The following is a 47,447-nucleotide window of genomic DNA, read 5'->3' on the forward strand; positions in this document are numbered from 1 at the left end:
AATGCAGCGATAAAAACCATCGTCGACAATTACAAAGCCCTGTCCACGCCCATTGCGAATCGCGTGATCGGCAGTATCAGCGCGGCGATTACTCGCACCGCGACCGCAGCCGGCGAGTCGGCTTTGGGCGATGTGATTGCCGATGCGCAATTGTTAGCAACCCAAAACGTCGGCTTCGGCGAAGCAGTGGTGTCATTCATGAACCCCGGCGGCATCCGCGCCGACTTGACCTTCCCATCCAGCCCGGCTAACGAAGGCGACGGCCAGGTCACTTACGCGGAAGCCTTTACCGTGCAACCCTTCGGCAACACGCTGGTGACGCTGACCTTGACCGGCGCGCAAATCCACACCTTGTTGGAGCAACAATTCACCGGTTGCACAGTCGGCTATCCAGCCGGCGCACCGGCTGCCGGCCAAGCGTTCAACCGCATCATGCAAGTTTCCAACGGTTTTAGTTACGAATGGAAAGAAAAAGGCACGCCTTGCGATAACGTCGATCCCGCCAGCATCAAGATCAATGGTGTGGTCGTCGATCCCGCCGCCAGCTATCGAGTCACCGTGAATAACTTCATGGCCGACGGTGGCGATCAATACTATGTGCTGACACAAGGCACTAACCGCCTGGGTGGCGCGCTGGATCTGGATGCGTTGGAAAACTACTTTACCGTCAATGGTACTGTAGCCCCCGGCCCGCAAAATCGGATTTTGCCGGCTCCGTAAGTTTTAGGGATTAGTTGTAAGCTCTGTAGTGGTACTCGGGCCCGCTGGTACGCGATACAGCGGGCTTTTTTTTTGCCTGACGGTTCTAGAGCTTAATGATGATGCTCATGCCCCATTTGCGCTTGTACCTTGATCACGAACGGGTCGGATTCCTTGTCGCCCAAATCGGCGAAATCGATCACATCGTAGCTGTCAATGGGGGTCGGTTGCCAGGGCGCGGCGCTTAAAGAATAAGCCTGCAGCAGTTCGGTACGTTCTGAAAATTCGCCCTGTTGCCGTTCGATCAAGGCCGGTAACGCAAGGTCCAGACGCATTACCACATGCCATTCGGTATCGGCGACTTTACCTTGATATTCGCGGGTCGGGATGCCGTCGGTCCATTCTATTTCTCCGGCAGTCAGTTTGTCGAGCAGCTGGCTATCCAGCAGCAACGCCAATTTTTGCCAGGACGGCGTGATGTCCAGCATCCGCAAATCGCCGGCCTGAAATTCGATTGCCCGCTGGTCTTGGTGATACAGCTTACGGTGAATCAGCTCTTGGCCGTCACGCTGCCAAAGTTCGCCAACGCCCAGTTGCGGCCGTTCTATTGTGATCTGCCGGCTATCGCGCCAGAAGCGCCAACTCACCTCCGCCGGCAAAGCCTGGTGCTCGTCGTGTTCGTGCTCTGCGCCGGTGCGGGTGGTGACGAACTCGGCGGCCACGGCGGGCAAGTTTGCCGAAGACAAATCGGTGATGTTAGCGGCATGCTTGGCCGATGCATGGCTGCAAGCCGCCAAAACGACTAATAAATTGAGACCAAGCAGTTTGGGTAAAAATTTGAAATGGGTGTTGAACATGGATCCTGCACTTTAGCGGTATTCAAAAAAATGTAATTATTCAGTGAATTGCAAAACTCTGACAATCGCCGAGAAATTGCTCCCTCTCCTGATGGAGAGGGTTGGGGAGAGGAGAATTAAACTAGCAAAATACTTCGTTTTCATCCCCTCACCCTCTCCCACTGGAGAGGGATTCTTGTACTTCGCAGTGAATAATTCCAAAAAATCAGGGACGGCTAGCGTCCCTGACTCGGCTTTGGGAAAGGCCCCCGGACTATTTACGCATGCCTAGCGCATCCGCCATTACATGATAAATCACGTTTTGTTCCAGCGTACCGCGCACCAGATAAGCGCCAGGACCGTCGGCATAGATCGCCACGTCTTCGCCGGCGTGGGTTTCCGCGCTCATCGGTACGGTGGCTTCCTGCATGTAGTTCGGATTGGTGGTATCAACCGCTGTCAAATCAGGACGCAATTTGCTGCCTGCATAAGCGGCGGCCACGGTGCCTTCGTTAGCGGGATTAAATTCCTTGCGTTGCAAACCGCCGGTCCAGCCGGGGCCGTTAGCATAGGTCAGCGTAGTGTAAGGCAAACCTAGAGAATCTTTAGTAACAACGCCGTCTACCGCGGTTTTACCCAAGATAGGGTTGCCGCGCGACGGATAACCGGCGATGGTGAATACATGGCTGTGATCGGCGGTGACCAGGATCAAGGTGTCTTCGTCGCGGGTTAGTTGTTTGGCTTTTTTCACTGCATCCGACAGTGCCACGGTATCGGTCAGCGCCCGGTAGGCATTGCCGGCGTGGTGCGCGTGGTCGATCCGGCCGGCCTCAACCATCAGGTAATAACCTTTGCGGTTTTTTTCCAGAATTTTGATGGCTTTTTCGGTCATCTCGGTCAGAGACGGTTCACCGGCGGCGTCTTGCGCGCGGTCGGCTTCATAGCGCATGTGCGAACGTTCGAACAAACCCAATAAATGATCGGTGGACGCTGGATTTACCGCGTCGAACTGGGCTTTGTTCCAGACGTAGTCGGAATTATTGTATTGCGATGTCCACTCCAAGGTCAGATCGCGGCCATCGGCGCGGCGACCTTTTTGGGTGGGGTATTCAGGGTCGGCAACGTTATTAGGCATGAAATAGCTACGACCACCGCCCAATGCCACTTCCAGACCGTCGCCGTAAGGAAATTCCAGCAACTGGCGGGCAATGTCTTTTACGGTAGCGCCGGCAGGCAGGTTGCTGTCGGCTTCCCAATCACGGTCGGCAATGTGGGCGTAATTCACGGCTGGCGTGGCGTGGGTAAAGCGCGCGGTTGTGACTACGCCGGTGGACATGCCGCGTTCTTCGGCGCGCTCCAAGATAGTTTTGACGCTGTGCGCAGCGGTGACTTCCGCACTTTTTTCGGTGCGTGAAATACCTTGCTCGACGGAAATAGCGCCGTCATTGGCTTTAATACCGGCAACCATGGCGGTGGCGGTAGGCGCGGAATCCGAAGTTTGCTGGTTAGCGCTGGCAGTAACCGAGTGAGCGATATTGTTGAATTTTTCAAATTGCAGACGGTTGAATTCGCCGTCGCGTCCGCCCATTTGGCCTTCCAAAATCCGCGCGGCGGTGACCGTGGATACGCCCATGCCGTCGCCGACGAACAAGATAACGTTTTTGGCTTTGCGCAGCTGTTCCACGTCTCTTTTATTCACCAACACCGCAGCCTCACCGGCTTTGAACCATTCAGCGCCGGATGTCGGTACCTGGCTGGTTTGCGCAGGTTTATGAGAATCGTGATGATCGCGGTCGGCATGGTCGTGGGCGACTGCGGCGACCGACAAGGTAAAACCGAAGGCGCCGACAGCGACTGCCGCCAGTTTTTGTGGATGTGTTTTTTTCATGTGTTGCCCCGAGAGCGGTTTATGGAGCGGCAACATTAGCGATTGAATATGACAAGCGCGTTACGGGATAAAACGGGAAAGCCAGCTTAGCCGATATAGCTCGGCCAAGCTGGCTTCAAGTGCGGATATTAGTCTTTACGGCCGCGTTGCATCCCCATCAAGCCCGCCAGCGCTGAGCCGAACAGCCAAACCGCGCCCGGTACCGGCACGGCCGATACTTTGTACAGCGAAGTGGTTTCACTTACCTCGTTGGCCACCGCCAGGTAACTGCCCTGGGCATTGCTGAAGAAACTCAGACCCTCGGGACCGATGTCGCCGCCGGTAAACAACATGTCCAAAAATTTCGGACTGTTCAGGTCAGTCAAATCCCAGACCATCACCGCATTAGAACGCTCCAAACCCAGGAACAACAAGTCACGGCCGTCCACTTTACCCACCACCGCAGTTTCCGGCTCAGGACCTTTGTTGTCGCTACGGCCATCGTCCCACAAGGCCTCGTAAGCCGCATTACCGGGATTCGCCGCGATCAGCGCTTTGATGGTTTGTTCCAGTTTGTCGCCGGAATCGAACACCATGGCACCATTGGCATCCAGAATCGAGAACGAGCGGGCGCCGAAGACTTGCAGTTGATCCAGGTCACCGTCGTTGTCCAAATCCCCGCTCCTGGAAACCGTTAGTCGATTCAGCTTGTCATTGTTCGTGGCCCAATCCGGTCCGTGCAAGGCTGTCATGGTGGCATTCAAGGCGGGATCGATAGTCGCTGCGCCCACCCGCACTTCTTCCGCACCGCCCGGCCAATCCTCGCGAGAGTCACCTTCGTTGGCGGTCACGTAATATTGATTGCCGTCTTTGCTAAAACTGGCGATGCCGTCGGGCATGTACATACCCATCACATTCCAGTTCTGGATATTGCCTTTCAAAGCCGCAGTGCCGGCACCGTCGCGATCCGAGACATCCAGACCGTTGCCGGCTAAATTGTGATCCTTCAAACCCAGGGCTTTAATGTCGGTGACTGTGGCGCTGGCGATGTCGATGACCGCAACCGAGTTGGCCTCTTGCAGCGTCGCAAAAGCTTTGCTGCCGTCTTGGCTAACCGCAATGTATTCCGGTTCCAGATCTTGCGCGACGCTGGCGTTCGGCCCGGTCAGACGCACGCCGCTGGCTTTCAAAGCAGCCGTCGCACCGTTGAAATTAGAGAATCCGGCCGTTTGTACCGCAAAGGTGTTGGTGTTGATAATACTCACCGAGCCTTCCGGATCGCCGCTTGGCCCCACCAAATAGCTGCTGGGCTCGCCTTCGTTAGCCACCAGCAAGCGGCTGCCGTCGGGCGTGTATGTCACTGCGTCAGGGTTGGCACCGACGGTTACGCTGTGTTGCAATGTGTAGTCAGCCGCATTGTAAAAACGCACCAACCCCGCATCGGTTTTCGTCGGCGCCGTCAAAGCAATGGCCGCTTGGCCGTTTTTCACCCGCCACGCTGTTGATCCCGCCGAACGCGCTCGTGGAAATGCTTTGCAGCAAATTGCCGTTCATATCCAACACGTCGATGCCACCTTGGCCGATATTGGCCTGATTGGCATCGGTTCCCGCTACCCACAAGCGGTTGTTAACCGCATCGAAAGAGACGATTTCCGAGCCCATGGCACTGGAACCATTGGCTGCAGTGTGGTTAAACGTCCATTGATGCGACCATTGAAAATCCGCCGCAGCGCTGGCATTGGCAGAGGCCAGCACGGCAGCGACGGCGGCGGCGATTGAAGTGAGTTTCATATAAATGCTCCTGAGGCACTATTCGTTTGGTGTTTGAAGAAAGGATGTGTAAGTACCAGCTCACCGACAGCGTCGGAACGTTAGTCTTGCGAATGGTAAATAGCCTTTATGACAGTAACGTTACGCGACAGCCGCATCGCAAACGCCCGGAAAATTGACTTGTTTCCATATTTCAATTATTGTTGAAATATGGAAAATAAAACTGCTGTTATCGCACTGGCCGCATTGGCCCAAGAATCCCGTCTGGCAATTTACCGCGCGCTGGTGCAAGCCGGCCCGGCAGGTTTGGCCGCCGGAAAAATCAGTGAAGCCACCGGCATTGCCCCGTCTTCCCTGTCGTTTCATTTGAAGGAATTGACTTACGCCAACCTGGTGAACTCGCGCAACGAAAGCCGCTTTGTGATTTATACGGCCAATTTTTCCGCGATGAACGATCTGTTGGCTTTCCTGACTGAGAACTGTTGCGACGGCCATCCCTGTCTATCGCTCTCAACCTGTTCCACCAATAACGAATCTTTACCCTCAACCCCGACCGACACTCCATCATGAACGTATTGTTTTTGTGTACCGGCAACTCCTGCCGTTCCGTCCTTGGCGAAGCCACTTTCAATCATTTGGCACCGGCCGGCTGGCGTGGCCTGAGCGCCGGCAGCAAACCCACCGGTAAAATTCATCCGCGTTCGCTGGCTTTGCTGGCCAGAGAAGGCATTTCCACCGAGGGTTATTACAGCAAGTCCTGGAATGACCTGCCGGTGACGCCGGACATCGTGCTGAGTGTGTGCGGCAATGCCGCCAACGAAACCTGCCCCGCCTACCTGGGCCCGGTCATGCGCAGCCATTGGGGCGTTGAAGATCCGGCTCACGTCGAGGGTACCGACGAGGAAATCGACGCGGCCTTCATGGTCGCGTATCGGATTCTGCGCCATCGCATTGAGCAGTTTTTTGCTTTACCGTTGGAAGAGTTAAAAAACGATCCCGAGCGTCTGAAAGCCGAACTGGATCGCATCGGCACCTTGTTGCCTTAGTTGTTAAGGAGTTTCCTTATGACCAGTATTCAAATATTTGATCCTGCATTGTGTTGCAGCACCGGCGTTTGCGGTGTGGAAGTCGATCAGCAGTTAGTGGGTTTTGCCGCCGATGTCGATTGGGCCAAACAAAACGGCGCGGACATTGAGCGCTTTAATCTGGCGCAAACCCCGTTGGCGTTTGCCGAAAACCCGGTGGTTAAAGCGTTTTTGGAGCGTTCCGGCGCCGATGCCCTACCGTTGATTTTGGTGGATGGTGAAGTCGCGTTGGCGGGCCGCTATCCGAATCGAACCGAATTGGCGCGTTGGGCGGCCATTAGCGTAGCTGAACAGTCAAGCCCATCCGGCTGTTGCAGCGGCAGCAGCTGTTGTTAACTTCTGGTGATAGCGCTGTGAACAGCGATTGCAAATTCCTCGATCAAGCGCCGCGTTTTCTGTTTTTTACCGGCAAGGGCGGTGTGGGCAAGACCTCTATCGCTTGCGCCTCGGCCGTAAAATTGGCGGATGCCGGCAGACAGGTATTGCTGGTGAGTACCGATCCGGCCTCGAACGTCGGCCAGGTATTTGGCATCGCCATCGGCAATCAGATCACCGCCATTCCGGCGGTGTCCGGCCTGGCGGCATTGGAAATCGATCCGCAAGCGGCGGCGCAAGCCTATCGCGACCGTATCGTCGGCCCGGTGCGGGGCGTGTTGCCGGACAGCATCGTTAAAGGCATAGAAGAACAGCTGTCCGGAGCCTGCACCACGGAAATTGCGGCATTCGACGAATTCACCGCACTATTAACCGACTCTGATTTGACCGCCGGCTACGACCATATCGTGTTCGATACCGCCCCGACCGGCCACACCATCCGCCTGTTGCAATTGCCGGGTGCCTGGAGCGGCTTTTTGGAGCAAGGCAAAGGCGATGCCTCTTGCTTAGGCCCCCTGGCCGGTTTGGAAAAACAGCGTAGCCAATATAAAGCCGCCGTCGACGCCTTGGCCGATCCGCAACGCAGCCGTTTGATCCTGGTCGCCCGCGCCCAACCATCGACATTGCGCGAAGTAGCCCGCACCCATGAAGAATTAGACGCCATCGGCTTAACGCAACAATATTTGGCCATCAATGGCATCTTGCCGGCAAGCGAAATCGCACAAGACCCGCTGGCGAATGCCATCTACCAACGCGAGCAACATGCTTTGGCCGACATGCCGGTAGCGTTAAATAGCCTACCGATGGACCGCATTGAATTAAAGCCCTTCAATCTGGTTGGACTGACGGCTCTCAGACAATTGCTTAGCAATGCCGCACCGCTAGCAATGCCTGACAGTGAAGTGATGCCGGCCATACCCGCGCCTGATCTATCTAAATTGGTGGACGAGATTGCCGCCGACGGTCATGGCCTGGTGATGCTGATGGGCAAAGGTGGCGTCGGCAAAACCACCCTGGCTGCCGCGTTGGCGGTGGAACTGGCACGACGCGGTTTGCCGGTGCATCTGACCACCTCCGACCCAGCCGCCAATTTAACGGACACGCTAAACGGGGCTTTGTCGGACCTGACAGTCAGCAAAATCGATCCGCATGCGGAAACCGAACGCTACCGTCAGCATGTGCTGGCCACGAAAGGCGCCAAACTGGATGAACAAGGCCGCGCCTTGCTGGAAGAAGACTTGCGCTCGCCGTGTACCGAAGAAATTGCCGTTTTCCAAGCCTTTTCCCGCATCATCCGCGAAGCCGGCAAGAAATTCGTGGTGATGGATACCGCCCCTACCGGCCATACCTTACTGCTATTGGACGCTACCGGCGCTTACCATCGCGAGGTGGCGCGGCAGATGGGCGATTCCAATCAGCATTTCACCACGCCGATGATGCAGTTGCAGGACCCGCGTCAAACCAAGGTGCTGATCGCCACTTTAGCGGAAACCACGCCGGTACTGGAAGCCGCTCATTTGCAAGACGATTTACGCCGGGCCGGCATCGAGCCCTGGGCCTGGGTGATTAACAATAGCGTGGCCGCAAGCACCGTGCATTCGTCGCTGTTACGCCAACGCGCGGCCAATGAATTGCCGGAAATCGCTGCCGTCGCCAATCGGCATGCCAGCCGCTACGCGCTGGTGCCATTGTTGCAGGACGAACCGACAGGTGTGGAACGCTTGCTGGCATTGGCCGACGGCCAAACTCCTTCTCCTTTAGTACCTACGGATCATAAAGGAGAAGGTTGAGATGAGGGGATTAAAATCAGTTATTTACATCCCTCACCCTAGCCCTCTCCCTGCGGGAGAGGGAATTTTCAGAGGTCCCCACTAAACAATGCTAGCTAATCTCCAATCTCATTCACTCTTTACCCCGGAGCAAACGCGATGAAACGCCTGCATATCCATCTCGCCGTCGATGATCTGGCAAAAAATATCGACTTTTACAGTGCACTGTTTCAAAGCGCACCGAGCGTGCGCGAAGCCGATTACGCCAAGTGGCTATTGGACGATCCGCGCGTCAATTTCGCGATTTCCAGCCGCGGCCGCCAGCCGGGGTTGGATCATTTGGGTATACAAGTCGAATCGGGTGTGGAGTTGGAAGCAGTTCAGGAAAACCTGGCCGCCGCCGAGTTGCCGGTCGCCGCGCAAAAACAAGCCAACTGCTGCTATGCCCAGTCCGACAAATACTGGGCTGTCGATCCGCAAGGCATCGCCTGGGAAGCCTTCCACTCCTTGCAAACTATTCCCTTATTTGGCGACGATCAAGTGTTGCAACTTGAACCCGCCAGCAGTTGCTGCAAACCGCCGGCAGCCGATAACGCTGCACAATAAATAGCTGACTTGGAGATTTAAATGAGCACCCCGCATTGCCCCAACACCCGCTTATCCTTTCTCGATCGCTTCCTGACCTTATGGATTTTTATTGCCATGGCGCTTGGCGTCGGCATCGGTTTTCTGTTTCCCACTGAAGTAACCGACTTCAACGCGGCGGTGTCGGTCGGCACCACCAATATCCCGATAGCCATCGGCTTGATCGTGATGATGTATCCGCCGCTGGCCAAAGTCCGTTACGAAGAACTTGGCGACGTGTTTCGCAACTGGCGGATATTGGCCGTGTCCTTGCTGCAAAACTGGTTGCTCGGCCCGGTGTTGATGTTTGTATTGGCTATCGTGTTTCTGCGCGATTATCCCGACTACATGGTGGGCCTGATCCTGATCGGCCTAGCGCGCTGTATCGCGATGGTCATCGTCTGGAACGAATTGGCCAACGGCGATAATGAATACGCGGCGGGCTTGGTGGCATTTAACAGCGTATTCCAGGTCTTGTTTTACAGCGTCTATGCCTGGTTGTTCATCACCGTGCTGCCGCCCCTGTTCGGCATGCAAGGTAGTCTGGTTGATATTACGATTGGCGAAATCGCCAAGAGCGTATTCATCTATCTGGGCATTCCATTTATCGCCGGCTTTAGCACGCGCTTTCTGTTGGTCAAAGCCAAAGGCAAGGATTGGTATCACCAGCATTTCGTCCCGAAAATCAGCCCACTGACCTTGATCGCCCTGCTGTTTACCATCGTGGTGATGTTCTCGTTAAAAGGCGATTTGATTGTGCAATTGCCGCTGGACGTGGTGCGGATTGCGATACCGCTGTTGATTTACTTCGTGGTGATGTTTTTGCTCAGCTTTTGGCTGGGTAAAGCCATCGGCGCCGGTTACGGCAAAACCACCACACTGGCGTTTACCGCCGCCAGCAATAATTTTGAATTGGCGATTGCGGTGGCGGTGGCGGTGTTTGGTATTAATAGCGGCGCGGCGTTTGCCGCGGTGATTGGACCCTTGATCGAAGTGCCGGTGATGATCGCCCTAGTCAATGTGGCTTTCTTTTTCCGTAAACAGGGGATGATTTAAAATAGCAAAACGTTTACCCAACGACTGCATTACCCCTCTTTAACCTTACAAAGGAACACGCTCATGGCTACTGATAAATCGAAAAACGATAGAAAGAAAATTGCGGTGGAAGAACCCACTTACGACCAACTGAAAAACTTTTCCCGCTTTAACGGCTTAAAAACCCGTACGGTGGTGGCGTGTATGGTGAATATCATGCTGCAAGATGAAGTGTTAAGCCGCCGTGTCGTCGAACAGTGCCTGGCTACCGACTCAGAGGAAGCCAATTAGTGTCAGCCGGATCAAAATCGCCAACAATTTTAAGCGGCGTTGATTGAAGTCAAAGCTATCAGAACAAGCCTGTTTGATAATTCAGCCAGGCATGTTCAATCGCACATGCCAACGCGGTTTTTTTGGACTCATCAGCGATTAAGTCAGGTTATGACTATGGACAATGACATTTTAATCGATCAAGCCCGGCAGCTTTATGCGGCATTGCATGCCAGACAGATTGGGCTGTTGGCTCCCAACCTTACGGCATTGGATCGCCTGGAGCGTTTGATTTTCAGTGCCTATGGCCGTTACCAGCGCCGCTTGAACCGTTGCGCACTTTGTTACCAAACCCGCACGCATGACTGTGAGCGGGAGCCCGGTAAAAAGCGTATTTCTTGCCAACGCCGCAACCCCTTCGCCGCTGTTGCCCGGTTTTAACCGGCAATATTTTGCTGTCCACGCCTGGCTTATTTGTTTAGTATTGCGCCATGGATGACGGCGAATTTGCACAGCTTCCGTGGCGGTATCGATAGGCATCGCGCGCTTGAGTTGTCTGCATTGACGCTTGGAGAGACCGGGCAGACACTTTCAGTTGGCAAGCGGAATGTATCGCCGCCGACAAGGCGTCTTGTGGAGGCGCCCCGCCAAATAACTGCCAGTGAACGATTTGAAAAATCTAGCGCCAAATTAAGAGTGGTGTGTAGATGGCCTTTGATTTTTCAATTGCAATGGGACACAACGATTCAACAACTGCCCAGAACTCGACGATGAATAGTTTTATTCGATCCGTACTTGCAGAGGCGGACTATAAACCGGAAAGGCTCTTGCAGATGCTAAGGGCCGTGCAGGCGCAGTACCTGCATATTCCCAACTCGGCTATCGAACAATTGGCCGCAGCCCTGCATATTCCCCGTACGCAGATTATTGCCGTCGCGGAATTCTATAGTTTCTTGCACCTGACACCACAGGGCCGTTACGACATTCATATCAGCGATTCGATTACCGACCGGATGCTAGGCAAGGAAAAACTGCTGAATTACCTGGCGGAAAAGTTGCACGTCAAAGTGGGTGAAGTCCGCGCGGACGGGCTGGTCAGTTTGAATAATACCTCCTGCACCGGCATGTGCGACCAAGGCCCGGCCGGTTTGGTTAACGGCTATGCGTTGACCCGTCTGGACCCTGCCAGAATCGATGTCATCGCCAAACTGATCGAACAACAAGCGCCGTTAAGCGATTGGCCACCGGAGTTCTTTGCGGTGGAAGAGCCGCTCCGCAAACCCGGCCTGTTGCTCAACCAGCCATTCGAAAACGGCGCGGCGATAAGGGCGACCTTTGCCCGCGGCCTGACGGAAACCCTGGCGGAAGTGGACAGTTCCAATCTGCGCGGCCGCGGCGGTGCCGGCTTTAAAACCGCGTTGAAATGGCGGACCTGCGCTCAACAAACTGCTACGCCGCACTACGTGATTTGCAACGCCGACGAGGGCGAACCCGGTACGTTTAAGGACCGGATGCTGCTCGATCTGTATGCCGACCAAGTCTTTGAAGGCATGACCTTGTGCGCGGCGATTATTGGTTCGGATCAAGGCTTACTGTATTTGCGCGCGGAATATTTATTTCTCTACGAACAATTACAACGGGTGTTGAAACGCCGCCGCGATAACGGATTGCTAGGGCGCAATATTCTCGGCCACAGCGGCTTTGATTTTGACATCGAAATCCGCATGGGCGCCGGTGCCTATATCTGCGGCGAAGCGTCCGCGCAAATCGAGTCGCTGGAAGGCAAGCCCGGTATACCTCGGGTTAAGCCGCCCAACTCGGTAATCTGCGGCTATCAACGCAAACCTACCGTGGTGGACAACGTCGAAACGTTTTTCGCCGCCACCCACATCGCCATACAAGGCGGGCAATGGTTTGCGGAAGTCGGCACCCCGCAATCCACCGGCAGCAAACTGCTCAGCATCAGCGGCGACTGCGCGCGACCAGGCATTTACGAATACCCGTTCGGCACATCAATTGAAGAGATTTTGCAAGACTGCGGTGCGGATGACGTGCTGGGTGTGCAAGTCGGCGGGCCGTCCGGCACCTTTATTTCCAATAAGGAATTGCAACGGCGCATAGCCTTCGAGGACCTGTCCACCGCCGGCTCGTTTATGGTGTTCAACAACAGCCGCAATATTTTCGACATCGTGCAAAACTTTACCGATTTCTTTGCCCATGAAAGCTGCGGCTTTTGCACGCCGTGCCGGGTCGGCACCACACTGTTGAAAAATCAGCTGCGGAAAATTGTCGAAGGCAACGGCGCTGCGGTCGACCTGGAAGAACTCAACGAGATATGCCTGGTCGTCAAAAACAACAGCCATTGCGGTTTGGGGGATTCGGCCGCCAATCCGATTCTAAGTACCCTGGCCAGCTATCCGGAGCTGTATCTTAAGCAATTAAAGCAGAGCAGTTTTACCCCGGGTTTTGACTTGGACGCCACCCTGGCCGTGGCCCGCCGTATGGCACAGCGCGACGACGACGCAGCGCATTTATCGCAAGTGGAGAATTGAGATGAGCGGCACTCTTTGCATCGACGGCATCGCCGTACCGTTCAGCGACGGCCAAACCATTATCGAGGCGGCGCGCACCGCCGGCGTCTACATTCCGTATCTATGCCACCGGCCCGGCTACGCGCCTTACGGCAGTTGCAAACTCTGTACGGTTAAAGTCAACGGCCGCACCAATACCGCCTGCACCCTGCCGGCTGCCGACGGCCAAACCGTCATCAGCAACAGCCCCGACCTGCAACACGACCGCCAGCGCATCACGCAGATGCTGTTCGTGGAAGGCAACCATTTCTGTCCTTCTTGCGAAAAATCCGGCAATTGCCAGTTACAGGCCGTGGCCTACCATCAGAACATGCTGGACAACCACTACCCGCATTTTTATGCGCAGCGGGAGCTGGACGCCTCGCACCCGGATATTTTGATCGACCACGACCGCTGCATTTTCTGCAATCTGTGCGTACGCGCCAGCAAGGAAAAAGACGGCAAGGAGGTGTTCGGCATTGCCGGGCGCGGCATCCACAAACGCCTGGTCATCAACTCGCCTAGCGGCAAGCTGAAAGACAGCGAGATTAGTGTCGACGACGAGGCCGCCCATGTCTGCCCGACCGGCGCGATTCTGATCAAACGCAGCGCCTATCTGGCACCGATTGGTGAACGTATCTACGACGGGCGACCCATCAGCGAAGTCGCCTGCGAAAAGGCGGTTATCAAAGCCGGCGAGGCCAGCGGCTACCCAAGCTGCGACCCGACCAAGCTGGCGGAGTCAGCTCAGCAGAACGGTGGCCCGGACTCCCACTACGCGGCGACCATGCCGCCCGCTCCGGATATCAAACATGGCCGCTAAGATTAAAATCGCCACCACATCCTTGGCTGGCTGCTTCGGCTGCCATATGTCCTTTCTGGATATTGACGAGCGTTTGCTGAAATTGGCGGATGTCGTCGAATTCGACCGCTCACCGCTCACCGACATCGAGCATTGCGGCCCGTGCGACATCGGCCTGATCGAAGGCGGGGTTTGCAATTCTGAAAACGTGCATGTGCTGCGCGAGTTTCGCAATAACTGCAAAATTCTGATCGCCGTCGGCGCTTGCGCCATCAACGGCGGCCTACCGGCGCTGCGCAACTTTTTCAAGCTGGAAGACTGCCTGCTGGAAGCCTACCAGGACGGCATCGGCGTGGACAATCCGCAGATACCCAGCGACCCGGAATTGCCTTTGCTGCTGGACAAAGTGCGGCCGGTCCACGAGATCGTCAAGATCGATTATTTTATGCCCGGCTGTCCGCCGTCCGCCGATGTGTTTTGGCACTACCTCAGCGCATTGATCGAAGGCCGCGACCCGACTTTACCTTACGAGTTAGTCCATTACGACTAACGGAGGAACCCCGTGTACGAATATCTTGAAACCGCCGATCCGGCCTTGGTCGAAGCCGGCAAGTTAAAACGGGTCGCTGTCGATCCGGTTTCCCGCGTGGAAGGCCACGGCAAAGTCACGCTGCTGCTCGACGAAAACAATCAAGTCCAGCAAGCCCGCCTGCACATCGTCGAATTTCGCGGCTTCGAAAAATTCATCCAGGGCCGCCCTTACTGGGAGCTACCGGTCATGGTGCAGCGCTTGTGCGGCATCTGCCCGGTCAGCCACCATCTGGCCGCAGCCAAAGCCATCGACCAGTTGGTCGGCGTCGATCCGACCAATTTGCCGCCGGCGGCGGACAAGTTGCGGCGCTTATTGCATTTCGGCCAGGTGTTGCAATCGCACGCTTTGCATTTTTTCCACCTATCCAGCCCGGATTTATTGTTCGGTTTTGAAAGCGAGATCGGCAAACGCAGCATCGTCGCCGTGTTGGCGGATTATCCGGATATTGGCCTGCAAGGCGTAAAACTGCGCAAATACGGCCAGGAAGTGATCCGCATGGTCTGCGGCAAGCGCATCCACGGCACCGGCGCGATACCGGGTGGCATGAACAAAGCGCTGAGCACCGACGAGCGCGATTATCTGAAACAAGACATCGGCCAAATCGTGAGTTGGGCGCAAGGCGCTTTGCAACTGGTCACAAAAGTCCACACCTCCAACCTGCCCTATTACGACGACTTCGCCACCATCCGCAGCAACTACCTGAATTTGACCAAACCTGACGGTGCGCTGGAGCTTTATCACGGCGGGATTAGGGTGAAAAACCCGCAAGGCGAAACCCTGGTCGACCACTACGACTACTGCGACTATCCGGAGTTGATCCGCGAAGAAGTCCGTTCCTGGACTTATATGAAATTCCCCTACCTGACGGCGCAGGGTAAAGCCGATGGCTGGTATCGGGTGGGACCGTTGGCGCGCGTCAACAATTGCGATTTTATCGACACGCCACTGGCGGAAGCCGCCCGCGTCGAATTCAAGCAACACGGCGGCGCAACCATGGTACACAGCACGCTGGCCTTTCATTGGGCGCGGATGATCGAATTGCTACATTGCGCAGAAAGCATCCAAACCTTGCTGGACGATCCGGATTTGCTGAGTAACGACCTGGTCGCCAAAGGCGAAAAGCGCTACGAAGGCATAGGTGTGATCGAAGCGCCGCGCGGCACCCTGTTTCATCATTACCAAATCGACGAAAACGACATTGTCACCAAAGCCAATCTGATCGTCTCCACCACCAGCAACAACACGGCGATGAACGAGTCTGTGCGGCAAGTCGCGGCGGAATATTTGTCCGGCCGCGAATTGACCGAGCCTTTGCTGAATAATCTGGAAGTGGCGATTCGCGCCTACGACCCTTGCCTATCCTGCGCCACGCATGCGGTCGGCAAGATGCCCTTGCAGTTGGAATTGGTCGACGCGGACGGCAAGTTGGTGGACAAACTGGTGCGACACAGCAGCGGCGAATTCATTCACGGTAGCGCGTGACAAAACCCATCCTGGTGTTCGGTTACGGCAACCCCAGCCGTGGCGACGACGCCGTCGGCCCTTTGCTTTTGGATTATCTGGCCGAGCATCTGGACCTGAGCAATATCGAATTGCTCAGCGATTTTCAGTTACAAATCGAACATGCGCTGGATATACAAGGCCGTGAATTGGTGGTGTTTGTGGACGCAGCGGTAGATTGCCCGGAAAGTTTCACCTTTACCCCGTTAACCCCAGCCCAAGACCACAGTTACTCCAGCCATGCGCTGAGCCCAGCCGCGCTGCTGTCAGTCTATGCAGCCGTCGGCAAACAAGCACCGCCACCCTGCTATTTATTAAGCATTCAAGCTGAAGCCTTCGAACTGGGCAGCGGGTTAAGCGAACGCTGCGCGGCTAATTTAATAGAGGCTTGTCGGTTTATAACCGAGTTTCTGAAACAAAGGCCGTCTCGCGAGTTACCCTCTGTTGCAAAGCGGGGAATAAACAGCTCCAACGCTTAACTTATAGACATCGAAGGTTGTAACTACCGGCAGCGGCTCTATGGCAATCGGTCCATTCGCTATCACCGAACACGTAAAAAAACGGCTGTTTCGAATCGTTAAATTGCTGCAAGCGCAATGGGTACAGCTCGTCCTTACAAGGTAGGCTCCGAATCTGTTTAATCGTGGACTTTTAGAGATCCCCATAAACCATTCGGGTTTCAACTATACTTACGAGACAACGCCGAGAACGCAATACCGGGTGTGAGGCCCGCCCGTTTGCCCACCGGGACAGCGGAGAGCGGGGCGCTTGCAATTGCCAAGAATCAAACTCTAGAGGGTGCAACCATGCTGGTGGACGAAGGCGAAAAAATCAAGGTTCTAGTCAGAGAGTTCTTTAAAAAAGGCCATAAATCCAGTAACAAGCTTTACGACGTGGACCTTGCCGGGCATGCCGTTCTAGTGAGTATGAGCGCAAAAGGCAAGACCCGATATCAGCAAGCGCGCGAGTCTGGCAAACACAGGCTCAACGGCAGCACATCGCACTTGGACTTGGCCGAGAAATTGGTCAAGATGACTATTGCGGATCGATCAGGCAACTGCGAAGAGATGGCAGTCTTGAGCGCTTATTACGCTAAGAAAATCTACAATATCAAACGCGACTTACTCTATATCTGCTACGTTCACGACAAAGGCGACCACGCCTTTTGCCTGGTTTCCCAGGAAGCAATCCCCGATTCGGCGCAAGACTATGCTTCGATGGCCGATTTCACCAAACGCAAGATCGCCCAATCCTGGCTAATCATCGACCCCTGGCTGAATACCGTTTGTTACGCATCCGACTACCTGACCAAAAGCGGCGAGAAACTTGAGAAATGGGCCTCGGAAGGCAAGCGCGTGGCTTGGATGAACGGCTCTCAAGGCCCCGGTTGGTATGTGCCAAACGGCGAATACAAGACCGAGTTCGGCAAAGCGCCGGTGTTGTTGGACCCTTTCTAGCCGCCCCCTCTAACTGCAATAGCGGCCAACTGCATTGCGACGAAAGCGCAGGTTCAGCGAGCTATGGCAGCCCAATCGGCCAATCATCTCTCCGGCCATCATTGATCAAGTCTCGTCAAGTCGCCGGCTTGCACCGAAATCAACACGTTATTGAGCGGCATCACCGGTCCTAAATCGGTTTAATTGGGCGGCATGCGACATGAAAGCTGCCATGAAATCTTCCGCCGATTCGAACAGAAAATGGCACATTGTGTCGACTGTCAGGATGCGGGAGCAGCTGCCGAGCCACTTTTGCCTTGGCGTAATCAACTGGTTCAGAGTTTGTTTAACAACTCCGCGCCGCCAATCTCGGTAAGCCACTGCGCCGGCATATCGTCCTTCAACGCTATCCCCGAAAAACCCAGTTGCAGCGCCTGCTTGCTCAAATAAACCAGTTTGGATGCGGCAGCACTGTAGTTCAGGCCGGCGGGCGGGCGAATATTGGAGATGCAGTTGCGCTCGGCGTCTGTGTTGCCGGCTTGCGGGGCGTAGGTGAGGTAAATCCCCAGACTGTCTGCGGCGCTTAGACCGGGCCGCTCGCCGACGATGATTACCGCCAGGCGCGCGTTCAATAATTCACCGATTTCGTCGGCCAAGGCCACCCGACCATTGGGCACCAAACACACCGGCCCCAGTCGCAGATTGCTGGCCAGGTAAGCGTCAGCGATGGCCCCGAGCAACGGCAAGCCGTGCGCATCCAGTGCAGCGGATGACAAGCCATTACTGACAATCAAGGCAACGTCGATTGCAGATTGCTTGCTCGCCATCAGTTGTTCCCGGCTGTCCGGTGCCAGGCAACGCCCCCAATCGGGACGTTGCAGATACTGGGCGCGGCTGACGACCGGTGTCGCGAGTACCAGCGGCTCCAAATCCATGCTTTCCAAGCCTTCGGCAAATGCTGCCACATCCCAAACTTGATGCACCGCATCCCGCGCAGCCGCGTGGGCCAATTGAAATTCCAGTAGCGCTGCCGTCGGCAGGCTGCAACCAGCCCGGCCTTGCGCAATTCTGGCCTGGGTAAATTGCCGTAAGGTAATCCAAGGATCATTCATCGTTAAGCCCTCGTCAAGCCACGAAAGTTGGCCAGCAGTGGCGTGGCGTTCCGCGTAGCGGCCAACTGGTTTTGACCGTCGAAAATACCCATCCGCTGCAACCAAGCCTCGAACTCCGGCGCCGGCCGCAAGCCCAATACTTGTCGTAGGTACAACGCATCGTGAAACGAGGTACTTTGATACGCCAGCATCACGTCGTCGGCACCGGGGATGCCCATTATAAAGTTGCAGCCGGCCACGCCCAGCAGCGTCAGTAGGGTATCCATATCGTTCTGATCGGCCTCGGCATGATTGGTGTAACAAATATCACAGCCCATCGGCACACCCAACAGCTTGCCGCAAAAATGATCCTCCAGACCGGCGCGGATGATTTGCTTGCCGTCGTAGAGATATTCCGGACCGATGAAGCCGACAACAGTGTTGACCAAGAGCGGATCAAACGCCCTGGCGACCGCATAAGCCCGCGCTTCGCAGGTTTGCGCATCGATACCGTGATGGGCATTGGCGGATAAGGCACTACCCTGCCCGGTTTCGAAATACATCAACTGCTGGCCGGCACTCGCACGGCCCAAATTTTCCGCCATGGCCTTCGCTTCGCGGAGCATTGCCAGATCGATACCGAAACTGCAATTGGCCGCTTCGGTACCGGCGATAGATTGAAACAGCAAATCCAGCGGCGCACCGCGCCGCATCAACTCCATGCTGGTAGTCACGTGGGCCAGTACGCAGGATTGGGTGGGAATTTGGTACTGAGCGATGATCTCGTCCAGCAAATTTAACAAGGTGTGGACGTTGTGCAGATTGTCGGTGGCAGGATTGATGCCGATCACCGCATCGCCGCTGCCGTAGAGCAAGCCATCCAAAATACTTGCCGCAATGCCGCGCGGATCGTCGGTCGGATGATTGGGTTGCAGGCGGGTAGATAAGCGGCCCGGCAAGCCGATCGTGCTGCGAAAGCGGGTAACCACCTGGCAACGGCGCGCCACGGCAATCAAATCCTGGTTGCGCATGATTTTGCTGACCGCGGCCACCATTTCCGGCATCAGCCCGGCCGAGATTGCCGCCAAATCATTCTGCTCGGTTAACAGCCAATCGCGAAACTCGCCCACACTTAAACTCGCAATCGGCACAAACGCTTGCGCATCGTGCCGTTCCAGAATCAAGCGCGAGACTTCATCCAGTTCCGGCGCAATCAAAGGCTCTTCGATAAACCGCCTTAAGGGTACGTCGGCCAAAACTCGCTGAGCAACAGCCCGCTCCACTTCGGAATCCGCCGCCAAACCGGCCAACTCATCCGCTGCCCGGCGCGGCGTAGCCTTGGCCAGCAAGGTACGCAAATCGCGAAAATGAAAGCTTTTGCCGTGTGCGGTTGCGGAATATTTCATCAGTCGGGCAGCTTACGATGGGGTAAAACGCGAGAATACGACAAGTTTGTGACTATTATGTGACATAGCCGGCAGCAGACCTTTAGTTACCATCAAGTCATTTGCCTGCAATATTTGGCTCGTACCGTAGCGAGAATTCGCTGCCAATTCCAACGGCAAACGGCTGGCAACCCATAAACACGCAGAGGCGACGCAGATGACCACCCTATCCCTCAAGCAACTCAACCGTTCCATCTATTTCATTGCGTTGGCCCTGTCGCTAGGCCTACGCTCCGTTACCTTAGCCGCCGAACCACTTACCGCCGATGTGTTGATCGTCGGCGCCGGCCTGTCGGGTTTGAGTGCGGCCTATCATTTAAAGAAAGCCGGCAAAACCGCCGTGATTTTGGAAATGAGTCCGCGTGTTGGCGGCCGTATCCGCACCGCTACTTACCCGGACGGCACGCATGCCGAAGTGGGTCTGGAAGAGTTTTGGGAAAATAACCCGGCTGTCGAGATTTTCCGGGATTTACATGTGCCGATGGAAACGGCTTACAGCAGTTTTTCCAGTTTTTATTACCAGGGCAAGCTGTATCCGTTTACGCAAAATACCAACCAGGAGTTTCTGGCATCGGTGCTGGATAGCGGCGAATTGCAAGCCTATCAACGCTGGGACGCCAAAATGGCCGAGCTTTACCGGCAATTGAGTTTACGACCCTTGCCCCAGGCAATGCTGGCGCTGCAAGAAATTTCCTTCGCCGACTGGATCGAAAGCACCAGCGGCCTCTCACCCAAGGCTCAAGAACTGGTGCGCATTGAAACCGAACCGGAATACGCCACCTCCTGGCGAAAAATCAGCGCGCTGGACGGCATTGCCGAATGGCATTATTTTTCCGGCGACGGTCTCGCGCCACGCCATGTAGTCGGCGGCAATCAACGCGCCGTGCGGGCGCTGGCCGATTTTATCGGCCGGGACCGCATCCTGCTCAACCAGCAAGTCACTCATATCACCGCCACCGATAAAAATGTGGAAGTGCTTACGTCCGACCAAAGCAGTCTGCGGCAAAAGCTATTCCGCGCCAAATACGTGATCACTGCCATTCCATTATTCCGGCTCAACGACATTCAGTTCGCTCCGCCGTTGAGCGCCGAGCGAAAACAGGCTATCCAAACCCAATCGGCCGGCGCCTACTTTACGGCGCACGTCACGGTGGATAAGGCCGCCAGCAGCTTCTGGACCCGCGACGGCGACAGCATATTGCCGATTATGACCGACAGTCCTTTGGGGGTAATTTATGAGGGCGGATCAAAATCCGGCGCCGATGCGCTGTTGAATTTATTGTTAGCGGTGCGGACGCAGAACGGTTTAACTCGCGGATGAGCGATCCGGACCAGATTCGAGAAGCTTTGCTGGCGGCGTTTGACAAACAGTGGCCGGGCTTCCGGGAGTCGGTCAAACGGATGAATTTTTACCGTTACCATCCGCGCGCGATAGCATCATGGCCGGTCGGCCGGTCACGCTTCGATAGCCTGTCTGAGTCGTTAAGAAAACCGCAGGGCCGCGTCTATTTTGCCGGAGACTTTACCGAGGACAGCCACTCCAACGGCGCCAGCCAATCGGCAATACGCGCGGTTAAGGACATTTTGCAAAAACGCGATTAACCCGCGTTTGGCAGTTTAGCGCCGGATGACATCCGCTACGCATGCGGTCGGCAAATTGCCGACAGTTTCTGCACATGCCGCCACGCTGTTATACAATATGCAACAAAACCGTCACAATTAAGGTACACCATGTTCTCTCTACAAACCATCTTTGGCAAAGGCGATAAATTTTATGGATTGCTTGAAGCTAGTGCGGAATCGGCACACGCCTCGGCCAAAGCCTTGATAGAACTGCTAAGCACACCCACCACCCAACAGTCATTAGAAAAATTTAAACAGGCACGGCGCCGGGAAAAGAATTTATTCGGCCAAATCAGCGAGGAATTAGTCAATACCTTTGTGACCGTCCTGGACCGCGAGGATATCGAAGCCCTAAACGGCGCGCTGTATAAGATTCCGAAAGTCGTCGAAAAATTTGCCGAGCGTTATACGCTGGCATCGGAGCGGATCGGCGATGTCGATTTCAACAGCCGCGCTGTCATGCTGGAACAAGCCTGCCAAGTTTTGGAACAAATGGTTGGTCAACTGCGCAAAGGCATGGATTTGGACGAAGTCAAAAGACTCAACGATCAACTGCAAACGATTGAAGCGGAAGCCGACGAACAGATACTTGAGCTGTATCGCGACGTCTACGCCAACGAAACCGATCCGATCCGTTATCTGGTAAAAACCAATTTGTTCGAAATCCTGGAAAAAGCCATTGACCGCTGTCGCGATGCCGGCAACGTGGTTTACCACATCGTATTAAAAAATTCTTAGTGGCTCCGTCATGCTGACATTGCTTTTGCTGGTCATTCTGGCGGCACTGATATTCGAGTTCGTCAACGGTTTCCACGACACGGCCAACTCGATTGCCACGGTAGTCGCCACCAAAGTATTAACCCCCACCCAGGCGGTGATCCTGGCTGCCGTGACCAATCTGGTCGGCGCCTTATCCGGCACCGCGGTAGCCAAAACCATTTCCTCAGGGCTGGTCGATACCGGCATGGTGACGATTACCTCCGAAGTGTTGATTTGCGCACTGACCGGGGCGATTATCTGGAATCTGATCACCTGGGCCTTGGGCTTGCCCTCTTCTTCCAGCCACGCCTTGATCGGCGGCTTATGCGGCGCAGCTCTGGCGGCGGGGCACAATAATCCCGATGTGTTGATATGGTCGAAAACCGCATTGGTGTGGACCGAAAACAAAGGCCTGCTCTGGAAAGTGGTGATCCCGATGATCAGCTCGCCAATTGCCGGCTTCACCTTGGGCATTTTGATCATGGGTTTGTTGATGGCGATCATCAGCGGCATGAATTCCGCCGGCGGTGTCATGGCGCAAATCTCCCGGCCGAGATGGATCAATGCGCTGTTCGGAAAAGCACAATTGCTATCGGCCGGTTATATGGGCTTTGCCCACGGCAGTAACGATGCACAAAAAACCATGGGCATCATTGCGCTGGCCATTTTTGCGGCCAATAACGCCGGCACGCTCGATCAGCTGCCCAGTTGGGCGGAGTTCCTGCGTCCGGACGGCGGCGAAAAAGACATCGACACCTGGATCGTGTTCAGTTGCGCCTTGATCATGGCGCTCGGCACGTCGGTGGGCGGCTGGCGGATTATCAAGACCCTTGGCCACAAAATGGTCAAACTGCACCCAATCAACGGCTTCGCGGCGGAAACCAGCTCCGCCACCATTCTATTGGCCGCCGCACATTTCGGCATGCCGGTTTCCACCACGCATAGTATCTCTACAGCAATCATGGGTGTCGGTTTTGCCAAAAATCCCTATACCCTGAAACTTTCCGTGATCGAACGGATTGTTTGGGCCTGGGTTCTGACGATTCCCGCCGCCGGCGGCATAGCCTGGGGCATGGTGAGTTTATTGCCGCTGTTGCAGTAAGCCGCTAATTTGACTATCAGCTTCATCATTGACTATGCAAATTCCCAGGGTAATCTGTCTGACGAGGGAAACTAATGTTGTAAAAACCTTATTCTTGTAGCCCGTCCAAAAAATCATTAGTCACCCCACTGAAGTAACAAGGCTTTTTCCTAAACGAAAGGTGGCTGAAATGATGAGAGAAATACTGGAAGTCGTAATGCTGTTGGGCTTGATGGGTGGCCTGTTTTTCGTTAAACACGAGTTTGAGAAAGACAAGCAGGAAAGACTGAACGACGGCAAACCCGAACCGAGAGAATGAGTTAAAGACAAAGACGCTGCCAGGCAACTTAAAGGCAGAGTTAATTCAAAAAATTATCAGTGCCTAGCTTGCCTAACAGATACCGCGTTTTGCTAACGAATTATCTGTGCTTAATCCGGATACTTGCAACGAATCGTCCCGAATCCCAAGAAGCCACTCAGCGATAAGACTGAGACTCATGGCGGAACTCGTTGAGTTGCCGTTCGTGATAGTAAAGATCATCCCGAGCCCGATCTCGGTTACGCCGCAGTTGACTTATATCGTTACGAATTCTGGCCCGGTCTTTGTCGTTTAACTTGTTATCCCCCAAGCTGATTTCTTTGCTGGAAAGTTCGTTATCTATCCTATCCAGTTCGGCGCGTTCTCTATGTACAGCGTAAGCCGCTGCGTGGTAACGGCTGAATACACCATCAATCGATGGCGGGCAAACATGGCGGTAATCATGGCCTTGCAATCCCACTTCAAAAGCGTTATCGATACGACAGTATTCTCTTATACCCTGTTCGCGGCCAGCAAAATACTGCGAATCATTCACCGCCACACCGTATTCGGAGCATGCTTTTCGGTGTTCGCTCAACCGCTCACTCGCCTCTCCAGAACGGCCGTCTTGAACCCCTAAACCAAACCAATCACCCCGCTTGCAGTCTTGTTGGCTAAGCGTTGCACAGCCGGTAAAAAACACAACACATAAATACCCCGTTAAGCGCTTCACCATGATTTTGTCTTCCCAATAAAGATTCACCGCACCGCCAGAACAGCCGCAATGGCTTGAAGCCCCAGGTATCCTGAAACTGAACTGGAATCGCTGGAAATTATAGTCAACATTGAAAATTAGACGAACAGATGCGGGCCCACGGCAAAATCGATTCAGGCCAAAATGCCAATGACTACTACCGGGAAAGTTGGGATGGCTGCCAGTCAAAACCATTAACTGAAAGCCCTAAAGACCGCGAATTTAGAACTGCAACACGCCATGGCCTCTACAGAATGCGGCAGAGGCTGTTCAGCGCGCTATTTAGAGATTATTTCCAACGGCGGTTGAATGTCCGACCGTAAATAGATAAGCGCAATCGATAAAGCGTGATCGTTACGACGCCGGATTCATCGCGATGGCAACCGAATCCAGGGTGCGTAAGATCTTCAAAAAAGACATGGTAACGTTTAAGTTGCAGCTCTGCCGTCATCGTATTTCTGAACCTATTGTGCTGTGAAGACGCAGCCACTATAGGCCTAAAAATAAGGGATTTTTTGATCTACAACAATCATTAGCGTAATCCTATACCTACGCGACAGCCAATCCAAAACCGGGCGCTTTACTTCTGGCGTGAGCATGGCCGATGACCGTAGAGCTTTGAGATCGTTCTAATGAGAAGCCCAATGCTGGCGAATAGTGTCCGCATGTGCCATCAAATCATTAAACGCTTGAACACAATCTCGATGGTAAGGATGTCTTTTGTTATTCACCGGGTGGCTCAAGTCTTCCATCAATTCGTTAACCACTTGTTCAATCTCCAAAAGCTCCATCGGCTTCTTGTTGAAAAATTCGCTCATTTTCCTGACTCATATTTTTATTTATTTGAAGCTTTAGCTTACAAATACCTTATGACATCAATGTGACAAAAAGCGAGTTCAACAGCATTTACAAAAATTCCTAGCACTTGAGCAAAATGCATAAGTCCTTCGTTCGATGTTACAAACCCAGGTTATTACCATGCATTCGGAACGACGCAGCGTTAGATCATGGCTGCTAAATTCGCCATAGCCCGCGCGACTATCTCGCCTTGATGATTGATGTTGTCGATAATCTGCTGCACGGTACGGGTATCAGTAACGGCTTTGGCATGCGGATTCACAGCTTTCAGGTCGAAAACGGCGGCGTCGATGTCGCTGGCTTTGGCCTGGGCTTCGCGGACGGCTTTTTCCGTGGTTTTAATCGCGTCTTCAGCGGCGGCGATTTTGTCCTTGCCGGCTTTGTCGCGTTTGAATGCCTTCAAGGTTTCCCGTAACGGCAATAGTTCTTCGGTTAGCCGGTTGGCTTCGTCGATAAAGGGCTGTAGGTCTGCGCGGGCTTTTGCGCGGCGGGCGGCGAAATCGACCGTCCAGGAAAAATCGCTGTCGGCTTCCGGCGTGCCGTGTTTCGCCAGCAAACGGGCAAACGACGGGAAGAGCTTGTCGTTATTTTCTTCCACCGCCAGCCAGTCGGCGGTCAGTGTGGACGGCAATTCGGCATCGCTCAATAGGCCGCCGTGTCGATCAAAACCGAAATGCGCCAACGTCATCGGCGACTTTTTACCGACTTTGACTTGCGACAAGTCGTAATACCAAATGCGCTCGGTTTTGCTACCTTTGCGGAAAAACAGCAGGTTGGTTTTAACGCCCGCGCCGGCGGTGGAAAACACCCCGCCCGGCAAACTGACGATGCACCACAAATCGCATTCATCCACCAATTTACGTTTGGTTTCCACGAAAGCGCTTTCGTTGGTGCGGAACAGCAAACCCTCGTCCAGCACGATACCGCAGCGCCCGCCCGGCTTACCGTCCAGCGGCGCTTTCAATTCTTCCAGGATATGCTGCACAAACAACACTTGCGTGGAGCCGGTTTCAAAATCGTAGTTTTTCTGCGCGTCCGTGCCTTCCTTGCCGCCAAACGGCGGATTGGTCAGGATCACATCAAAGGTTGCCGGCGCGTGTTCTAATAAACCGTCGTAGGTTTGTTTAGCAGTCAGCGTGTTGCCGTGCCAGAGATTGGGCTGATCGATGCCGTGCAAAATCAGGTTGGCTAAGGCGATGGGGAATACCAGATTTTCCTTTTCCCGACCGAAAAACGTATCGTGCTTCAGCGTTTCCAACACCGTCGAGGCCGGCGATTGCCCTAGTTGATAGGCGATATGCTCGTAAGCCACCGCCAAAAAGCCGCCGGTGCCGCAACAGGGGTCGTACACCGTTTCGCCCGGCTGCGGATCGAGCACATTCACCATCGCCCGAATCACTTCGCGCGGCGTGAAAAACTGGCCGCCGTCCGAGTTCTTTTCGCCCATTTTCAGCAGCAAATCTTCATAGACTTGCGACAGGGTAAAGAAATGGGTGTCGTCGATATGATCGATGTGGATTTCATGCACCTTGTCGAAAATGTCGCACAGATTGGTTTCGCTATCCACGCGCACCTTTTCCACCGCCGTCATGATACGGCCAATCACGCGCTGCTTCGGGCTGGCGCTGGCGTTAGGCAGTTGAGTGCGCGGGTCGACATCCAGCCGATGCAAATGCGGCAGCAATTGGTTATTGATGAAATCGAACAAACTGCCTTCACCGGCTTCGAACAAGGCTTGCCGCTTCCAACCAAACCGATAACCTTCCGGCGTTTTCGGCGCATCCGGCTTATCGGAATACGGCGCGGCCCAATCCTGCCAGCGATACGGCGCCCGCAAAGCCGGCGAATAGTCGTTGCCCAAGGCTTCGGCTTGTTCCAGGGCTTTTTGCTCCTGGGCATCGAGAATGCGCAAAAACAGAATCCAGGTCAGTTCAGGCACATATTGCAAGGCGCTGGCGCAATTGGAACGGCGCATTACGTCGCAAATGGCTTTGACGAAAGACGACAGCGATTGCGTGGAGGCGATGGCTTTGGGGGCTTTGGCGCGGCGTGCCGATTTAACTTTTTCAAGCATGTTTTTTCTCACCACAACGTCGCGACGGGATACTGGCTAATCAGACTATCGGCAGTCAAAATAACCAAATCATGTGCCATCGCTTGGCATATCAACATGCGATCAAAAGGATCGCGGTGCAAGGTTGGCAAGCGACTTAATTGGAAAACGGCCTTTTCATCCAGCGGCAAATAATCGATCAAATGGTCGCGGCATTGTTGGCGAACAAACGCTTCGGGTGCCGGAGGTAGTGGCAACTTTCCCAACTGATGCTTGACCAACACTTCCCAAATCGACACGCTACTTAACAACACCGTGTTATCAGGATCTTGAAACACGGTCTTGGCCTTTTCGCTCAATGCCGCGTCATCGCTGGCCAACCAGAGAAAAGCACAGGTATCCAATAAAACTTTCACTTAGCGCCCTTCAAATTCATCCAGCAAATCCGCTGGTAACGGTGCAAAAAAACTATCCGGCACTTTAAAACTGGCTTTGGCCAGGCCTATGGGACGTCGTTGTCCGGTAGCGGCAGGCTGCGATGCTTCTCGCTCCAAACCCAGTCGAAAGTAATGCACCAAATCGTAAATCTCGCCCAGCTTATCGCTGGGAATTTGTTTGATTTCTTCAATCAGCTGTTGTTGCAACATGGCTAACACTCCATCAATTCACGTTTTACATAGGCCCACATTAGCAGTTTGTGCTTTGCACCGGAACCGATTTCGACCATTTCGAGGGCATCCTCGAAATGGTCATCTAGAGGCTGACCACTGTTTCGACAGGCCTCTTTAGCCCGTTCCAGTACCGGCAAAAAATGCCGGAACTCTGAATAATCCAAGACTTTGGACAAGGCGCGCGCCAGCCAGAATTCGTTACCGTTATCGTCTAACCGACGGATATTCTCGAATGTTGCATGGTGCTGTTCGGCGATATGTTTGGTGGTCATGACGATCTCCTTTCGTGATTAAAATCGAAGGCCTTAGCCAGCAACCGTTCAGGGATTTTGTTCAAGTCGTCAAGCTGTTGTTTAATGGCCGCCTTGACCGGTTGCAATTGTTTCAGCGCAACGGATATTCGGACTTGCTCGGAATACGGTGGCAGTTGAATGAAGCCTTCTGCAAGGCGATTACACAACATCCGTTCGCGTACTGCACCGCGCGCCAGCGAATTGATGCACTGCACACCGTAAGGCGAACGTAGCCAGTAATAAAACCAGCGGGAGTCGACTACCCCAGGCTTGCCCCGCAACGCCACTTAATCCGGGCTGGTGATGCCGGGCTGATCGTCGTCATCGACAAAGGCAATCGAGCCGATCAGGATACGCATTGGATTGTAAAACACGGTACCGGAGAAAACCGGTTTATAACGTTGCGGTTGTTTGCCCGGCGGCTCCTTGGCCGGGGCCAAGCCGTCACGGGTTGCACCCAATACCGGGTAATCGGCCCAACGTTCACCAATGCCCTTTTTCACTTCATCCAGAACATCACCTAACGGGCATTCGCTAACCTTGGAATGCTCGATGCTTTGGCGAATATAGGCATTGGCAAGTTTGACAATTTCTTGCTGTTGGATTTCTAAAGCCTGCCGCGCGGTTTCGACTTCGGCTAGTTGGGTTTTGAGATTTTTTATGACCTGATGCTGTTTCTCTATTTCGATAATAGGTACATCGAAGTTCTTTATTTGATCTGTGGTTAAATTTCGGAATATAGCGCCTGTTGCATGTTTATCAGTTTCAACCAGCTGAAATAGAAACCAAAAGTAGAGAAACTCAGTAATAATTTTTCGTTGATCTAAATTTCTGAACCCCACAAACCCGTCATGGATGCAAGCATCAACATCTAAAATAGAAGGCAACCCCGGAGAACCGCTTACAACCATCGTCAAGTCTCCTTTTAGCATGGGTCTACTGAGCTTAGCACCTTCGTTGGTCAAAAAATCCACCTTTGGTACAACATACATCCCGTCGCGAGTAACGTCTTCAACCATCAATCTTGGTACATTTCCTCCGTAATATCGCTTGTCACCTTGGGGCCTCGGACTGCTACCTCTCACCAACTCGCAAAGAGTATCAACTTTCTGAAAATTCATACCCCAAACAACCTTCCCTTAGCCAACAAAATCACCTCCACCGGTTTTCCCAATTTTTTCAACGCCGCCAAACCACCCGCCTGCTGAATGTCCGGCACGTCCCACAGCGCCGGCGTTTCCAAAGCTTCGGTGCCGCCCAGCGCAAATTGCAGACCAAAGCCGCGCAACACCATGGCGCTGTCGCTTGGCATGGTGTCGAACCAGGCTTGATTGCTGTCGATATACGCCTGACCGCGTTGCGGCTGCTTCAAGGCTTGGGCGCGGTAGCCGTGGTGGGCGAAGATGTCGTAATAGTCAAAATCCTGCATGTCTTCCAGTTCGCGCAGTACTTCCGGCGAGTAATGGTCGCCCAGCAGATGGTCTATCAATTGCCGGCGTTTTTTGGCTTCTATCCACAATTGCCGAAACTGGTTGAGGTCGTGCGCTTCGCTCACCACGCGCTACAGGATTTCCCGGCGGTATTCGTCGCTGGGGATTTGCACGTCCCGGCCGTCGCGGCGGGTCAGAATGTAACGGCCTTGCGGGGTGACACTGACGTATTGGCCTTTGATCTCTGCTACCGAGGGTTGATGGCCTTGTCCTCCATCGCCATCATTACCGCCGTCGTCATCCTCGTCATCTTCATCATCGCCGCCCGATTTTTTCTTTTTGCCCGAGCTGTTCGCGGTGATGAAATCGGTGCCGAATAAGTCGGTGACGCCGGTGTAGTCGTAGAGCCAAAATTTGTATTTTTGGGTGTCTTCGTCGATGCGGGTGCCGCGTCCGACCATTTGGTAAAACAAGATGCTGGATTCCAGGTAGCGGAAGAACACCACGGCATTGAGGCGTTCGATGTCGACGCCGGTTGCCAGCAGATCGACCGTGCAAGCGATGAAAGCGCGTTCGCCGGAGCCGCGCATGGGCTGGATCAGGTCGCGGCCGCCTTTGTTGGTGCATTTAAAGGCGTACAGGTCTTTCGGGGTTTTGCCGTGCTGTTTGCACCATCGGCTGTACAGGTTGTTCATCTGTTGCACGACGCGATCAGCATGAATGTCGCGGGTGCAGAAAATAATCACTTTTTGTTCGGGGCCGCCGTGGCGGCAGAGTTGCTCGAACAAGTCTGCGCACATGGTGGGGGTGCGCAACTCGATAAAGATTTCGTCGTCGAAGTCTTTGGCGGTGTAGAGGTCTTTTTTTAAATCCGTCTCGCAAATGGGTTTGCCGGTGCGAAGGTCGGTGGGTTTGAGGTCGAGTATTTGTTGCTTGGTATAGCTGATGTTGTCGATACTGGCCTGGCGTTTGACGATTTCGCAGGCGGCGAGGTAGCCGTCTTCTTGCGCTTGAATCAAGGTGTATTCGTAGACCGGTTCGCCGAAGTATTTGAGATTGTTGGCGGTGATGGCGGCATCGTCGGCGGTTTGCTGTTTGGATTCGCGCAACTGGCGCGGCGTGGCGGTCAAGCCGATTTGCACCGCGTTAGGATTACGCAGCAAGACTTCCGACCAACGGCCCCAGGCGGAGCGATGGCATTCGTCAATGATGATGACGCTGAAGGCGTCGGGCGGATAGTGGTCGGTTAAAAAACTGCTGGCGCCGGATTCCTCGTCATCCAAACCCAAGGTTTGATAGGTGGCGATATGCACGCGGGCGTTTTTGGCGGCGTTTTGTCCGCTGGCGGTTTCGACGATGCGGGCGCTATCGCCAAAGGCTGCTTTCAGTTTGTTATAGCCTTGGGTGCGCAGTTCGTCGCGGTCGCACAAAAATAATGCCGGCTTGGTCAGGCGTTGGGCTTGTTGCAGGCGCCACAGCAAGTTGGCGGCAATCACCGTTTTACCCGCGCCGGTGGCCAGTGCCAGCAAAACACGACACGGCTTTAGTGCCCGTTCGCAATGCAGGATCTTCTCGAACACGGCGCGAATCGCGGCATCCTGGTAATAGCGGCTCTTGGGATAGGCTTTGCTGTCGGCGGTGAACAACAGCGCCGCTTCCGGTTTATGCAGGTCGATGCCGGTGTCGTTGAGGTAGCGCTGGGTTAGCGCGGTGTGCGTTGGAAAGTGTTCTTTGAACGCATGCGGCCCGGTTTGCAAGCCGGTAGTTTTATCAAACTCACCATAACGATGGCCGTTGGTGGCAAATACGTATTGCACATGAAAGCGACTGCATTCCGCGTAGGCCTTGGCTTGCTGCATGCCTTGCAGCGGGTCGGCCTCTTCCTTTTTCGCTTCCAGCACACCGACGGGGAGCGGTTTGGTGGCATCGGGCGTTTGTACGCAAAGTAGATAATCAGTGCGACCGCCGCCGGGGCGTCTGCGACCTTTGTGGCCGATCGCTTCCACCGGTGCGGGTGTTTCCAATTTTAGTTTGCCGGCGTCGTCGTAGCCTTTATCGCGCAGAACGGGATCGATCAACCAATAACGGGTTTCAGCTTCGTTGTAGCTCATTTTTGGTGACTTTCCCTATCTTAGAATTAATTGGAAACGGCGTCCGATGGGTAATAGTCTATCAAACCCATTAAAAAATCCTTGCCCTGGATTTTATCAGTAGGTCGATTTCAAGTTGAATGGGTTGCTGATCTGATTCCAAACCGAATTTGGATATTCGAATCAGATAGACAGAACTGGATGAAGCTAGACGCCCCTCGGATCAGCGGAGGGCCGGCGCGGGCAAAAAAAAGCCCCACATTTAGATGTGAGGCCTTAATTTATTTGGCTCCCCCGGACGGGCTCGAACCGCCGACCTAGTGATTAACAGTTACCCGACCCACTCATAAAAACGCCTTGATTTTGCTAGGCGATAATTCATAACTTATTGTTTGTATTGATTTTGTACCTTTCTTGACATTTCTCTAGCATTCCCTAGAATGCGCTAAATCATGATGAAAACATGACCGGGCCATGACCAGAGAATAAAAGGAGGTTGAAATGGCAGAGAAAATAAACTTTACCCAGCAGCGAATCGAAAAGCTGCCGACACCTGAAAGCGGGAGGGTTGACTACTACGATACGGGTTGCCCAAAGCTTACGTGTCGGGTTTCCAGTACAGGTGTTAAATCCTTTGTCCTGTTGAAATGGAATGGCAAAAGCATGCAGCGTGTAACGCTTGGTCGATACCCGGATATTTCGGTTTTTCAGGCTAGGGAGCTGGCTACTGGCGCCCTGTCCGACATGGCATCTGGCATCAATCCAAACGAGGAAAAGCGCAAGCAAAAAATGAAGGGGATTACCCTTGGCGAATTGCTTGATCGATACCTTGAGGACAAATCCGACTTGAGAGAGGCGTCGATTCTTGATTATCGGAAGAAAATAAACCAAGGCTTTTCGGACTGGCTTAATAAGCCGGCCAGCGAAATAACCAGGGATATGGTTCTGGCCCGGAGAAAGCAGTTTGACGGCGGTAGGGATAACAAATTAAGAGTCCTCAGACTGCTGATGCGCTATGCGATGATCACCCTCAAGGCGATTGACGATAATCCGGTCGATGTTTTGCGCGATGGCAGTCTTTGGTCGAAACCTAAGCGCAAGAAACGCATGATACCCAGCGACAACCTTAAGGAATGGTACGGCGCCGTGCTGGCGCTGGAAAACGAAAAGGCTAAGGTTTACTTGCTGCTATTGCTGCACACCGGGCTTAGAGACCAAGATGTACGGTACCTGGAGTGGAAGGATGTCGATTTTAAAAACGACTGCTTTGTTGCGCGAGATACCAAAAACCATACCGACTTCACCGCCTATATCGCACCTCAAATCAAGCCGTACTTGCGGAATTTATCGAAACTGACTGGCGATAGCCGGTTTGTTTTTCCGGGCGATAGCGGTGATGGGGTAATGGGGATACCTCGCAAGCCAATTGCTCAGGTAGCGGCGAAAACAGGCATTGAATTTAGTAGTCACGACCTAAAACGCACCTTTTTAACGATTGGCGAGGCGGCTATGGTGCCGTTTTCTTTGCTGAAGGCCTTGGCGAACCACGAAACCGATGCAGACGTCACCGGGGGCTACATAAACCCCGAAGCTAAAACCCTGAAAACCGCAACTTTTAAGATTGCCGACTTTATCGAGTCACACGTTTTGCCAGATGGTGAAAATGTTGTGTCGTTGCGCGTGGGTGAAAGATAGTGACTTATTTCAATTTGCCGCGCGATGCAAGGACGCCAGAAACTGAAATCGACGTGATATTGGCGAATATTTCCTTTTTGTATGATTGCTTGGTGCCAGGTCACGAACCATACTCTTTCTTCAACACGTATTACCGTAGCTTGATTGAGGATGAGCGTACTAGCGGCGATGATCTAGCGAAGGTAGTTTACGAGATAAATCCGGTAAATGATGAGGGGATTGGAAAAGTAACACACTCTGCCGCTTTATTCGTAGCTTGCGGATACTGCTGCGAGGCTAAACGCGCTTATGATCGTGGTCGGATCAATGAGGCATGGACACTAATTATTGATGCTAAGGATTGGTTGAGGGTGCCTATGTCGCTAAGTCCTGCAATAGACAGATTGAAACTAGCCGAGCATTCAGCCGCTCTATCGCTGATATACCGCGAGAATAGGCTTATAGGTGCCGCTAAATACAGCCATGCCGAATTCATAGATAAACACTACCGCTCAAAGCCCTGGAAGAATAAAGAGCAAGCCGTGGAAGAGATAAATCAATTACTCGTAATTCACCTAAAAAATAACGAAAACGTGCCTGTGAGGAAAACAAAAACCGTAGATGCTAATGGAAAAATAATAGAAGAAAAACAAACCGACTTTACCCGGCTAATCCGTAATCATTTACCAAAAGCAAAACAGGTAAAGATTGATCGGGATAACTGGAAACCACCAACATAAAGAAATCAAGACATTTGAAATACGCCGGTTATATGCCGGCTTTTTTTTGCCCAAAAAAATCATATCCAAAAACCTCCGGTAACAAAATAGATTTTGTTAAATGGGTTTTTTCGACTTCGGCTTTCGCGAAGATGCTTGCGACTTAACGTAATAACTCGCAAAGGCTGGAAAAATGAAAAACCAAGAATTATCGTTTGACGTCGATGTATTGACCGACACAGATGGCGCGTCAAAACTATTGCATATTCCGGCTGCTAGCCTCGTTAAATGGCGCAGCACTGGCGAAAATAACATTCCGTTTATCAAAATTGGTCGCCAGATCAAATACCGCACCACTGACTTGAAAAAGTATGTGGAGCGACACACCCATCACGCGCAATAAAAAACCCCGAACCTTAATTAATAAGGCCGGGGTTTGCTGGGTATTAATCACTTCTTAGGCGGAATTGATTTTACCACAGCAGCAATTTCCGGCAAAGGAAAAAGCTGTGAAAAAAATACTATGTCAATGCGTCAACTCTAAGGTTGGCGATATTAAGATCAGCGCCGGAATCAGGACGGTTCTGATACTCGAACTGGCCGATAAAAACGGCGAAATGTTTATCAAATTTTTCAACGCTGACCGCACTCCAAAAGGGAATATCGCTGTTGGCAGAAATAGCGATTTAGCCAAGCTGTACCGTCTTGCTGTCGGTGAAAATCCGGCAGCTAGGTTCAGCCGAGCCGACAAGCTAATTAGTCATTTTCAAGGCTTATGGTTTGAAATCCAAAGTGAATCAGCAATCGGAAAGCGCGACGGTGAATATCAACGAGTAACCAGCATTGCCCCCAAAAATCCCGTGATCGCTGACGGCTGGACAATCACCGGACACCTGATAAAAAACGTTAGAACAAAAGCAGACAAAAATCAGGCAATTTTTGGGCAACGTTTAGGCAAGAATCAGGCAATTTTTGGGCAATTTTTGGGCAATTGCAATTCGACCTCAGTCCGCGAACCTATTGGGCTGAAAGGCAATCTCGATCCCATGCAACATTCCACCTACCACATAGGAACCTTCTACATACCAACTAGTAAAGATATTAGTTTATTAGGGGTAGAGAAAAATCCCAGATCGACATCACCGCCTTCGGACTTGGCAAGCATTGAACCAACCAATCACCAAATCCACTGAGGCGCAAACCATGAACCAATTACCGAACACACAGATTATCGACCGCTTGGTCGATGCACAGGACCGCCTGGAGACGGCTGCAAAAAGCACGATACAAGCGGCGTTTGACTTAGGCGACATTCTCATCGAACTGAAAGCGGTCACACCGCACGGAAAGTTTGAAGAGGTTCTCAAAACGAAGGCGCGCTTTCGTTTTTCGATACAGCACGCAAGAACGTTTATGCGAATAGCAGAAAACAAGGCACAGATTATTGAGCATAGCGGCGGCGAACCGCTATCAATCCGCGAAATGGAGCGGTTAGCCAAACCCAAACAGAAGGCATTACCGGCACCTAGCACCGATGGTGACGACGAAATCATCGATAGGCTGATGATGGAGCCATCACACACCCTTGGTAGGGATGATGTGGTTATTGACGCCGAATTCAGCCGCGTAGCGCCACAAACAGCGGAGACACCTACCCAAGCATCAGACGAGCCTGAGATTGAAGATGCCGAGGATTATTACGACATAGAACCGGATGACTGGGAACCGGAGCTGGATGAGGATCAAGCGGAGGTTGGCGTACCAGAGGATGTTCAGGCCGAACTAAAAAGGCTACGGGACGACAACGCATGGATGAAATCAATATTCGAGGATGACAATCACACTTCCGCCGCAATCCATGAAATCGAAAAACTGAAAACCATCAACGATGCGCTTCAAGGTCGAGTAGACAGCCTGTTGGCCGAAAATGCCCAGATGCTTGGGCGGCTCAACTATCTGGAGGCGCGCTGCAAAAAACTGGAGAAGGCTCATGCAAAATAATTTGATTTTGCGTGGCTACCAAGACGAAAGCCTAGACGGTTTGCGCCAAGGTTTTGCAGCTGGCCACCGCTCACAAATGCTGTATTTGCCGACCGGCGGTGGAAAAACTGAGGTGGCTATCTCGATGCTGGCAGCGGCGGCTGACAAGGGCCACCGGGCGGCAATGGTGATGGATCGCCGCGTACTGTGCGACCAGACAAGCCAACGACTTGAAAAATACAACATCGATCACGGCGTTTTGATGGCCGGCCACTGGCGCTACCAAACGCACAAATCGATTCAGATTTGCAGCGCGCAGACATTGGAAAAACGAGGTTCATTTCCAAACCTGAAGTTGTTGATTGTCGATGAAGCCCACAACACACGGGCGCAAACTGCCGAGTTCATCAAAAACAATCCGTCTATCAAGGTTGTCGGCCTGTCCGCGAGTCCGTTTACCCGGGGGCTTGGCGGCATTTATTCGAACGTGGTCAGCACCACGACCACCGAGGCGCTTGTTAATGCCGGCAGTCTTGCCCCGCTGAGGGTGTTTATCTGCAAGGAAATCGACATGACCGGCGCCAAAAAAGTTGGCGGCGAGTGGAGCTCGGCGGATGCGGGCCAGCGCGGCATCCGGATTACCGGCGACATCGTGTCCGAGTGGATAAAAAAAACTTTTGAGATGTTTGGCGGGCCGCGCAAGACGATTGCTTTTTCTGCTAACGTGGCGCACGGGCAGGATTTGGCCGAAAAGTTTAAGCAAGCCGGCTTTAACTTTGTCTCGATCAGCTACAAGGACGATGAAGCCACCAAGGCCGCAATATTCGCGGAGTTCGCCAAGCCCGACAGCACAATTCACGGCCTGATTGCCACCGACATTCTGACAAAGGGCTTTGACTGCCCTGACGTGATGATAGGCATCAGCGCTCGCCCGTTCACAAAGTCGTTTTCGTCGCACGTTCAGCAACTGGGCCGGACCATGCGCTCATTCCCTGGAAAGGATTTTGCCTTATGGATTGATCATTCTGGGAATTTTTTACGGTTCAAGGACGACTGGGAAGCCTTGTATTACAACGGCGTTCATGAGCTAGACGACGGCGCTGAAAAGCCAAAGCGCGAACCAACCAAAGAGGAAAAGGAAGCCGCAAAATGCCATAAGTGCGGCGAGCTTTGGGGGCCAAAGGACGTTTGCCAGCATTGCGGGGCTATCAGGATCAGACGTAACGCGGTGATCGCCGTTGCCGGGGCGATGGAAGAAATCAAGATCGGCAAGACCGTTTTTGATGGAAACAAAACCGACCTGTGGAACCAAATCTGCACCATTGTGAAGGCGCGTGGCAATAAGCCAGGTCGAGCGTTTCACCTGTACCAAGATTTGACCGGGCGAAAGCCGCCAAAGCGGTTTGAGGATGCAATTGATGTACCGGTCAGTTCCATCATCAAAAATGAAATCATGCGCAGAAACATTGCCTTTGCAAAAGGACGGTCAGCATGAGCGCGGTTATCGATATTCGCGACCAGTGCCGGGGACGCTGGGCTAATGTGCTGGTTTCGCTGGGCTTTGCCGATGAGATTTTCAGCGGCAAGCACCAAGCGTGCCCGGAATGCGGCGGCAAAGATCGGTTTCGTTGGAATCGCGAAAAAGAATTCGGCATCTGCAACCAATGCGGGCACCATCAGCCGGTTGATATGGTGATGACCAGGCTAGAAATGTCGTTCAAGGATGCGGTAGCCAAGATACGTTCAATCATGGGGCAATGCCAGGCAGCACCGGCTAAGCCAGACGATACAACCAAAAACCAAGAGCGGCTAAACCGTATTCATTCCGGACTTAAACGCATTGCTCAAGACGATCCGGTTTGGCGCTATCTTCGGTCGAGAGGGATAACGATATTACCGAAGCGAGACGTTTTCACGCACAAAGGGCTGGATTATTGGACCAAAAACGAGCAAGGCAAACCCGTGAAGGTCGGCACTTTTTCGGCAATGGTTTCGGTGTTCCGCAACCTGTCGAGCGAGGTTTGCACGTACCACGTTACATATCTCACGACGGACGGCAAAAAGATTACTGGCTATCCGGCAAAGAAGGTACAGCCACCCATCCGTGATATGCGCGGTGGCTCAATCCAGTTTGGCGGGGTTGGTCAAACAATAATTGTCGCTGAGGGCATAGAAACCGCGCTGGCCGCTGAGCAAGAGTTTGGCTACCCAGCTTGGTCAGCGGCAAACGCCACAATGATGGAACTGGTTGAAGTGCCCGACTACGTTGAGTCAGTGTTAGTCATAAGCGACGAAGATTCGAGCTTCACCGGGCAGAAGGCCGCTTACACGCTCGCAAACCGGCTAAAAGTCCAGAACGGAAAGGACGTTTCAGTTGTTCGATTGACCAGCAAAACAACAATCCATGTTGACACAGGCCTTGATGCTGACTTTTGTGACTATATAACCAGCTAATTCAACAACTTACAACACAAACCTAAACACGAAAAGTCCGCCTATACAGGGGTTTTTCGCGCGTAGAATTTCACTATCGCCACTAAAAACAAGGAAAAAAAATCATGAGTAAACCAATCACCAAAACCGACTTTTTGGCCGCTGTTCGCGCCAAGGAAATCATTCTGCCGGCCGTTGTCGAGCTTCAAAAGATCGATAGCGCAGCGCTTGCCGGCAACAGCTATACCGCCAAGACAATTAGTCGCGCCGTTAGTGCTTTGCAAATGCACCTAAAGGACGCTGACAAGCTTTTCGCGCAAGTTGAGACTAACTTCCAATCGGCGGGCGGCAACGAACTTTTGGGGCAAGTCGCAAGGCGGATGTCAGCAATTACCGGCGAAATTAATTTGATTTGGCGCACGATGGAGCTTTTGCGCCAAGCGCACGATCACAAGGTTAATTCACTAAGGAACGATGGATTCACACAGGCCCAAATCGACCAGATCGAGCCCGATCCCCAGCAACAACTGGCCGACCACGCCGCAGCCATTAAAGCCCTGCAAGCCGAACAAGAAAAGCTTCATGCCTTTGTTGCGACAGCTCCGGCTTATGAGCTGCACCACCTTGCCGGCACCTCTTTTGAGGGCGGATTGAACCAACTGGAGGTCGCGTAATGAAGGAAAACACACAACAGCTAGTGTCGCGGCTTGATGATGCGATTTCTGGCCTTAAGCGGCTTAGCCCAGCAAGTTTGCAATACGATTCAATACTTTACGAGCATTTCTTTAAAGCGATGCTTTTGTTGCAAGCCATCAAGGCTTCTTTTGAAGGCAATTCAGTCGAGCAAAACCCGCTTATTGACACCGACCTAAAAATACAGGTTGCCTCATCAATCGTGGGTCTTGAGGCCCAAATTGACGAAACTTTCGCAAAAGCAGATCTGGCTGTAAATGAGCAAACTCTCCAGGTAAAAGAGCAAATAACGCCAGAAATGTCGCAAAGTCAGGTGCTGGAACTCTGCTCAAACCCGGAAATAGACGAGCTTTACGACCAAGCCGAAAAGATGATTGCCGAGCGAAAACTCCTAACAGCCTTTATTCAAGACCCGACTGCTGATGTTCGGCTTTTGGCGGGAACTTCTCTCTCACAGCCAGAGCCAGTTTCACATTAATCAAACCCACAGGAAAAAACCGATGAACATGCAAGAAATCGATGGCGATGTTTTAATCGCCGCCCAAAACCGAATCGCAGAGCTCCAAGAAACGGTTCGTGTAACTCAGTTCGACATCCAAAACAAGCGTGACGTGCACGACCGCCAACGCCAAGCGGCACGGGAAAGCTTCAAAACAAATGAGGATGAATTTTTGTCCGCCAATCCGGTGTTAATTGATGATGATTTTTCCACTGAAAATTCAGTCATCGCTGCGGCGCAAGCGGAAGCCAACGCTCTGGATTCATTTTTGAAGTCTGGCCCGTACCCGCTGTACCCCGCTGAATATAATATTTGAGCTTCTGGAAAACACTGTTGTTTCGGCATAAGGGTAGATCATGGCACTACAATCAGACTCGCAAGGCTTTCTAGTTGGCGATCCTATCGACCTTGGCCGCATGCCAGGGTATTTGCGCGACATCAAAAGCGATGTGGCCGAGATCAGAAAGGCGATAGTCGGCGGCGGTCCTAACAGTACCCGGCAGCGGGCCGCGTCATCTGCCCCAGCCAATCTACCGAACCGCGATAGTCGCGGGAAATTTGTACCGAAAGCTAACGTAGCTACGCCAACAGGTGCGAGAAAAGGCGAGGCAGCTATCCAGGCATTGGCCGAATCACTTGGGGCAAGCCAGGGCGCTCAGAAACGCATAGCCGAAACTATGCGCTCGGCGGCGAAGAAAGCGGATACAACCACAAGCCGGGATAGCTCAGGCCGATTTACCAGTAATGGCGAAGGTGGCGGTAGCGATGGTAGTGGCAAGTCATCCAACGGCGCGATAGCCGCTCTAGCCAACAGATTGTCGGCCTTATCCGGCGTGGGTACCGGTATCGAGGATGTAGACCCAACGGTCAAGGCATTTCAGGAAGTGGCTGAACCTATGCGCCGAGGGCTTGAGTTTTTCGGCGTCGGCAAGGACGACAAGCAAACTGGTTGGCTGCGCAAGATTTTTTCAAAGCTGAATATTTTTCATCGCGAAAGCTCGGTCTACGATAAAGCATCGACCAAGGTACTAAAAAGCATTGATGAGAAATCGGGGCTTGGCGGCGGCGATGGCGACAGTTTTAGTGGCGGTGCGGCAGGATCATTAATTGGCCGACTGGTTCCCTGGTTGATTGGCGGACTGGCTACGGCGGGCGCCGGCATTGCATCGGTGGTTGGTGGTGCGTTTACGACAGCCTTTGCTGCGATATTCAGCCCGATAGGCGCACTGGCGGCGGCGGCGGGCGTGGCCGCGTGGGGCATATTTACCGAGGATGGCCGGAAGTTTTTCAGCGATCTTGGCGGCAAGATGGCCGAAGGCTGGAACAAGTTCACCGACTTCCTGGTGGAAAGTTCGCCAAAAACCATGGAGTTTTTGAAGAATACCGGCGAAAAAGTGGGCGCCGTTGTTGATGGCGTAAAGGCGACAGCAAGCAAGGCGTTTGCGGTAGTTGCTGAGCAAGCTAAGGATGCAGGAAGTTACCTTGTAAAAAGCTCGCCGGTCACTATGGCCGCACTTGATGAAGCCGGCAGCTACGTAAAAGGCAAATTCGACGCACTCAAAGCTGCGCTGGGATTCGGTGGCGGGGAGATAACCGGGCTTACCGATTCTCAATCTCGTGCTTTGGCCGCTGAAACCCAACGCACCGAGTCACAGGGCAACCAACGCGCAGAAAATAAATATGGCTACATCGGGAAATATCAGTTCGGCGCAGATGCTCTCGCGGATACTGGCCTGGTCGATCTGGATAGGCTGAGGGCTGCAAAAAAGGCCAGCGGCAAAGGATGGTACCAAGGTGGACAAACCGCGTTCCTGAATGATGCCAGCAACTGGAATATTGCGGGCGGAAAGGAATCGTTTTTGAGTGATTCGGCCTTGCAAGATAAAGCTTTCAACGAATACACCTCACGCAATATTGAAGCCGGCTTTCGGTCTGGCGCGCTCTCAAAAAACGCTGATGCGGCAAGAATCGCGGCATATGCCAAGGCCGCGCATTTGAAAGGCACTGGCGGGGCCAACAAGCTGTTTTTAAGGGGTATCGATAGCGTAGACGCCAACAACACAAGCGCATCGATCTATGCAAGCCACGGCTCCAAAGCCATGAATACCCTGGCCCCATTAGTCGCTCAAGCCCAAGCCAGGACTGTATCAGCACCATCAGCGCCAGTTGTAAAAATACCATCAGCCGGCCCAATTGCCGACGCACCGCAAGTTGTTCAGCCGCTCGGCAGCGGTAGCGATAATCGGGGAATGACAATAAATCTACCATCACAGGATGTTGGGCGAGATTTGTCAGACAGAGGTATCGCTCATATCGTCACTGGCGGCTTGTCTGGCTAAAGAGCAAGGTTCGACATTGTTTCTATGGGCTCACCATCAAGGTGAGCCCTCCATTCCGCAACTAATTTTTGACAAAAAGGACCATAGAATGATCGATAAAGACGAGGTGTTGCTTTCAAAACAAGTTGGTTTGCGGTTGGCTGAGGCGCGCAACGATCTGTGTAAGCTAAGCCAAGCCAAAGCCGCCCAACTGTTGGGGATCGATGCTGGCGATTTGCGGTTGATGGAGGAAGGTTTGAAGACGGTGCCGATAACGGTCGTTGTAGCCGTTGCGCGTGCATTTGACCTATCAGCCGATTGGATTCTTGGCTTGGTTGCCGATGACTGGGAACTTGACCAAGAAACAAGGCGCGAGCGTGATTTTCTCGTCGCCTTGGAGAAATTGCACCTTGAAAGCCGGGCCCAGCAAGTCGCCAAGCAGGTCGAACAGGACAGCAAGGTTGCCGCTTTGTCTGACGCTGTAGCATTGCTCGGCCAGGCTATCCAGGCGATAGATGATAGCTTCATGATTTTTTGGCAAAAGACCCAGGAGTTTGAGAGTTTTCCCGGCGGGGCACAGGTATTAAACCGTGTAGACCAGGCTATTTGTGCATCGCGCGCCGCAACATTAAGCCTTGTTCGCGCCAAAGCACTGCCGATTGAATCCCTAGCCGCCTTACCGCAGCCAAGGCCGGCGATCAGGGTTTGGACACCGGCAACCGCGCAATTGCCGCAACCAGTTCTACCCATAACCGAAAGTAAGCCGCGCACCACCCGTACACGCAGCAATCTCACCCAGTCGCCGACTGCGCTTGCGTCATAAACCAAAAACAGGAATTACAATGGCACAAAACCAACCCAAAACGCCGGAAAGTGTTGAATTAACATCCGATTGGGGCGGGCTATCACCACACTTGATAGCCTCGTTCTACCCGGTTGACCGGAACGGCATCAGGAAGAAATACAACGACAAGTATGTCGTAGTCAAAGCGGCTTTGGTCGATCCAAACATGGAGGCTAGTTTTTCATGGCAGTCGCCATTCGAACAGGCCGGACCGGAAACCAAAGCGCCAACGCTATTTGCCATGCTGCAATCCGGGGCGATACAACCAATCATTGACGCCATTCCCCTGCTCGGTGACGGGAGTACTGGTAATGCCGCTGCTACCCGGTTGCTTCAGCAGTTCGAGGGGCGAACCGGCATAACCAAGCTGAATTCAGTACAAGTGTTCAACGGCATGCCGCCTGTAAAATTCACGCTTACAGCGCTATTTCGCGCCTGGAAAGATCCAGCTAACGAAGTTGAGCGGCCATTCGATCAGTTGATGGAGTGGGCATTACCTGTGGAGTTGGCAAAAGACAGCTCATTGCTGGTTAATGCCGTCGAAAAGGTCCGTGGCGGCGACAAGGACTGGATTGAATCAGTATTGCCTTCACAGTCACCCACGCTTCTCGCCATGTCATACAAGGGGCGCACTTATGCGCCTTTGGTTATCGAGTCCATTGGTCAGCCTATTTCATCGCCTATCGATAAAACCGGTGCGTTTGTTGAGTTGGCGGTACCACTTAGCTTGGCAACGCTCACAGCGATCGACAGGCAAGATTGGAGTAGAACCTCTCTCAACAATGTCAGGTCAAAACAAAGGCGGTAAGACGCCTAAAGTTGCTCGTAGACCAGCTTATCACCATAGGGGATAAACTGGTCTAAATGAAACGCTCCAAAGCTCCACGAGCCAAGGCTGTGGCGGGTCATTGAAACCGACGACGGAAGAAAATGCCTAGGATTTATTGTTGTAACCCAATCGGACATGCTAAGCCTCAGCGTATCGCTCGCGAACGCTGTGCCTTAAGGTTTTCGGCGTACCCTATGGTTTTTTATCAGACATCTTTGCCGATTAATCATGTTAATAACAAAGGCGGATGAGAATGGCTAAATTGACCTAATCACATCAACCCAATAAAGAATTTTCGCTTCACGAATAGGATCGCATTAAAACTGATAGTGAAAGCATTCTTTACGGATTAGTCGATAAAATATCAATCAACCGTTCTGTTTGGCCTATGGCTGTTTGCTTATCTTTAATAGAAACTGTCGAGGTCAAATGATAATCAGCAGTTGTCCTTAACATCTTTAATTGTTGAAGCATGAAGCCGACTTTTCTGTCGTTGATATTCGGACTGTTTTTCAGACCAGAAATCAATTTGGCATGGACGCCACCCTCAGCTGTTCCATCGGTCTTATATACATCTAGACAAGTGTGATAAGCCGCGTAATAAGCGCGGCTAACTGAATTCCTCATTTGAATTTCGCTGTCATCTGATAAAGATTGTGCGAATTGCAAAAACGCTATTTTGTCGATCGGCATTATTTATTTCTGGTAGGCTCTGAATACCACTGTCATGTCTTTGAGATCAAGATCAGCGCGGCTAGCCAATATTTCACATAACTCAAAATTCATTTCTACTGTCGTCTCGACATCTGACGAGGTTTCAATCCATTGAAACAATTCGCGATTTTCTTCGGTATCAAGCAAAGAAAGACTGACGGTTCTTATACCGGGACCGTACTTAATACGGACAGATTCTAAAATATCGGAAAGCTTATGCAAGGTATCTGTATGGATACCGAAATTTAAAACAATCTCAGCGTTACTAACTAAATCATTCACTTGCTCTTCAAATTGAGGCAATTGCAATGGAAGTAGCGTTTGATAATGCTCGAGCACCTTATCGAATAGACCAAGATAATATGACGAATTAACTGCATCAGTAATTAGCTTCGGAGCGTGTGGGAATAAGCTTAAGCCAGTTTCGGCCCAATGTAATGCATCCTTAAGACAGCAAAGGTTATAAAGAGACGTGCAATATGATTCGTAATGCTGGACAGAACCATCCAAACGGATAGCTAATTCATGCTGTTTTTGACACTCCTCTATGTCGTTATCCAGGCATGCAATCATTCCTAGAATGTTGGCATAAGATGCATGATTGACGTTTTTCAGGGCAACAGCTTTCTTTTTTAACCCAGCTATTTCGAATTCAGAAGGTGCGACGTCCTTAATGATATATTGGCAAATCTCGTCGATTAGCTGATTTTCAATGGTATTGGGCTGCAGCGCCATTTAGGTTGTCCTTAAGCGGAACAATTTCAAACCGATCACATAACGGTCTCGGAAAAGCATTCTCATGAGCTTAGCCATTCTAAACCAGTAGATAGAATTTTTACACCGAATCAACATGAATTTTTTAGATCATCGCTGGTTAGACAATGTCCAACCAGCGATAAAACTGGTTCAGTTACAGTTTGGTTTATCAGAGAGTCCCACGATCATAAACATCCCCCGCACATCGTCCAATATCGCCTTTTCACGCTCGATGATCGGGTCGATGATGTAGGCAGTTCCTAGGGTACATTGCCGTTGCCACCATCAAAATTGATCAGACATGGAAATCCAGGTCTGACCGTATTTCACAGCGCTACACCACCGACTGGCGCGAGCTGGTCTGCGTCAGCTGCAAATAAACCTAGCGTATATCAACTCGGAAACCTCAATCAAAATCAACTTTTCAACGTGCTTAAATTTCCCAACTTCCAAGACGCGGGGAAAACATGCAGCCGGTAATCATCGACACAGAAGAAAAGCAAAAAATCGTTAAAACATTCGGTCAGCGCATGATAATTGCGCGCGAAATGTGCGGACTGAGCGGTCTGGAAGCGGCTGAGCGGCTGGGATACGCCAATTCCTCCAAGTTGAGCAAGATAGAGCATGCCAGCGATCCGCTGGCAATTCCTGCTTTTCTACCATACAAAGCGTCTATTGTGTATCAGGTCAGCCTTGATTTTCTTTTTGCCTTGTCGGACGACTGGCAGCGCGACCCACTAATTTCCCAACAATGCCAAATTCAAAGGGCTCTCGAACAAGTCAGCGCCGAAGAGAACAACGCTATCCGGAATCTGTTTGATCAGCTGTCGGTGGTCGAACAGGCGGCAGAGGTCGCCTTCAACCGATTCGGCGAAATCAAGAAGATCGTCAACCGCTTCCGCGAAATCAATCCGGAATTCGATGAGCTGAAACTGGGGGCAAAACTGCTCAGAGTGGTCGATGAAGCGAGTTCGGAAGTCGCGGCAATTGGGCGAAAATTGGCGGGGTATCATGCATCAACCCAATCCAAAACGTAGTTTCTTCAGCCCCTAAAGGGTAAACCCTATGCCAAATACCAAAAAACACGCTGGTGGTCGGCCCACCGCGTTAAAGCCGGAGTTCATTGACCAGGCTTACAACTATTGCCTGCTTGGCGCCACCGATGCGCAGCTGGCCGGATTTTTCGGTGTGAGCGAGAAGACGATCAACACCTGGAAAAAGCAGGCCCCGGAGTTTGCCGATTCCCTCAAGCGCGGCAAAATGCTTGCCGACGCTCAGGTTGCCAATTCATTGTTCCAGCGCGCGACCGGTTACAGCTGCCCTGAAACCAAAGTAAACATTGCAGATGGTCGGGTCATTTTGACCGATATAACGAAGCATCACTCGCCAGATACAACAGCGGCGATATTCTGGCTGAAAAACCGTCAGCCCGATAAGTGGCGCGATAAGGTTGAGGTCAACGGTTCACTGAAGCTGGACAAAGAAACACTGGATATGATCGAAACTCAATTCGTCACCAAAATGGCGGCTGCACATGAACGCCAAAAAGCGGTGTTGGCTGAACGTGAGGCAAGGCCCGAAGCAGAGTAATCAGGCTTATGGCGAAGGCTTCCATCTTCCAAGATCCCAGGTACCTCGAATTCGTTGAACGCTTTCACGCCGACCCGCTACGTTTTGCGGTCAGCGTTTGCGGCATGTCGCCATCGTTCGACCAGGAAGACCTGCTTTTCGCTATTTCCCCGCCCAATGCCAAGGTGTCGGTGGTGTCAGGCACCTCTACCGGCAAGACGGCGGCATTTGGACGGATAGCCTTATGGCACCTGCTGTGTCATCCGGTCGCGGTGTATGAGGGCAAGGTCGAAATCGGCTCGAACACCTACATCGGAGCCCCAAGGATAAATCAGGTAGCCGACGGTGTTTGGAAAGAGATGAACGACGTTTATCTCGCCATCGCCAACGGGCCGTATGGCTGGATAAACGACTACTACGAGATTACCAAAACCCGAGTAGCGGTCAAAGGCTTTGAAGACCAGTGGTTTATCACCCAGGTTGCCATGCAACAAGGTCAAGCCATTGGCGTGGCCGGCAAGCACCGGTACTGGCAGCTGATCATCATCGACGAGGCGGCTGGCGTATCGGATGACCACTTCGACGTTATCGATGGTACCCAAACCCAGGGCGGCAACCGCACGTTGATGGCATCCCAAGGGGTGCGCAACGCCGGCAGATTTTATGAATCGCACCACAACCTATCGCGCGACAATGGTGGTTCGTGGATTTCGTTGCGCTTTAGTTCCGAGCGGTCGCCATTT

55 protein-coding genes (1 of these 55 cut by a window edge) are annotated in these 47,447 nt (G+C 52.7%); 37 read left to right on the forward strand and 18 right to left on the reverse strand.

From position 1 onward, the window contains the following. Positions 1-720 carry the end of a bifunctional metallophosphatase/5'-nucleotidase gene (locus CWO84_RS02645; RefSeq protein ID WP_101051715.1) on the forward strand. Its footprint begins 1,056 nt before the window's first position, so the window shows 720 of its 1,776 coding nt (coding positions 1,057-1,776); the start codon falls outside the window, past its left edge; it ends in the stop codon at positions 718-720. Between the two features lie 92 nt (positions 721-812). Here CWO84_RS02645 and CWO84_RS02650 read toward each other — a convergent pair whose 3' ends face one another. The 4 genes from CWO84_RS02650 to CWO84_RS02665 all read right to left on the reverse strand — a co-directional run bounded on the left by CWO84_RS02650 (position 813) and on the right by CWO84_RS02665 (position 5,193). After that, on the reverse strand, positions 813-1,556 hold the full coding sequence (locus tag CWO84_RS02650) for a hypothetical protein (RefSeq protein ID WP_101051716.1): 744 nt from the start codon (positions 1,554-1,556) through the stop codon (positions 813-815). Positions 1,557-1,809: 253 nt separating this feature from the next. Continuing rightward, complete coding sequence (locus CWO84_RS02655; protein WP_101051718.1) at positions 1,810-3,423, reverse strand: alkaline phosphatase; 1,614 nt, start codon at positions 3,421-3,423, stop codon at positions 1,810-1,812. A 128-nt stretch (positions 3,424-3,551) separates the two neighbouring features. Beyond that, entirely contained in the window at positions 3,552-4,892 is a 1,341-nt protein-coding gene (locus tag CWO84_RS02660; RefSeq protein ID WP_165786260.1) for a choice-of-anchor I family protein, read from the reverse strand. Then, positions 4,810-5,193, reverse strand: coding sequence for a hypothetical protein (locus CWO84_RS02665; RefSeq protein ID WP_101051721.1), 384 nt, complete (start codon positions 5,191-5,193; stop codon positions 4,810-4,812). The genes CWO84_RS02660 and CWO84_RS02665 overlap by 83 nt, the downstream gene beginning before the upstream one ends. Positions 5,194-5,382: 189 nt before the next feature. Between CWO84_RS02665 and CWO84_RS02670 the strand changes: the two genes are divergently transcribed. From CWO84_RS02670 to CWO84_RS02735, 14 genes are all read left to right on the forward strand, one after another. After that, positions 5,383-5,742 (forward strand): metalloregulator ArsR/SmtB family transcription factor, encoded by a 360-nt coding sequence (locus CWO84_RS02670; RefSeq protein ID WP_101051722.1) that lies wholly within the window; start codon positions 5,383-5,385, stop codon positions 5,740-5,742. Beyond that, entirely contained in the window at positions 5,739-6,218 is a 480-nt protein-coding gene (locus CWO84_RS02675; RefSeq protein ID WP_101051724.1) for an arsenate reductase ArsC, read from the forward strand. The genes CWO84_RS02670 and CWO84_RS02675 overlap by 4 nt, the downstream gene beginning before the upstream one ends. Before the next feature lie 18 nt (positions 6,219-6,236). Further along, positions 6,237-6,593: an arsenite efflux transporter metallochaperone ArsD gene (gene arsD / locus CWO84_RS02680; protein WP_101051725.1), complete on the forward strand. Its 357-nt coding sequence runs from the start codon at positions 6,237-6,239 to the stop codon at positions 6,591-6,593. A gap of 17 nt (positions 6,594-6,610) precedes the next feature. Further along, positions 6,611-8,422, forward strand: coding sequence for an arsenical pump-driving ATPase (gene arsA, locus CWO84_RS02685; protein ID WP_101051758.1), 1,812 nt, complete (start codon positions 6,611-6,613; stop codon positions 8,420-8,422). 138 nt (positions 8,423-8,560) lie between these two features. Then, positions 8,561-9,007, forward strand: a complete 447-nt coding sequence (locus tag CWO84_RS02690) for an ArsI/CadI family heavy metal resistance metalloenzyme (RefSeq protein ID WP_101051726.1) — start codon at positions 8,561-8,563, stop codon at positions 9,005-9,007. 21 nt (positions 9,008-9,028) lie between these two features. Continuing rightward, positions 9,029-10,081, forward strand: coding sequence for an ACR3 family arsenite efflux transporter (gene arsB / locus CWO84_RS02695; RefSeq protein ID WP_101051727.1), 1,053 nt, complete (start codon positions 9,029-9,031; stop codon positions 10,079-10,081). Between the two features lie 63 nt (positions 10,082-10,144). Further along, positions 10,145-10,351 (forward strand): hypothetical protein, encoded by a 207-nt coding sequence (locus CWO84_RS02700; protein ID WP_101051728.1) that lies wholly within the window; start codon positions 10,145-10,147, stop codon positions 10,349-10,351. Positions 10,352-10,507: 156 nt separating this feature from the next. Next, positions 10,508-10,771 (forward strand): hypothetical protein, encoded by a 264-nt coding sequence (locus tag CWO84_RS02705; RefSeq protein WP_101051729.1) that lies wholly within the window; start codon positions 10,508-10,510, stop codon positions 10,769-10,771. A 329-nt stretch (positions 10,772-11,100) separates the two neighbouring features. Next, positions 11,101-12,882: an NAD(P)H-dependent oxidoreductase subunit E gene (locus tag CWO84_RS02710; RefSeq protein WP_101051730.1), complete on the forward strand. Its 1,782-nt coding sequence runs from the start codon at positions 11,101-11,103 to the stop codon at positions 12,880-12,882. Between the two features lies 1 nt (position 12,883). After that, positions 12,884-13,723 (forward strand): 2Fe-2S iron-sulfur cluster-binding protein, encoded by an 840-nt coding sequence (locus CWO84_RS02715; RefSeq protein ID WP_101051731.1) that lies wholly within the window; start codon positions 12,884-12,886, stop codon positions 13,721-13,723. Next, positions 13,713-14,252, forward strand: a complete 540-nt coding sequence (locus CWO84_RS02720; RefSeq protein WP_101051732.1) for an NADP oxidoreductase — start codon at positions 13,713-13,715, stop codon at positions 14,250-14,252. The genes CWO84_RS02715 and CWO84_RS02720 overlap by 11 nt, the downstream gene beginning before the upstream one ends. Before the next feature lie 12 nt (positions 14,253-14,264). Continuing rightward, positions 14,265-15,776, forward strand: a complete 1,512-nt coding sequence (locus tag CWO84_RS02725; protein ID WP_101051733.1) for a Ni/Fe hydrogenase subunit alpha — start codon at positions 14,265-14,267, stop codon at positions 15,774-15,776. Next, positions 15,773-16,273, forward strand: a complete 501-nt coding sequence (locus tag CWO84_RS02730; RefSeq protein ID WP_101051734.1) for a hydrogenase maturation protease — start codon at positions 15,773-15,775, stop codon at positions 16,271-16,273. Before CWO84_RS02725 ends, CWO84_RS02730 begins: the two co-directional genes overlap by 4 nt. 327 nt (positions 16,274-16,600) lie before the next feature. Next, positions 16,601-17,251: a hypothetical protein gene (locus CWO84_RS02735; protein WP_101051735.1), complete on the forward strand. Its 651-nt coding sequence runs from the start codon at positions 16,601-16,603 to the stop codon at positions 17,249-17,251. A 314-nt stretch (positions 17,252-17,565) separates the two neighbouring features. On the opposite strand, the gene eutC is transcribed toward CWO84_RS02735, so the two are convergent. Together eutC and CWO84_RS02745 are read right to left on the reverse strand one after the other, a co-directional pair. Continuing rightward, positions 17,566-18,342 carry an ethanolamine ammonia-lyase subunit EutC gene (gene eutC, locus CWO84_RS02740; RefSeq protein WP_101051736.1) on the reverse strand — a complete coding sequence of 259 codons (777 nt, stop codon included), beginning with the start codon at positions 18,340-18,342 and terminating at the stop codon, positions 17,566-17,568. A gap of 2 nt (positions 18,343-18,344) precedes the next feature. Beyond that, positions 18,345-19,727 carry an ethanolamine ammonia-lyase subunit EutB gene (locus CWO84_RS02745; protein ID WP_101051737.1) on the reverse strand — a complete coding sequence of 461 codons (1,383 nt, stop codon included), beginning with the start codon at positions 19,725-19,727 and terminating at the stop codon, positions 18,345-18,347. Positions 19,728-19,923: 196 nt separating this feature from the next. On the opposite strand from CWO84_RS02745, the gene CWO84_RS02750 reads away from it, so the two are divergent. From CWO84_RS02750 to CWO84_RS25120, 5 genes are all read left to right on the forward strand, one after another. Next, complete coding sequence (locus CWO84_RS02750) at positions 19,924-21,087, forward strand: FAD-dependent oxidoreductase (RefSeq protein ID WP_276308139.1); 1,164 nt, start codon at positions 19,924-19,926, stop codon at positions 21,085-21,087. Further along, the gene (locus tag CWO84_RS25115; RefSeq protein ID WP_276308140.1) at positions 21,084-21,368 is read left to right on the forward strand and encodes an FAD-dependent oxidoreductase; all 285 of its coding nucleotides are present in this window, start codon (positions 21,084-21,086) and stop codon (positions 21,366-21,368) included. Before CWO84_RS02750 ends, CWO84_RS25115 begins: the two co-directional genes overlap by 4 nt. A 129-nt stretch (positions 21,369-21,497) precedes the next feature. Beyond that, positions 21,498-22,127 carry a hypothetical protein gene (locus CWO84_RS02755; protein WP_033157920.1) on the forward strand — a complete coding sequence of 210 codons (630 nt, stop codon included), beginning with the start codon at positions 21,498-21,500 and terminating at the stop codon, positions 22,125-22,127. A gap of 10 nt (positions 22,128-22,137) precedes the next feature. After that, on the forward strand, positions 22,138-23,250 hold the full coding sequence (locus CWO84_RS02760) for an inorganic phosphate transporter (protein WP_033157921.1): 1,113 nt from the start codon (positions 22,138-22,140) through the stop codon (positions 23,248-23,250). A 169-nt stretch (positions 23,251-23,419) separates the two neighbouring features. Then, the gene (locus tag CWO84_RS25120; RefSeq protein ID WP_256438968.1) at positions 23,420-23,548 is read left to right on the forward strand and encodes a hypothetical protein; all 129 of its coding nucleotides are present in this window, start codon (positions 23,420-23,422) and stop codon (positions 23,546-23,548) included. Between the two features lie 157 nt (positions 23,549-23,705). Here CWO84_RS25120 and CWO84_RS02765 read toward each other — a convergent pair whose 3' ends face one another. The 10 genes from CWO84_RS02765 to CWO84_RS02805 form a co-directional block, all read right to left on the reverse strand. Next, complete coding sequence (locus CWO84_RS02765) at positions 23,706-24,290, reverse strand: DUF2799 domain-containing protein (protein WP_051670197.1); 585 nt, start codon at positions 24,288-24,290, stop codon at positions 23,706-23,708. Between the two features lie 620 nt (positions 24,291-24,910). After that, complete coding sequence (locus tag CWO84_RS02770) at positions 24,911-25,099, reverse strand: hypothetical protein (protein ID WP_033157922.1); 189 nt, start codon at positions 25,097-25,099, stop codon at positions 24,911-24,913. A gap of 182 nt (positions 25,100-25,281) precedes the next feature. Then, positions 25,282-27,213: an N-6 DNA methylase gene (locus CWO84_RS02775; protein ID WP_033157923.1), complete on the reverse strand. Its 1,932-nt coding sequence runs from the start codon at positions 27,211-27,213 to the stop codon at positions 25,282-25,284. An 8-nt stretch (positions 27,214-27,221) separates the two neighbouring features. Continuing rightward, the gene (locus tag CWO84_RS02780; RefSeq protein WP_101051739.1) at positions 27,222-27,608 is read right to left on the reverse strand and encodes a type II toxin-antitoxin system VapC family toxin; all 387 of its coding nucleotides are present in this window, start codon (positions 27,606-27,608) and stop codon (positions 27,222-27,224) included. After that, a complete protein-coding gene (locus tag CWO84_RS02785; protein ID WP_033157925.1) occupies positions 27,609-27,839 on the reverse strand; it encodes a hypothetical protein in 231 nt (76 codons plus the stop codon). A 2-nt stretch (positions 27,840-27,841) separates the two neighbouring features. Further along, positions 27,842-28,135, reverse strand: a complete 294-nt coding sequence (locus CWO84_RS02790) for a hypothetical protein (protein ID WP_033157926.1) — start codon at positions 28,133-28,135, stop codon at positions 27,842-27,844. Further along, positions 28,132-28,443, reverse strand: a complete 312-nt coding sequence (locus tag CWO84_RS02795) for a hypothetical protein (RefSeq protein WP_033157927.1) — start codon at positions 28,441-28,443, stop codon at positions 28,132-28,134. Before CWO84_RS02795 ends, CWO84_RS02790 begins: the two co-directional genes overlap by 4 nt. Further along, a complete protein-coding gene (locus tag CWO84_RS02800; protein ID WP_165385929.1) occupies positions 28,444-29,175 on the reverse strand; it encodes a restriction endonuclease subunit S in 732 nt (243 codons plus the stop codon). Positions 29,176-29,273: 98 nt separating this feature from the next. After that, positions 29,274-29,711, reverse strand: coding sequence for a hypothetical protein (locus tag CWO84_RS24590; RefSeq protein WP_201799023.1), 438 nt, complete (start codon positions 29,709-29,711; stop codon positions 29,274-29,276). Positions 29,712-29,717: 6 nt separating this feature from the next. Beyond that, complete coding sequence (locus CWO84_RS02805; protein ID WP_205800333.1) at positions 29,718-31,697, reverse strand: DEAD/DEAH box helicase family protein; 1,980 nt, start codon at positions 31,695-31,697, stop codon at positions 29,718-29,720. Positions 31,698-32,177: 480 nt separating this feature from the next. Between CWO84_RS02805 and CWO84_RS02810 the strand changes: the two genes are divergently transcribed. The 13 genes from CWO84_RS02810 to CWO84_RS02870 all read left to right on the forward strand — a co-directional run bounded on the left by CWO84_RS02810 (position 32,178) and on the right by CWO84_RS02870 (position 43,644). Then, positions 32,178-33,371, forward strand: coding sequence for an integrase arm-type DNA-binding domain-containing protein (locus tag CWO84_RS02810; protein ID WP_101051740.1), 1,194 nt, complete (start codon positions 32,178-32,180; stop codon positions 33,369-33,371). Beyond that, on the forward strand, positions 33,371-34,090 hold the full coding sequence (locus CWO84_RS02815) for a hypothetical protein (protein ID WP_101051741.1): 720 nt from the start codon (positions 33,371-33,373) through the stop codon (positions 34,088-34,090). Before CWO84_RS02810 ends, CWO84_RS02815 begins: the two co-directional genes overlap by 1 nt. 172 nt (positions 34,091-34,262) lie before the next feature. Continuing rightward, a complete protein-coding gene (locus CWO84_RS02820; protein ID WP_101051742.1) occupies positions 34,263-34,472 on the forward strand; it encodes a helix-turn-helix domain-containing protein in 210 nt (69 codons plus the stop codon). A 106-nt stretch (positions 34,473-34,578) separates the two neighbouring features. Continuing rightward, the gene (locus CWO84_RS02825; RefSeq protein WP_133120637.1) at positions 34,579-35,262 is read left to right on the forward strand and encodes a hypothetical protein; all 684 of its coding nucleotides are present in this window, start codon (positions 34,579-34,581) and stop codon (positions 35,260-35,262) included. 10 nt (positions 35,263-35,272) lie between these two features. Next, positions 35,273-36,070 carry a hypothetical protein gene (locus CWO84_RS02830; RefSeq protein ID WP_101051744.1) on the forward strand — a complete coding sequence of 266 codons (798 nt, stop codon included), beginning with the start codon at positions 35,273-35,275 and terminating at the stop codon, positions 36,068-36,070. Continuing rightward, positions 36,060-37,544 carry a DEAD/DEAH box helicase family protein gene (locus tag CWO84_RS02835; RefSeq protein WP_165786261.1) on the forward strand — a complete coding sequence of 495 codons (1,485 nt, stop codon included), beginning with the start codon at positions 36,060-36,062 and terminating at the stop codon, positions 37,542-37,544. The genes CWO84_RS02830 and CWO84_RS02835 overlap by 11 nt, the downstream gene beginning before the upstream one ends. Further along, positions 37,541-38,503 carry a toprim domain-containing protein gene (locus tag CWO84_RS02840; RefSeq protein ID WP_101051746.1) on the forward strand — a complete coding sequence of 321 codons (963 nt, stop codon included), beginning with the start codon at positions 37,541-37,543 and terminating at the stop codon, positions 38,501-38,503. The genes CWO84_RS02835 and CWO84_RS02840 overlap by 4 nt, the downstream gene beginning before the upstream one ends. 134 nt (positions 38,504-38,637) lie before the next feature. Beyond that, complete coding sequence (locus tag CWO84_RS02845; RefSeq protein ID WP_133120638.1) at positions 38,638-39,156, forward strand: hypothetical protein; 519 nt, start codon at positions 38,638-38,640, stop codon at positions 39,154-39,156. Further along, positions 39,156-39,653, forward strand: a complete 498-nt coding sequence (locus CWO84_RS02850; RefSeq protein ID WP_101051748.1) for a hypothetical protein — start codon at positions 39,156-39,158, stop codon at positions 39,651-39,653. Before CWO84_RS02845 ends, CWO84_RS02850 begins: the two co-directional genes overlap by 1 nt. 22 nt (positions 39,654-39,675) lie before the next feature. Further along, complete coding sequence (locus CWO84_RS02855) at positions 39,676-39,990, forward strand: hypothetical protein (protein ID WP_101051749.1); 315 nt, start codon at positions 39,676-39,678, stop codon at positions 39,988-39,990. Positions 39,991-40,489: 499 nt separating this feature from the next. After that, a complete protein-coding gene (locus CWO84_RS02860; protein WP_133120639.1) occupies positions 40,490-42,013 on the forward strand; it encodes a hypothetical protein in 1,524 nt (507 codons plus the stop codon). Beyond that, positions 41,949-42,815: a helix-turn-helix transcriptional regulator gene (locus CWO84_RS02865; protein WP_117433612.1), complete on the forward strand. Its 867-nt coding sequence runs from the start codon at positions 41,949-41,951 to the stop codon at positions 42,813-42,815. Before CWO84_RS02860 ends, CWO84_RS02865 begins: the two co-directional genes overlap by 65 nt. A 19-nt stretch (positions 42,816-42,834) precedes the next feature. Beyond that, on the forward strand, positions 42,835-43,644 hold the full coding sequence (locus CWO84_RS02870) for a hypothetical protein (protein ID WP_101051752.1): 810 nt from the start codon (positions 42,835-42,837) through the stop codon (positions 43,642-43,644). Positions 43,645-44,007: 363 nt separating this feature from the next. Here the strand turns inward: CWO84_RS02870 and CWO84_RS02875 are convergent, their stop codons facing one another. After that, the gene (locus CWO84_RS02875; RefSeq protein ID WP_101051753.1) at positions 44,008-44,358 is read right to left on the reverse strand and encodes a hypothetical protein; all 351 of its coding nucleotides are present in this window, start codon (positions 44,356-44,358) and stop codon (positions 44,008-44,010) included. Positions 44,359-44,361: 3 nt separating this feature from the next. Further along, complete coding sequence (locus CWO84_RS02880; protein WP_101051754.1) at positions 44,362-45,114, reverse strand: hypothetical protein; 753 nt, start codon at positions 45,112-45,114, stop codon at positions 44,362-44,364. Positions 45,115-45,404: 290 nt separating this feature from the next. Here CWO84_RS02880 and CWO84_RS02885 point away from each other — a divergent pair, with 290 nt between their 5' ends. The 4 genes from CWO84_RS02885 to CWO84_RS02900 form a co-directional block, all read left to right on the forward strand. Continuing rightward, positions 45,405-45,515: a DUF4113 domain-containing protein gene (locus CWO84_RS02885; protein WP_101051759.1), complete on the forward strand. Its 111-nt coding sequence runs from the start codon at positions 45,405-45,407 to the stop codon at positions 45,513-45,515. A gap of 87 nt (positions 45,516-45,602) precedes the next feature. Continuing rightward, positions 45,603-46,172: a hypothetical protein gene (locus tag CWO84_RS02890; RefSeq protein WP_033158446.1), complete on the forward strand. Its 570-nt coding sequence runs from the start codon at positions 45,603-45,605 to the stop codon at positions 46,170-46,172. Between the two features lie 28 nt (positions 46,173-46,200). Further along, positions 46,201-46,725 carry a terminase gene (locus CWO84_RS02895; RefSeq protein WP_101051755.1) on the forward strand — a complete coding sequence of 175 codons (525 nt, stop codon included), beginning with the start codon at positions 46,201-46,203 and terminating at the stop codon, positions 46,723-46,725. An 8-nt stretch (positions 46,726-46,733) separates the two neighbouring features. After that, positions 46,734-47,447, forward strand: a 714-nt coding sequence (locus tag CWO84_RS02900; protein WP_205800334.1) for a hypothetical protein, incomplete at its 3' end; no start/stop codon positions are given.

Source organism: Methylomonas sp. Kb3, assembly GCF_002834115.1.
Classification (GTDB): domain Bacteria; phylum Pseudomonadota; class Gammaproteobacteria; order Methylococcales; family Methylomonadaceae; genus Methylomonas; species Methylomonas defluvii.

Coding starts and splice junctions, on each gene's coding strand:
- CWO84_RS02770 (WP_033157922.1), bottom strand. CDS start 25,099: ATGAGCGAATTTTTCAACAAGAAGCCGATGGAGCTTTTGGAGATTGAA.
- CWO84_RS02800 (WP_165385929.1), bottom strand. CDS start 29,175: ATGGTTGAAGACGTTACTCGCGACGGGATGTATGTTGTACCAAAGGTG.
- CWO84_RS02720 (WP_101051732.1), top strand. CDS start 13,713: ATGGCCGCTAAGATTAAAATCGCCACCACATCCTTGGCTGGCTGCTTC.
- CWO84_RS02655 (WP_101051718.1), bottom strand. CDS start 3,423: ATGAAAAAAACACATCCACAAAAACTGGCGGCAGTCGCTGTCGGCGCC.
- CWO84_RS02865 (WP_117433612.1), top strand. CDS start 41,949: ATGTTGGGCGAGATTTGTCAGACAGAGGTATCGCTCATATCGTCACTG.
- CWO84_RS02690 (WP_101051726.1), top strand. CDS start 8,561: ATGAAACGCCTGCATATCCATCTCGCCGTCGATGATCTGGCAAAAAAT.
- CWO84_RS02880 (WP_101051754.1), bottom strand. CDS start 45,114: ATGGCGCTGCAGCCCAATACCATTGAAAATCAGCTAATCGACGAGATT.
- CWO84_RS02675 (WP_101051724.1), top strand. CDS start 5,739: ATGAACGTATTGTTTTTGTGTACCGGCAACTCCTGCCGTTCCGTCCTT.
- CWO84_RS02830 (WP_101051744.1), top strand. CDS start 35,273: ATGAACCAATTACCGAACACACAGATTATCGACCGCTTGGTCGATGCA.
- CWO84_RS02820 (WP_101051742.1), top strand. CDS start 34,263: ATGAAAAACCAAGAATTATCGTTTGACGTCGATGTATTGACCGACACA.
- CWO84_RS02715 (WP_101051731.1), top strand. CDS start 12,884: ATGAGCGGCACTCTTTGCATCGACGGCATCGCCGTACCGTTCAGCGAC.
- CWO84_RS02735 (WP_101051735.1), top strand. CDS start 16,601: ATGCTGGTGGACGAAGGCGAAAAAATCAAGGTTCTAGTCAGAGAGTTC.
- arsD (WP_101051725.1), top strand. CDS start 6,237: ATGACCAGTATTCAAATATTTGATCCTGCATTGTGTTGCAGCACCGGC.
- CWO84_RS02755 (WP_033157920.1), top strand. CDS start 21,498: ATGTTCTCTCTACAAACCATCTTTGGCAAAGGCGATAAATTTTATGGA.
- CWO84_RS02890 (WP_033158446.1), top strand. CDS start 45,603: ATGCAGCCGGTAATCATCGACACAGAAGAAAAGCAAAAAATCGTTAAA.
- CWO84_RS02895 (WP_101051755.1), top strand. CDS start 46,201: ATGCCAAATACCAAAAAACACGCTGGTGGTCGGCCCACCGCGTTAAAG.
- CWO84_RS02805 (WP_205800333.1), bottom strand. CDS start 31,697: ATGAGCTACAACGAAGCTGAAACCCGTTATTGGTTGATCGATCCCGTT.
- CWO84_RS02750 (WP_276308139.1), top strand. CDS start 19,924: ATGACCACCCTATCCCTCAAGCAACTCAACCGTTCCATCTATTTCATT.
- CWO84_RS02650 (WP_101051716.1), bottom strand. CDS start 1,556: ATGTTCAACACCCATTTCAAATTTTTACCCAAACTGCTTGGTCTCAAT.
- CWO84_RS02785 (WP_033157925.1), bottom strand. CDS start 27,839: ATGTTGCAACAACAGCTGATTGAAGAAATCAAACAAATTCCCAGCGAT.
- CWO84_RS02840 (WP_101051746.1), top strand. CDS start 37,541: ATGAGCGCGGTTATCGATATTCGCGACCAGTGCCGGGGACGCTGGGCT.
- CWO84_RS02705 (WP_101051729.1), top strand. CDS start 10,508: ATGGACAATGACATTTTAATCGATCAAGCCCGGCAGCTTTATGCGGCA.
- CWO84_RS02700 (WP_101051728.1), top strand. CDS start 10,145: ATGGCTACTGATAAATCGAAAAACGATAGAAAGAAAATTGCGGTGGAA.
- arsB (WP_101051727.1), top strand. CDS start 9,029: ATGAGCACCCCGCATTGCCCCAACACCCGCTTATCCTTTCTCGATCGC.
- CWO84_RS25115 (WP_276308140.1), top strand. CDS start 21,084: ATGAGCGATCCGGACCAGATTCGAGAAGCTTTGCTGGCGGCGTTTGAC.
- CWO84_RS02665 (WP_101051721.1), bottom strand. CDS start 5,193: ATGAAACTCACTTCAATCGCCGCCGCCGTCGCTGCCGTGCTGGCCTCT.
- eutC (WP_101051736.1), bottom strand. CDS start 18,342: ATGAATGATCCTTGGATTACCTTACGGCAATTTACCCAGGCCAGAATT.
- CWO84_RS02835 (WP_165786261.1), top strand. CDS start 36,060: ATGCAAAATAATTTGATTTTGCGTGGCTACCAAGACGAAAGCCTAGAC.
- CWO84_RS02775 (WP_033157923.1), bottom strand. CDS start 27,213: ATGCTTGAAAAAGTTAAATCGGCACGCCGCGCCAAAGCCCCCAAAGCC.
- CWO84_RS02850 (WP_101051748.1), top strand. CDS start 39,156: ATGAAGGAAAACACACAACAGCTAGTGTCGCGGCTTGATGATGCGATT.
- CWO84_RS02870 (WP_101051752.1), top strand. CDS start 42,835: ATGGCACAAAACCAACCCAAAACGCCGGAAAGTGTTGAATTAACATCC.
- CWO84_RS02710 (WP_101051730.1), top strand. CDS start 11,101: ATGAATAGTTTTATTCGATCCGTACTTGCAGAGGCGGACTATAAACCG.
- CWO84_RS02760 (WP_033157921.1), top strand. CDS start 22,138: ATGCTGACATTGCTTTTGCTGGTCATTCTGGCGGCACTGATATTCGAG.
- CWO84_RS02790 (WP_033157926.1), bottom strand. CDS start 28,135: ATGACCACCAAACATATCGCCGAACAGCACCATGCAACATTCGAGAAT.
- CWO84_RS25120 (WP_256438968.1), top strand. CDS start 23,420: ATGATGAGAGAAATACTGGAAGTCGTAATGCTGTTGGGCTTGATGGGT.
- CWO84_RS02810 (WP_101051740.1), top strand. CDS start 32,178: ATGGCAGAGAAAATAAACTTTACCCAGCAGCGAATCGAAAAGCTGCCG.
- CWO84_RS02745 (WP_101051737.1), bottom strand. CDS start 19,727: ATGAAATATTCCGCAACCGCACACGGCAAAAGCTTTCATTTTCGCGAT.
- CWO84_RS02670 (WP_101051722.1), top strand. CDS start 5,383: ATGGAAAATAAAACTGCTGTTATCGCACTGGCCGCATTGGCCCAAGAA.
- CWO84_RS02875 (WP_101051753.1), bottom strand. CDS start 44,358: ATGCCGATCGACAAAATAGCGTTTTTGCAATTCGCACAATCTTTATCA.
- CWO84_RS02855 (WP_101051749.1), top strand. CDS start 39,676: ATGAACATGCAAGAAATCGATGGCGATGTTTTAATCGCCGCCCAAAAC.